Annotated in this window: 63 protein-coding genes and 2 pseudogenes (2 of these 65 only partly in view); 31 read left to right on the top strand and 34 right to left on the bottom strand. The window is 70.6% G+C overall.

Features of this window, described 5'->3' with window-relative positions:
* The 7 genes from HNR02_RS17290 to HNR02_RS17320 all read right to left on the bottom strand — a co-directional run.
* Positions 1-903, bottom strand: partial view of a monocarboxylic acid transporter gene (locus HNR02_RS17290; protein ID WP_179774182.1) — the 5' portion only. 696 nt of this gene lie to the left of the window's left edge; the window shows 903 of its 1,599 coding nt (coding positions 1-903); its start codon is at positions 901-903; its stop codon lies beyond the left edge, outside the window.
* A complete protein-coding gene (locus HNR02_RS17295; protein WP_179774183.1) occupies positions 900-1,235 on the bottom strand; it encodes a DUF485 domain-containing protein in 336 nt (111 codons plus the stop codon). Before HNR02_RS17295 ends, HNR02_RS17290 begins: the two co-directional genes overlap by 4 nt.
* 78 nt (positions 1,236-1,313) lie before the next feature.
* Entirely contained in the window at positions 1,314-3,050 is a 1,737-nt protein-coding gene (locus tag HNR02_RS17300) for a sodium/solute symporter (protein ID WP_179774184.1), read from the bottom strand.
* The gene (locus HNR02_RS17305) at positions 3,051-3,395 is read right to left on the bottom strand and encodes a hypothetical protein (RefSeq protein WP_179774185.1); all 345 of its coding nucleotides are present in this window, start codon (positions 3,393-3,395) and stop codon (positions 3,051-3,053) included.
* On the bottom strand, positions 3,395-4,150 hold the full coding sequence (locus HNR02_RS17310; RefSeq protein ID WP_179774186.1) for a LytR/AlgR family response regulator transcription factor: 756 nt from the start codon (positions 4,148-4,150) through the stop codon (positions 3,395-3,397). The genes HNR02_RS17305 and HNR02_RS17310 overlap by 1 nt, the downstream gene beginning before the upstream one ends.
* A complete protein-coding gene (locus tag HNR02_RS17315) occupies positions 4,147-5,202 on the bottom strand; it encodes a sensor histidine kinase (RefSeq protein WP_376772872.1) in 1,056 nt (351 codons plus the stop codon). The genes HNR02_RS17310 and HNR02_RS17315 overlap by 4 nt, the downstream gene beginning before the upstream one ends.
* Before the next feature lie 62 nt (positions 5,203-5,264).
* The gene (locus HNR02_RS17320) at positions 5,265-6,449 is read right to left on the bottom strand and encodes an MFS transporter (protein ID WP_179774188.1); all 1,185 of its coding nucleotides are present in this window, start codon (positions 6,447-6,449) and stop codon (positions 5,265-5,267) included.
* 94 nt (positions 6,450-6,543) lie between these two features.
* On the opposite strand from HNR02_RS17320, the gene HNR02_RS17325 reads away from it, so the two are divergent.
* Positions 6,544-8,064, top strand: a complete 1,521-nt coding sequence (locus tag HNR02_RS17325) for a CYTH and CHAD domain-containing protein (protein ID WP_246338587.1) — start codon at positions 6,544-6,546, stop codon at positions 8,062-8,064.
* Here the strand turns inward: HNR02_RS17325 and HNR02_RS17330 are convergent.
* Positions 8,065-8,499 (bottom strand): annotated as a pseudogene (locus HNR02_RS17330) (nucleotidyltransferase family protein); the annotation flags it as partial.
* 78 nt (positions 8,500-8,577) lie between these two features.
* Between HNR02_RS17330 and HNR02_RS17335 the strand changes: the two are divergent.
* The gene (locus HNR02_RS17335) at positions 8,578-9,273 is read left to right on the top strand and encodes an IspD/TarI family cytidylyltransferase (protein ID WP_179774189.1); all 696 of its coding nucleotides are present in this window, start codon (positions 8,578-8,580) and stop codon (positions 9,271-9,273) included.
* Here the strand turns inward: HNR02_RS17335 and HNR02_RS17340 are convergent.
* Entirely contained in the window at positions 9,224-10,036 is an 813-nt protein-coding gene (locus HNR02_RS17340; RefSeq protein WP_246338588.1) for an IclR family transcriptional regulator, read from the bottom strand. The genes HNR02_RS17335 and HNR02_RS17340 overlap by 50 nt on opposite strands.
* A 148-nt stretch (positions 10,037-10,184) precedes the next feature.
* On the opposite strand from HNR02_RS17340, the gene HNR02_RS17345 reads away from it, so the two are divergent.
* Together HNR02_RS17345 and HNR02_RS17350 are read left to right on the top strand one after the other, a co-directional pair.
* Complete coding sequence (locus HNR02_RS17345) at positions 10,185-10,901, top strand: CoA transferase subunit A (protein ID WP_179774191.1); 717 nt, start codon at positions 10,185-10,187, stop codon at positions 10,899-10,901.
* 2 nt (positions 10,902-10,903) lie between these two features.
* The gene (locus tag HNR02_RS17350; protein WP_179774192.1) at positions 10,904-11,545 is read left to right on the top strand and encodes a CoA transferase subunit B; all 642 of its coding nucleotides are present in this window, start codon (positions 10,904-10,906) and stop codon (positions 11,543-11,545) included.
* A 394-nt stretch (positions 11,546-11,939) separates the two neighbouring features.
* On the opposite strand, the gene HNR02_RS17355 is transcribed toward HNR02_RS17350, so the two are convergent.
* Complete coding sequence (locus HNR02_RS17355) at positions 11,940-12,908, bottom strand: GlxA family transcriptional regulator (protein WP_179774193.1); 969 nt, start codon at positions 12,906-12,908, stop codon at positions 11,940-11,942.
* Between the two features lie 143 nt (positions 12,909-13,051).
* On the opposite strand from HNR02_RS17355, the gene HNR02_RS17360 reads away from it, so the two are divergent.
* Positions 13,052-13,510: a DUF2269 family protein gene (locus HNR02_RS17360; RefSeq protein ID WP_179774194.1), complete on the top strand. Its 459-nt coding sequence runs from the start codon at positions 13,052-13,054 to the stop codon at positions 13,508-13,510.
* Here HNR02_RS17360 and HNR02_RS17365 read toward each other — a convergent pair.
* The 3 genes from HNR02_RS17365 to HNR02_RS17375 form a co-directional block, all read right to left on the bottom strand.
* Complete coding sequence (locus HNR02_RS17365; RefSeq protein WP_179774195.1) at positions 13,507-13,932, bottom strand: DUF6194 family protein; 426 nt, start codon at positions 13,930-13,932, stop codon at positions 13,507-13,509. The genes HNR02_RS17360 and HNR02_RS17365 overlap by 4 nt on opposite strands.
* A 43-nt stretch (positions 13,933-13,975) precedes the next feature.
* The gene (locus HNR02_RS17370) at positions 13,976-14,335 is read right to left on the bottom strand and encodes an STAS domain-containing protein (RefSeq protein ID WP_179774196.1); all 360 of its coding nucleotides are present in this window, start codon (positions 14,333-14,335) and stop codon (positions 13,976-13,978) included.
* 98 nt (positions 14,336-14,433) lie between these two features.
* The gene (locus HNR02_RS17375; protein ID WP_179774197.1) at positions 14,434-14,856 is read right to left on the bottom strand and encodes a hypothetical protein; all 423 of its coding nucleotides are present in this window, start codon (positions 14,854-14,856) and stop codon (positions 14,434-14,436) included.
* A gap of 656 nt (positions 14,857-15,512) precedes the next feature.
* Between HNR02_RS17375 and HNR02_RS17380 the strand changes: the two genes are divergently transcribed.
* Genes HNR02_RS17380 through HNR02_RS17390 form a run of 3 tightly spaced genes read left to right on the top strand, consistent with a single transcriptional unit; the run spans position 15,513 to position 18,665 of the window.
* The gene (locus HNR02_RS17380; protein WP_179774198.1) at positions 15,513-16,880 is read left to right on the top strand and encodes an MFS transporter; all 1,368 of its coding nucleotides are present in this window, start codon (positions 15,513-15,515) and stop codon (positions 16,878-16,880) included.
* Positions 16,881-16,929: 49 nt separating this feature from the next.
* Positions 16,930-17,886, top strand: a complete 957-nt coding sequence (locus tag HNR02_RS17385; protein ID WP_179774199.1) for an ATP-binding cassette domain-containing protein — start codon at positions 16,930-16,932, stop codon at positions 17,884-17,886.
* Complete coding sequence (locus HNR02_RS17390; protein WP_179774200.1) at positions 17,886-18,665, top strand: ABC transporter permease; 780 nt, start codon at positions 17,886-17,888, stop codon at positions 18,663-18,665. Before HNR02_RS17385 ends, HNR02_RS17390 begins: the two co-directional genes overlap by 1 nt.
* On the opposite strand, the gene HNR02_RS17395 is transcribed toward HNR02_RS17390, so the two are convergent.
* The gene (locus HNR02_RS17395; RefSeq protein WP_179774201.1) at positions 18,643-21,768 is read right to left on the bottom strand and encodes an ATP-binding protein; all 3,126 of its coding nucleotides are present in this window, start codon (positions 21,766-21,768) and stop codon (positions 18,643-18,645) included. The two genes, HNR02_RS17390 and HNR02_RS17395, sit on opposite strands and share 23 nt — an antisense overlap.
* Entirely contained in the window at positions 21,765-22,169 is a 405-nt protein-coding gene (locus HNR02_RS17400; protein WP_179774202.1) for an MmcQ/YjbR family DNA-binding protein, read from the bottom strand. The genes HNR02_RS17395 and HNR02_RS17400 overlap by 4 nt, the downstream gene beginning before the upstream one ends.
* A gap of 52 nt (positions 22,170-22,221) precedes the next feature.
* Between HNR02_RS17400 and HNR02_RS17405 the strand changes: the two genes are divergently transcribed.
* Genes HNR02_RS17405 through HNR02_RS17415 form a run of 3 tightly spaced genes read left to right on the top strand, consistent with a single transcriptional unit; the run spans position 22,222 to position 23,418 of the window.
* Positions 22,222-22,578 (top strand): ArsR/SmtB family transcription factor, encoded by a 357-nt coding sequence (locus tag HNR02_RS17405; protein ID WP_179774203.1) that lies wholly within the window; start codon positions 22,222-22,224, stop codon positions 22,576-22,578.
* The gene (locus HNR02_RS17410) at positions 22,559-23,047 is read left to right on the top strand and encodes an SRPBCC family protein (protein WP_179774204.1); all 489 of its coding nucleotides are present in this window, start codon (positions 22,559-22,561) and stop codon (positions 23,045-23,047) included. The genes HNR02_RS17405 and HNR02_RS17410 overlap by 20 nt, the downstream gene beginning before the upstream one ends.
* 35 nt (positions 23,048-23,082) lie before the next feature.
* Positions 23,083-23,418: a hypothetical protein gene (locus HNR02_RS17415; protein ID WP_179774205.1), complete on the top strand. Its 336-nt coding sequence runs from the start codon at positions 23,083-23,085 to the stop codon at positions 23,416-23,418.
* 74 nt (positions 23,419-23,492) lie between these two features.
* Here the strand turns inward: HNR02_RS17415 and HNR02_RS17420 are convergent, their stop codons facing one another.
* Positions 23,493-23,975, bottom strand: a complete 483-nt coding sequence (locus HNR02_RS17420) for an NUDIX hydrolase (protein ID WP_179774206.1) — start codon at positions 23,973-23,975, stop codon at positions 23,493-23,495.
* Between the two features lie 4 nt (positions 23,976-23,979).
* Positions 23,980-24,615, bottom strand: coding sequence for a nitroreductase family protein (locus tag HNR02_RS17425; protein ID WP_179774207.1), 636 nt, complete (start codon positions 24,613-24,615; stop codon positions 23,980-23,982).
* A gap of 113 nt (positions 24,616-24,728) precedes the next feature.
* Here HNR02_RS17425 and HNR02_RS17430 point away from each other — a divergent pair, with 113 nt between their 5' ends.
* Positions 24,729-24,944 (top strand): dodecin, encoded by a 216-nt coding sequence (locus HNR02_RS17430; protein WP_179774208.1) that lies wholly within the window; start codon positions 24,729-24,731, stop codon positions 24,942-24,944.
* A gap of 417 nt (positions 24,945-25,361) precedes the next feature.
* Here HNR02_RS17430 and HNR02_RS17435 read toward each other — a convergent pair whose 3' ends face one another.
* Positions 25,362-25,778, bottom strand: coding sequence for a CBS domain-containing protein (locus HNR02_RS17435; protein WP_179774209.1), 417 nt, complete (start codon positions 25,776-25,778; stop codon positions 25,362-25,364).
* Positions 25,779-25,906: 128 nt separating this feature from the next.
* On the opposite strand from HNR02_RS17435, the gene def reads away from it, so the two are divergent.
* Positions 25,907-26,533 carry a peptide deformylase gene (gene def, locus HNR02_RS17440; RefSeq protein ID WP_179774210.1) on the top strand — a complete coding sequence of 209 codons (627 nt, stop codon included), beginning with the start codon at positions 25,907-25,909 and terminating at the stop codon, positions 26,531-26,533.
* Here def and HNR02_RS17445 read toward each other — a convergent pair.
* Together HNR02_RS17445 and HNR02_RS17450 are read right to left on the bottom strand one after the other, a co-directional pair.
* The gene (locus HNR02_RS17445; RefSeq protein ID WP_312861040.1) at positions 26,436-27,857 is read right to left on the bottom strand and encodes a CHASE3 domain-containing protein; all 1,422 of its coding nucleotides are present in this window, start codon (positions 27,855-27,857) and stop codon (positions 26,436-26,438) included. The two genes, def and HNR02_RS17445, sit on opposite strands and share 98 nt — an antisense overlap.
* Positions 27,854-28,960 carry an MFS transporter gene (locus HNR02_RS17450; RefSeq protein WP_312861041.1) on the bottom strand — a complete coding sequence of 369 codons (1,107 nt, stop codon included), beginning with the start codon at positions 28,958-28,960 and terminating at the stop codon, positions 27,854-27,856. Before HNR02_RS17450 ends, HNR02_RS17445 begins: the two co-directional genes overlap by 4 nt.
* Before the next feature lie 309 nt (positions 28,961-29,269).
* Between HNR02_RS17450 and HNR02_RS17455 the strand changes: the two genes are divergently transcribed.
* The 3 genes from HNR02_RS17455 to HNR02_RS17465 all read left to right on the top strand — a co-directional run bounded on the left by HNR02_RS17455 (position 29,270) and on the right by HNR02_RS17465 (position 31,362).
* Complete coding sequence (locus HNR02_RS17455; RefSeq protein WP_179774211.1) at positions 29,270-30,259, top strand: Lrp/AsnC family transcriptional regulator; 990 nt, start codon at positions 29,270-29,272, stop codon at positions 30,257-30,259.
* A 183-nt stretch (positions 30,260-30,442) separates the two neighbouring features.
* A complete protein-coding gene (locus tag HNR02_RS17460) occupies positions 30,443-30,844 on the top strand; it encodes a WD40 repeat domain-containing protein (protein ID WP_179774212.1) in 402 nt (133 codons plus the stop codon).
* Positions 30,844-31,362, top strand: a complete 519-nt coding sequence (locus HNR02_RS17465; RefSeq protein WP_179774213.1) for a WD40 repeat domain-containing protein — start codon at positions 30,844-30,846, stop codon at positions 31,360-31,362. The genes HNR02_RS17460 and HNR02_RS17465 overlap by 1 nt, the downstream gene beginning before the upstream one ends.
* 60 nt (positions 31,363-31,422) lie before the next feature.
* On the opposite strand, the gene HNR02_RS17470 is transcribed toward HNR02_RS17465, so the two are convergent.
* On the bottom strand, positions 31,423-32,958 hold the full coding sequence (locus HNR02_RS17470; RefSeq protein ID WP_179774214.1) for an alkaline phosphatase D family protein: 1,536 nt from the start codon (positions 32,956-32,958) through the stop codon (positions 31,423-31,425).
* A 171-nt stretch (positions 32,959-33,129) separates the two neighbouring features.
* Here HNR02_RS17470 and HNR02_RS17475 point away from each other — a divergent pair, with 171 nt between their 5' ends.
* Positions 33,130-33,513: a hypothetical protein gene (locus HNR02_RS17475; RefSeq protein ID WP_179774215.1), complete on the top strand. Its 384-nt coding sequence runs from the start codon at positions 33,130-33,132 to the stop codon at positions 33,511-33,513.
* Between the two features lie 48 nt (positions 33,514-33,561).
* Entirely contained in the window at positions 33,562-34,554 is a 993-nt protein-coding gene (locus tag HNR02_RS17480) for an NAD(+)/NADH kinase (RefSeq protein WP_179774216.1), read from the top strand.
* Between the two features lie 84 nt (positions 34,555-34,638).
* On the opposite strand, the gene HNR02_RS36140 is transcribed toward HNR02_RS17480, so the two are convergent.
* Positions 34,639-34,770, bottom strand: a complete 132-nt coding sequence (locus HNR02_RS36140) for a hypothetical protein (RefSeq protein ID WP_281377240.1) — start codon at positions 34,768-34,770, stop codon at positions 34,639-34,641.
* On the opposite strand from HNR02_RS36140, the pseudogene HNR02_RS35495 reads away from it, so the two are divergent.
* Positions 34,726-34,878: pseudogene (locus HNR02_RS35495) on the top strand (IS5/IS1182 family transposase); the annotation flags it as partial. The gene HNR02_RS36140 and the pseudogene HNR02_RS35495 overlap by 45 nt on opposite strands.
* A 7-nt stretch (positions 34,879-34,885) precedes the next feature.
* On the opposite strand, the gene HNR02_RS17485 reads toward HNR02_RS35495, so the two are convergent.
* Together HNR02_RS17485 and HNR02_RS17490 are read right to left on the bottom strand one after the other, a co-directional pair.
* Positions 34,886-35,350 (bottom strand): SRPBCC family protein, encoded by a 465-nt coding sequence (locus HNR02_RS17485; RefSeq protein ID WP_179774217.1) that lies wholly within the window; start codon positions 35,348-35,350, stop codon positions 34,886-34,888.
* 95 nt (positions 35,351-35,445) lie between these two features.
* The gene (locus tag HNR02_RS17490; RefSeq protein WP_218902925.1) at positions 35,446-36,057 is read right to left on the bottom strand and encodes an SDR family NAD(P)-dependent oxidoreductase; all 612 of its coding nucleotides are present in this window, start codon (positions 36,055-36,057) and stop codon (positions 35,446-35,448) included.
* A 173-nt stretch (positions 36,058-36,230) separates the two neighbouring features.
* Here HNR02_RS17490 and HNR02_RS17495 point away from each other — a divergent pair, with 173 nt between their 5' ends.
* On the top strand, positions 36,231-36,836 hold the full coding sequence (locus tag HNR02_RS17495; RefSeq protein WP_218902926.1) for a TetR/AcrR family transcriptional regulator: 606 nt from the start codon (positions 36,231-36,233) through the stop codon (positions 36,834-36,836).
* 9 nt (positions 36,837-36,845) lie between these two features.
* On the opposite strand, the gene HNR02_RS17500 is transcribed toward HNR02_RS17495, so the two are convergent.
* Positions 36,846-37,055 carry a hypothetical protein gene (locus HNR02_RS17500; RefSeq protein ID WP_179774218.1) on the bottom strand — a complete coding sequence of 70 codons (210 nt, stop codon included), beginning with the start codon at positions 37,053-37,055 and terminating at the stop codon, positions 36,846-36,848.
* A gap of 94 nt (positions 37,056-37,149) precedes the next feature.
* Complete coding sequence (locus HNR02_RS17505; protein ID WP_179774219.1) at positions 37,150-37,386, bottom strand: type 2 periplasmic-binding domain-containing protein; 237 nt, start codon at positions 37,384-37,386, stop codon at positions 37,150-37,152.
* Here HNR02_RS17505 and HNR02_RS17510 point away from each other — a divergent pair.
* From HNR02_RS17510 to HNR02_RS17525, 4 genes are all read left to right on the top strand, one after another.
* Positions 37,385-37,654 (top strand): NAD(P)-binding domain-containing protein, encoded by a 270-nt coding sequence (locus HNR02_RS17510; RefSeq protein ID WP_218902928.1) that lies wholly within the window; start codon positions 37,385-37,387, stop codon positions 37,652-37,654. The two genes, HNR02_RS17505 and HNR02_RS17510, sit on opposite strands and share 2 nt — an antisense overlap.
* Before the next feature lie 133 nt (positions 37,655-37,787).
* Positions 37,788-38,048 carry an alpha/beta fold hydrolase gene (locus HNR02_RS17515; protein WP_246338590.1) on the top strand — a complete coding sequence of 87 codons (261 nt, stop codon included), beginning with the start codon at positions 37,788-37,790 and terminating at the stop codon, positions 38,046-38,048.
* Positions 38,049-38,243: 195 nt separating this feature from the next.
* The gene (gene ligD, locus HNR02_RS17520) at positions 38,244-39,194 is read left to right on the top strand and encodes a non-homologous end-joining DNA ligase (RefSeq protein ID WP_246338591.1); all 951 of its coding nucleotides are present in this window, start codon (positions 38,244-38,246) and stop codon (positions 39,192-39,194) included.
* Between the two features lie 575 nt (positions 39,195-39,769).
* On the top strand, positions 39,770-40,756 hold the full coding sequence (locus HNR02_RS17525) for an LLM class F420-dependent oxidoreductase (protein WP_179774220.1): 987 nt from the start codon (positions 39,770-39,772) through the stop codon (positions 40,754-40,756).
* Here the strand turns inward: HNR02_RS17525 and pip are convergent.
* Positions 40,737-41,711: a prolyl aminopeptidase gene (gene pip, locus HNR02_RS17530; RefSeq protein ID WP_179774221.1), complete on the bottom strand. Its 975-nt coding sequence runs from the start codon at positions 41,709-41,711 to the stop codon at positions 40,737-40,739. The genes HNR02_RS17525 and pip overlap by 20 nt on opposite strands.
* 38 nt (positions 41,712-41,749) lie before the next feature.
* Here pip and HNR02_RS17535 point away from each other — a divergent pair, with 38 nt between their 5' ends.
* The 3 genes from HNR02_RS17535 (at position 41,750) to HNR02_RS17545 (ending at position 43,455) form a co-directional block, all read left to right on the top strand.
* Positions 41,750-42,241 (top strand): MarR family winged helix-turn-helix transcriptional regulator, encoded by a 492-nt coding sequence (locus tag HNR02_RS17535; RefSeq protein WP_179774222.1) that lies wholly within the window; start codon positions 41,750-41,752, stop codon positions 42,239-42,241.
* Between the two features lie 113 nt (positions 42,242-42,354).
* Positions 42,355-42,696 carry a hypothetical protein gene (locus tag HNR02_RS17540; RefSeq protein ID WP_179774223.1) on the top strand — a complete coding sequence of 114 codons (342 nt, stop codon included), beginning with the start codon at positions 42,355-42,357 and terminating at the stop codon, positions 42,694-42,696.
* A gap of 42 nt (positions 42,697-42,738) precedes the next feature.
* Complete coding sequence (locus tag HNR02_RS17545) at positions 42,739-43,455, top strand: methyltransferase domain-containing protein (RefSeq protein WP_179774224.1); 717 nt, start codon at positions 42,739-42,741, stop codon at positions 43,453-43,455.
* A 5-nt stretch (positions 43,456-43,460) separates the two neighbouring features.
* Here the strand turns inward: HNR02_RS17545 and HNR02_RS17550 are convergent, their stop codons facing one another.
* The 7 genes from HNR02_RS17550 to HNR02_RS17580 all read right to left on the bottom strand — a co-directional run bounded on the left by HNR02_RS17550 (position 43,461) and on the right by HNR02_RS17580 (position 50,129).
* Complete coding sequence (locus HNR02_RS17550; protein WP_179774225.1) at positions 43,461-44,651, bottom strand: RtcB family protein; 1,191 nt, start codon at positions 44,649-44,651, stop codon at positions 43,461-43,463.
* A 59-nt stretch (positions 44,652-44,710) separates the two neighbouring features.
* The gene (locus HNR02_RS17555) at positions 44,711-45,121 is read right to left on the bottom strand and encodes a hypothetical protein (protein ID WP_179774226.1); all 411 of its coding nucleotides are present in this window, start codon (positions 45,119-45,121) and stop codon (positions 44,711-44,713) included.
* 499 nt (positions 45,122-45,620) lie between these two features.
* A complete protein-coding gene (locus tag HNR02_RS17560) occupies positions 45,621-46,808 on the bottom strand; it encodes an MFS transporter (RefSeq protein WP_179774227.1) in 1,188 nt (395 codons plus the stop codon).
* A 67-nt stretch (positions 46,809-46,875) separates the two neighbouring features.
* A complete protein-coding gene (locus HNR02_RS17565; RefSeq protein ID WP_179774228.1) occupies positions 46,876-47,490 on the bottom strand; it encodes a TetR/AcrR family transcriptional regulator in 615 nt (204 codons plus the stop codon).
* Positions 47,491-47,512: 22 nt separating this feature from the next.
* Positions 47,513-48,859, bottom strand: a complete 1,347-nt coding sequence (paaK, locus tag HNR02_RS17570) for a phenylacetate--CoA ligase PaaK (protein ID WP_179774229.1) — start codon at positions 48,857-48,859, stop codon at positions 47,513-47,515.
* 13 nt (positions 48,860-48,872) lie between these two features.
* Entirely contained in the window at positions 48,873-49,256 is a 384-nt protein-coding gene (gene paaI / locus HNR02_RS17575; RefSeq protein WP_179775976.1) for a hydroxyphenylacetyl-CoA thioesterase PaaI, read from the bottom strand.
* An 81-nt stretch (positions 49,257-49,337) separates the two neighbouring features.
* A complete protein-coding gene (locus HNR02_RS17580; protein WP_179774230.1) occupies positions 49,338-50,129 on the bottom strand; it encodes an enoyl-CoA hydratase/isomerase family protein in 792 nt (263 codons plus the stop codon).
* An 81-nt stretch (positions 50,130-50,210) separates the two neighbouring features.
* Between HNR02_RS17580 and paaZ the strand changes: the two genes are divergently transcribed.
* The 4 genes in view from paaZ to paaC are tightly spaced (at most 7 nt apart) and all read left to right on the top strand, a layout consistent with a single transcriptional unit that may run on beyond the window.
* On the top strand, positions 50,211-52,235 hold the full coding sequence (gene paaZ, locus HNR02_RS17585; RefSeq protein ID WP_179775977.1) for a phenylacetic acid degradation bifunctional protein PaaZ: 2,025 nt from the start codon (positions 50,211-50,213) through the stop codon (positions 52,233-52,235).
* Positions 52,232-53,170: a 1,2-phenylacetyl-CoA epoxidase subunit PaaA gene (paaA, locus tag HNR02_RS17590; protein WP_179774231.1), complete on the top strand. Its 939-nt coding sequence runs from the start codon at positions 52,232-52,234 to the stop codon at positions 53,168-53,170. Before paaZ ends, paaA begins: the two co-directional genes overlap by 4 nt.
* Positions 53,167-53,454: a 1,2-phenylacetyl-CoA epoxidase subunit PaaB gene (gene paaB, locus HNR02_RS17595; RefSeq protein ID WP_017984160.1), complete on the top strand. Its 288-nt coding sequence runs from the start codon at positions 53,167-53,169 to the stop codon at positions 53,452-53,454. The genes paaA and paaB overlap by 4 nt, the downstream gene beginning before the upstream one ends.
* A gap of 7 nt (positions 53,455-53,461) precedes the next feature.
* Positions 53,462-54,012, top strand: partial view of a 1,2-phenylacetyl-CoA epoxidase subunit PaaC gene (gene paaC / locus HNR02_RS17600; RefSeq protein WP_179774232.1) — the 5' portion only. The gene runs 334 nt beyond the window's last position; 551 of the gene's 885 nt are visible here — the first part of the coding sequence; it begins with the start codon at positions 53,462-53,464; its stop codon lies beyond the right edge, outside the window.

Consider the following 54,012-nt stretch of genomic DNA (forward strand, 5'->3'; position numbering starts at 1 on the left):
CAGCACCAGCGTGAACAGGTAGAACAGGCCGATCAGCACGATCGCCCAGACGACCGACTTGCGCGCTTCCTTGGCCGTGGGCACGGTGTAGAAACGCATCAGCACGTGCGGCAGGCCCGCGGTGCCCAGCACCAGCGCCAGCCCCAGCGACAGGAAGTCTATTTTGGACGTTCCGCTGACACCGTACTTCGCGCCCGGGTTCAGCACGCTTTCGCCGGAGCGGTCGACCGCGCCCTGCAGCAGCGCGGACAGGTCGAAGCCGTGCTTGCCCAGCACCCACACCGTCATCAGCGCGGCACCCGCGATCAGCAGGACCGCCTTGATGATCTGCACCCACGTGGTGCCCTTCATACCGCCGACCAGCACGTAGATGATCATCACGACGCCGACCACGGCGATCACCACCGACTGGCCCACGCCGCTGGACACGCCCAGCAGCAGCGAAACCAGGATCCCGGCGCCCGCCATCTGGGCCAGCAGGTAGAAGAAGCTGACGGCCATCGTCGAGGTCGCGGCCGCGGCACGCACCGGGCGCTGCCGCATCCGGAACGCGAGCACGTCACCCATCGTGAACTTGCCGGTGTTGCGCAGCAGTTCGGCAACCAGCAACAGTGCGACCAGCCACGCCACCAGGAACCCGATCGAGTACAGGAACCCGTCGTAGCCGTACACCGCGATGGCACCGGCGATGCCGAGGAACGACGCCGCCGACAGGTAGTCACCGGCGATCGCGATGCCGTTCTGCGGTCCGGTGAACGCGCGCCCGGCGGCGTAGTAGTCGGACGCGGTCTTGGTGTTCCGGCTCGCCCGCAGCACCACCACCAGGGTGATCACCACGAACAGGCCGAAGATGGTGATGTTGAGCGCCGGGTTGCTGCCGGCCACGGCCGCGGCGAGGTTCATCGCGCTTCTTCCTCGATGTCTTCGCGGATGCGGTCGGCGACCGGGTCCAGCTTGCGGTTGGCGAAGCGGACGTAGAGACCGGTGATCAGGAACGTGGACACGAACTGCAGCAGTCCCAGCAGGAGACCGACGTTGAAGTTGCCGACCAGCTTGGTCGACATGAACCCGTGCGCGTAGTCGGCCAGCAGGACGTAGAGCAGGTACCAGCCGAGGAAGAGCGCGGTCATGGGAAAGACGAAGCCCCGCAGCCGCCGTCGCAGCCGGGTGAATTCGGGACTGGAATGGACCCGCGTCCATTCCTCGTGGCCGAGATCGTGCTCGGTGGCCGCCACTTGAGGACCTCCTTGTCGTGTGGTGGCGGACACGTTAGGAGGTCACGGCGCCCGGTGACGAACGGTCCCGACCAACCGTCAGCGACCGCGACGAACGGCCGACAAGCGGTAGCGGAAACCGGTCGAACGGCGGGGCCCGTGCTGCCGCGGCGGGGTCTCGTCGAGGTGCAGGCGCAGCATGGCGGTGATCGCCCAGGCGGGCGGGCGCCCCCGCAGGGACACCAGCACCATCGTGCCGAAAGCCAGCGGAACCGACCAGGGCGCGGGCTGCGCGAGCAGGATCGCGAGCCACCCGTGCACTCCGACGCCCGCCATGGTCGCGAGAATGCCGCCCGAGGACGCCGCCAGACCGGTCAGCACACCGGCGATCGCGCCGCGCGCGGTCAACCGCGCCCACCAGATCCCGAGAACCAGCAGCGGGCAGAACGTCGACGCGGCCACGGTGAAGCCCCACGTCACGAGCACGCCGGCGTCGAAGTGCGCGGCGAACAACGCGAGCACCACGACGACGGCCGCGGCGGCGACGACCGTGCCCCGCAACCGGGCGAGCCCGCCGGGCGCCAGGTCGTGCGCGATCGCGCCGGACACCGCGAGCAGCAGTCCCAGCGACGTGGCGAGGAACGCGGCGAACGCGCCGGCGGTGAGCAGGCCGGTGAACAGCGTGCCCGCCCAGCCGGTGTCGACCTGCATCGGCAGCGCGACGACGGCGGTGTCGGTGGCGCCGGAGAGGTACAGGTGGGGCACCAGGACACGCCCGAGCACGCCGTAGACACCGGGGAAGATGTAGAAGGCGGACAGCAGCGCGACGGTCAGTGCCGCGGTGCGCCGGGCGGCGCGGCCGTCCGGGCTGGTGTGGAAGCGCATGATCACGTGCGGCAGGCCCATGGTGCCCAGCGCGGTCGCCACCAGCACGGCGAGCGTGCCGAGCAGCGGATGGCCCTCGTCGTTCAGGTCGAGCAGCGGACGTTCCCAGCCGGGCACGCCGGGCGGGGCGACGCCCTGCACCGCCGGAACCGGTTGTCCGGTCAGGAGGACGAGTTCGGTGCCCGCCGCGATGGTGTGCGTGCCGGGGCCGAGTGTGACGGGCGCGCCGTCGGTTCCCCTGGCGTGGACGGGTTCGGCGACCTCGAGGGTGACGTCCACGCGGAAGACGACGTGGGTGTCGCGGTGCAGTTCGGTGAACTCGGCCGGGTGCAGGGCTTCGGTCCGGGTGACGGCGGTCGTGGTGATGATCAGCCACAGCGCCGGCACGGCGAAGAGGACGACCTTGAGCACGAACTGGAATGCCTGCACGTAGGTCGCCGCGCGCATGCCGCCGAGCGCGAGCGTGGTGGCGACGGCGGCCCCGGCGAGGACGACGCCGACCCAGTAGGGCGTTCCGCTGACCACGCTGAGCACCAGGCCCGACGTGCGGAACTGCGGTACGAGGTAGAGGGCACCGATGACGAGGACGACGACCGCGGCGAGTCTCCGCAGCGCGGGCGAGGCCAGGCGCGCCTCGGCGAAGTCCGGCACCGTGAGGGCCCCGGAGCGGCGCATCGGGGCCGCGACGAGCACGAGCATCGCGATGTACCCGGCCGTGAACCCCACGGGATACCAGAGCGACCCGATCCCGTCCTTCACGACGAGACCCGCGACCCCGAGGAACGACGCCGCGGACAGGTACTCACCCGATACGGCGGCCGAGTTGAGAAGGGGAGTCACCCGTCTGGAGGCGACGAGGAAGTCCGAAGTGGTGCGCATCGCCGCGACCCCGCGCAACCCGATGAGGAGCGTGACGAGGACGACCGGCGCGACCGCGAAGAGCCCGACCATTCAGCGCCTCTCGGCCCGTTCGGCGCGCCTGAGGTGCCAGCGTCCGAGCGCGATGAGCAGCGGGTAGGGGACGATCCCGAGGACCAGCCAGGAGACCGGGACGCCGTGGAAACGGATGTCGTCGAGCCCCGGCCAGAGCGCGAAGAGGACCGGCAGCGCGCCGAGGACCCCGAAGAGCAGGACGAGAGCCGTGATGGCGCGGCGCCGCTGCAGGCGGTAGTTCCGCATGGCACGCTCGGCTTCGGCCGCTTCGAGACGGGGCAGGCGCCAGCGCCCGCGCTGCCGCCTCCGCGCATGCGCCAGCCTGGTCTGCGGGCTCATGACGGCTACGCGCTTGGGCGGCATCAGCGGCCCAGTTCACTGCGCCGCGCCGCGCGCAGCAAGCGCTCGCGCAACTCGCGCGCGTGCCGCCGGCTCACCGGCACGTCCCCGACGTCGGTGTGCGCCAGCAGCCCGCCCACCGAATCGCTCCGCAGCTCGCGCACCGCGTCGAGCGCCACCAGGAAACCGCGGTGGGCACGCACGAAACCGCTGCCCTCCCAGTACTCCGCGAGCCGCGAGATGGGCATCCGCACCTCGTGCACGCCGCCGCCGGTGTGCAGTTTGACGTAGTCGCCGTGCGCCTCGACGAACAGCACCTCGCTGCGCCGCACGTACCGCGTCCGCCCGCGTGACTCGACCGGCAGCGCGGCGAGCGCGTCGGCCAGGCCGGGCGAACGGGGCGTGGCCGCGGGCAGCATCCGCAGCACCTTCCCCAGCGCCGCCGACAGCCGTTCCGCCCGCACCGGTTTCAACAGGTAGTCCACCGCGCCGATCCCGTACGCCGTCACCGCGTGCCCGTCGTGCGCGGTGACGAACACGATGACCGGCGGTTCGCTCAGCTTCGCCAGCAGCCCGGCCAGCTCCAGACCGTCCAGGCCGGGCATCGAGATGTCCAGGAACACCGCGTCGAACCGGTCGCTCTGGATCATCCGCAGAGCGTCGACGGCGTCGCCGGCCCCGGTCACCTCGCCCACCTCGGGCGCGTCCCGCAGCAGGCGGCAGATGTCCTCCAGGGCGGGCGGGACGTCGTCGACCGCCAGCACCCGCAGACCCGTCACGGCAGGATCACCCCCGGCTGGAACAGGGGCACCCGCACGAGGACGCGCGTGCCCGCGCCCGGCGCGGTCTCCACGACCAGCCCGTACCACGGGCCGTACACGCTGCGCAGCCGCCGGTCGACGTTCGCGAGCCCGACGCGCTCGCCGTCGCCGGAGAGCACCGCCTCCGCGTCCTCCGGCGGCATGCCCGCGCCGTCGTCCTCCACGCTGATCACGCAGTCGTTCCCTTCCGCGCCGCCGCGCACGGAAACCGTGCCGGGCCGGCTCAGTGGCTCGATACCGTGCCGGATCGCATTCTCGACCAGTGGCTGCAGCACGAGGTAGGGCACCGGCACGGCCAGCACGTCCGGGGCGACGCGGATCTGCACCCGCAGCCGGTCACCGAGGACGGCGCGCTGCAGGGCGAGGTAGGTCTCGATGGCGTGGAACTCGTCGGCCAGCGCCGTGTAGTCGCCGTGTTTGGCCAGGCTGTGCCGGATGTGGTCGGCGAAGTCCAGCATCAGCTCCCGCGACCGGTCCGGATCGGTACGCACCAACGAGGCGATGACGGTGAGCGCGTTGTAGACGAAGTGCGGCGAGATCTCCGCCCGCAGCGCCCGCAGTTCCGACTGGGCGGCCAGCTCGGCCGAGGACTCCAGCTTGCCGCGCGCGAGCGCCGACTCGACGAGCCGCGCCACTTCCCGGACGGTCCCGCGAGAGGCCGCGCCCTCGACGACGAGCACGCCGGCCAGCTCGCCGTCGACGTCGAGCGGAACCGCCTGCAGGGGCGCCTTCCCGGAAGGCGTCTCACTGTGCAGGACGTCGGAGACCAGTCCGCCGGCGTCCGCGGCCGGGGGACCGGACCAGGTGATCGCGCCGGAGAGATCGGCGAGCCCCACCGCACGCGCGCCGAGCAGGTTCCGGACACCCCTGGCGGCGGCCCGCGCGCCCGTCCCGGTCAGTCCGTCGGCGAGCTGCCCGGCGACGCGCCGTGCCGTGGCGAGCACCGGTACCGCGTCCGGCCGGGCACGCCGGAACAGGCGCGCGGCCCTCGGCTCCCGCTCGGTGACCACCAGTCCTCCCATCGACCGCGATGAGTGCCGGTCGATAGTACGGGGCGCGCCCGCGTATCTCTTTACGCCACCGGGGGCGAGCCGGACGCCTTGCGACGCGCGAGAACGGTGATTGCGGCGATTGTCGCGCCGAGCGCGCCCGCGAGGACGAACGTGGTGCCCAGTCCGGCCGCATCGACGACCGGTTGCGCGACGAGTGGTGAGGCGAACTGGCCGAGGAACAACACGGAGGTCAGTGTTCCGAGCGCGCGGGTGCGTTGCGCGGGCGGCACCGAGGCGACGACCCAGCCGTTGAGCACCGGGTTCTGCAACCCGATACCGATACCGGTGATGAGCATGCCGACCGCCGCCATCCAGAGACCACCGGCGAGGCCGAGGACGATGAGACCGGCGGCGTAGGCCACGAAGAGCACAACGGCGAGCGCGCGAAAGTCCCAACGAGCGCGCAGCCGGCGGAAGTTCAGGCCGATGAGGGTGTTGACGAGGTTGACCGCGGCGATCATCGCGCCGGAGATCAGCGGCCCGGCTTCACCCACCTCCGCGAGCCAGAACGGCGCCTGCGTGGGGACCGTGTAGAAGACGATGACGCCGAGGAACATCAACGCGTAGAGGCCGGTCAGCCGCGGTGCGCGTCGTGCCGCTTCTTCTTCGGGCTTCGCGCGCGCCGCTTCGGGCACGTTCCGCAGCACGAGGACGAGCATCGGCACGGCGAGCAGGTAGACGGCGAACGGACCGCGCCAGCTCAGGTCGGCGAGCACCCCGCCGAGCAGCAGGGCGACGACACCACCGAACCCCATCGCCGCACCCTGCAGCCCCAGCACCCGCCCGTGCTCGGCGGCGGGAAAGTGGTCGGCGAGCAGCGCGGTGGAGGTGACCATGATGCCGGCGATCCCCGCACCCAGCACAGCTCGCCCGGCGAGCAGCCCGGGCAACCAGTCGAGGACGAGACCGGATCCACCACCCACCACGTACAGCAGCAGGGAACAAGCCAGCACCCGCGTCCGGCCGGCCCGGCCACTGAGCCGGGCGAGCACCGGCGCGGCGATCATGATCGCCAGACCCGGGAGCGTGAGGACGAGGCGCACCAGCAGCGCCGCGTGCGGAGTCGCGGCGAAGTGGCGCTCCATCTCCGGAAGGGCGGGCGTGATCGTCGCGCTGGCCATGATGGTCATCGTGCTCGCGCCGAGCAACGTGAGGAGGAGCGATCTCGGAGGCAGTCGCACCTCGGACGCGATGGTGTCGGTCATGATCGCGACCGTAGGACCTCTAGCTAACTGTAGGTCAAGCGGTGGTTTCGTTGCGAGGGAACGTGATCGGGCCGGAGGCACCAACCGGCACGGCATGGCAGCGCCGGACCCGGCGCAGGGGTTTCCGGTCTCGCCGGCCAGGGAATCCACCGACATGGGCGCGAAGACGGTGACGGAGCGGGAGCGGAAGTTCGATTTCGACGACGGCAGACCGGTGCCCCGGCTGGCGGGCACGGGCCCGGTGACGGAACAGGGTGATCCCCGGGAGTCCCGGCTGGACAACACGTACTACGACACCGCCGATCTGCGGCTGGCGCGCGCGGGCGTGACCCTGCGGCGGCGCTCGGGCGGGGACGACGCGGGCTGGCACCTGAAACGACCCGCGGCGGGTGGTGCGGGCGAGGAAACCCAGCTGCCTCCCGGTGATCGGTTGCCGGACGAACTGGCGGAGGCCGTGCGCGAGTGGACCGGTGGCGCGGACCTCGTGCGGGTCGCGCACCTGCGGGTCGACCGGTTCAGTTACGACCTGACCGGCGCCGACGGGCGGCGGCTGGCGGTGCTGACCGACGATCACGTGCACGGTGAGCGGGCGGGCGCGCGGGCGCGCCTGGACCGGTGGCGGGAGCTGGAGGTCGAGCTCGACGAAGGTCACCCGGACCTGCTGGAGACGTTGACCGGGGCGCTGGTGGCGGACGGTGTCCGGCCGGGTCACTGGCCGTCGAAGCTGCGGCGCCTGCTCGCCGGCGACCTGGCCGAGGACGGTGGCCGGGGCAACGCCGGTGAGGTCGTGATGACCTACGTGCGCGCGCAGGTCGAGGCGATCCGCACGCACGACGAGGGTGTGCGGCGCGGGACGGACGATTCGGTGCACCAGTTGCGGGTCGCGTTGCGGCGGTTGCGGAGCGCGCTGCGTGGTTACCGGCGGTTGTTCGTGCGGGAGCGGGCGAGGGCGCTCGCCGACGAGGTGAAATGGGCCGGGCAGGCGCTCTCGCCGGCGCGCGACGGGGAGGTGCTGGCCGGGAACGTGGCGGGCGAACTGGCGAATTTGCCGCACATGCCGGAGGTGGAGCACACGCGGACCGCGCTGATGAGGCACCTGGACGAGGCCGCGCAGCGGGACCGGGAGTCGTTGCTGGTGGCGCTGAACAGCGGCCGGTACGCGCGGTTGATGGGCGCCTTGGACGAATGGGTGGCGAATCCGCCGCTCACCACCTCGGCCGAGGCGGGCCGCCGCGAACTGCGCCGCGCGATCCGCCGCGCGGACAGCCGCTTGGCGCGAGCCGTTGACGATTTGCGTGATACGCCCGATCCGGACGCGGCCCTGCACGAGGTCCGCAAGAAGGCCAAGGCGGCCCGCTACGTGGCCGACGTGGCGCGGCCGGTGCTGGGCAAGCGTGTGCGCAAGTGGCGCCGGGCGGCGAAGTCGGTGCAGAGCGGACTGGGCGACTACCACGACTTCGTCGGCGTCGCGCAACTGGCGCGCGAGCGGGCTTCGTCGGTGAGTCCGGCGGAGGCATTCGTGCTGGGGCGGTTGTACGAGCGGGCACGGGCGCGTTGCTCCGTGCTGCGCAAGGAATTCGAGCGCGAGCGGAAGGGGATGCCGACGGCGCCGTGACTACTCGCGCCGGTCCGGAGATGTCGGCCAGGGGAGCACGGTGAGTGCCGGCCACTGCTCCCGCCAGCGGGCGGTCTTGGTTTCGTAGACGTGCCCGGGCGCCAGGAGCGGGTTCGGGCGCACGACAAGACCGAAGACGTCGGCCAGGCCGTGCGGGGCGTAGACGCGCCAGCGCTGTCCCGGCTCCGCCCGGATGCCGACGCAGCAGGTGGTGGCGGCGAACGAGTCGATTGCCGCCTCCGTGGACGGGTGCGGCGCGCACCGCACCCCGAACTTCTGTTCATACCAGAGGTGGACGCGCGCTTCGTTGCGGATTTCCACGGTCGCCGGGACGTCGGCGAACACGGCCCGGCCGGGCTGGACGACGGCGTCCTCCGCTTCCCGCGACAGGTCGGAGGCGTCGAAGTAGCACAGGTCGTAGTCGAGGATGCCCTCCTCCGCGGGCCTGGTTCATGACCGCACCCTACTGCTCACCGGTGCTCTCCCGACCGCACACGCCCGTACGATCGGCCCATGGTGCCGGAAGAGATCGCCGTCCCCTCCGCGGCCGCTGTCGTGCTGGCCAGTGGCGCCGGCACGCGCGTCGGGGCGGGGGTGAACAAGGTGTACCTTCCGCTGGCGGGCCGGCCGGTCGTCTGGTGGTCGCTGGATGCTTTCGCCCGCACGCCCGGCATCGCGCCGCTCGTGTTCGTCATCCGCCCGCAGGACCGGGGACTCGCCGACGACGTCCTCGCCTCCCTCGACGTGCCCGTGGAGATCGTGCACGGCGGGGCCAGCAGGCAGGAGTCCGAGCTGAACGCGTTGCGGCACTTGGCGGCGCGGGCCGAGGCGGGCGAGGTCGACACCGTCCTCGTGCACGACGGTGCCCGTCCGCTCGTCACGCCACCCCTGATCACCGAGGTCACGCGCGTGGCCCGCGAGCACGGCGGCGCCATGCCGGGACTCCAGGCGGACGACATCGTCACGGCCGAGGGCGCTCGTCCGGCAGGGAGGCTGGTCCGCGCGCAGACGCCGCAGGCATTCCGCGCCGCGCCGCTGCTCGCCGCCTACGAGGAAGCCGCGCGCGAGGGCTTCGCGGGTACCGACACCGCGTCGGTGATGGAGCGCTTTTCCGCCCTGCCCGTGCACTGGGTGCCCGGCGCGCCGGAGAACATCAAGGTCACCTACCCGCACGACCTCCTGGTCGCGGCCCAGATTCTGGCCGGCTGACCTCGGCGCGCTGCCGCAGGGTGGTGGTCAGCGCATGGGCCTCCTTGAGCAGCAGCGCGCCCATCTGCGAGCGGCGCGGCTCGCGGAAGCGGGACTCGACGCCCGTCAGCGTCAGGGCCCACGCCGGTTCGCCCGCCGCGCCGAACACCGCGGCCGCCATGCCCCAGCTGCCCTCGACGACCAGACCCGGATTGACGGAGTACCCGCGTTCGCGCGTCTCGGCGATCCGCTCCCGCAACGGCTCCGGCCCGTGCTCGGCTCCCCAGCGCTCGGTCAGGTCGACCCGCGCCAGGTACTCGTCGATCTCCCGGTCGCCGAGCAGGGACAGCACGACCAGGCCGGCCGAGACCACGCCGAGCGGGAACCGCGCGCCTTCGTAGAGCACGAACGACCGGATGGGGAAGTCGCCGTCCTCACGCAGCAGGCACACCGTTTCGTCGCCACGGCGGGCGGAGAAGAACGCGCTCTCCCCGGTCGCGGCCGCGAGCCGGTGCACGCTGTCCCGCGCCTGCTGGGTGACGTCGTAGCGCGCGGCCGCGGACTCGCCCAGCAGGTACAGCTCCGGGCCCAGGTACCACTGCCCGGAGCGCTGGTCGCGGTCGACGAACCCCTCGTCGGCCAGCGCGGCGAGCAGGCGGTGGGCCGTCGGGCGCGCGAGACCGGTCGCCCGTGCCACGTCCGAGGTCGACGCGCCCGGTTCTCCCGTCACGGACAACGCACGCAGCACCAGCGCGGCGCGGCCGATCAGGTTGTCGGTTGGCATGGCACCCATCGTACGTCCACTCAGTGAACGCGTTCATCGCACTCGTTCATCTGGCGAGAGATCGAAGCACGCTGCTTGACCGTGTTTGCGCAGGTCGTCTTGACTGGTGACCAAGTGGTCATCAGACGGACGCTCGAAGGAGAGTTACGTGTCCAAGGTGTTCGGCACAGCCGCCGACGCGATGGCAGGCGCGCTGCGGGACGGCATCACGATCGCGGTCGGCGGCTTCGGCCTCAGCGGTGTCCCCTACGACCTCATCGAGATCGTCCGCGACTCCGGGATCCGCGATCTGACGATCGTGTCGAACAACATGGGCGTCGACGGCAAGGGCCTCGGCCTGCTGCTGGAGAACAAGCAGGTCCGCAAGGTGGTCGCGTCCTACGTCGGCGAGAACAAGCTGTTCGCGCAGCAGTACCTCGACGGCACGGTCGAGGTCGAGTTCGCGCCGCAGGGCACGCTGGCCGAGCGGATGCGCGCCGGCGGCGCCGGGATTCCCGCCTTCTACACCAAGACCGGTGTCGGCACACCCATCGCCGAAGGCAAGCCGCACGCCGAGTTCGACGGCGTGACTTTCGTGCAGGAACGGGGAATCGTGGCCGATCTCGCCCTGGTGCACGCGCACACCGCCGACCACGAGGGCAACCTCGTGTACCGGATGACCTCGCGCAACTTCAACCCCGTCATCGCCACCTGCGGGCGCGTGACCGTGGTGGAGGCCGAGGTGCTCCTCGACGGCTTCGTCGACCCCGATCTGGTGATCACGCCCGGTGTGTTCGTCGACCGGCTGGTGGTCGCGACGCCGCGGGAGAAGGAGATCGAGAAGCGCACGGTGCGCCAGCGGGCGCTCGCCGGAACGGAGGCGTGACCATGGGCTGGAGCCGCGACGAGATGGCCGCGCTGGCGGCGCGGGAACTGCGTGATGGCGACTACGTGAACCTCGGCATCGGCATCCCCACGCTGGTGGCCAACCACATCCCCGAGGGGGTGCGGGTGACGCTGCAGAGCGAGAACGGAATCCTCGGTCTCGGCCCGTTCCCGTTCGAGGGCGAGGAGGACGCCGACCTGATCAACGCGGGCAAGCAGACGGTCACCGTCCGGCCCGGCGCGAGCTTCTTCGATTCGGCGACGTCGTTCGCGATGATCCGCGGCGGGCACGTCGACCTGGCGATCCTGGGTGCGCTGCAGGTCGCCGCCAACGGTGATCTGGCGAACTGGACCGTGCCCGGCGCGCTGGTCAAGGGCATGGGCGGTGCGATGGACCTGGTCGCGGGCACGAAGCGGATCATCGTGATCACCGACCACGTCGCCAAGGACGGCAGCCCGAAGATCGTCGAGTCGTGCACGCTGCCGCTGACCGGTGCCGGTGTGGTGGACCGGATCATCACCGATCTGGCCGTGTTCGACGTGACGCCGGACGGGCTGCGACTGGTGCACAGCGCGCCCGGCGTGACGGTCGAAGAACTGCGGAAGAAGACCGGCACGGACTTCCTGGACTCCGTACCGGCCTGACGGTGCCGGTCTGACGTCAGCTACCGGCGCCAGATGAGCGGGCTGCCGTCGTAGTCGTTGCCGTCGTACCTGGCGGCGACCACGGTGTCGCCCGCGACGAGGGCGTCGAGCTGCGGGCCGTTTCCTGGTGCCGTAGTCCGAGCCGCTGAGGTTCTCCACGGGACAGCGGGTGCAGAACGGGGTCGGGCCCCGCGCCTGGTCGCCGAACGCGGTGTCGAACTCGGTCTGGTTCGCCTGCCTGTCCGAATCGGACCCACCGCGGCCGCTGCGAAAGAAGGTCGTCCACACTTCATGCCGGATGCTCACCGGAGCGCCGGATACCGCGGGAAGATGGTGCGATCCCGCTCACGGTGACGGCCCGGTTCGGGTGAGATTGCCGTCGGGGCGGCACCGTTCACCGCGCGGGGCCGGCCGGAACCTCTCGTCGCTGGAACGCCGACCGGTAGGAGTTCGGGCTGGTGCCGACCACGCGGCGGAAACCGTCGCGGAACGCGGTCGGTGAGCCGAATCCGACCTGGCCCGCGATGCGGTCCACCGGGTGCGTGGTCGTCTCCAGCAGGTACTGCGCCCGCCGGATCCGTTCGCGGTGCAGCCAGCGCAGCGGCGTCGTCCCGGTGTGCTCGCGGAACCGGCGGTTGAGCGAACGCGTGCTGAGCCCGGCGCGCGCCGCGATGTCGGCGAGTGCCAGATCGCGGTCGAGGTGGTCGGACATCCACCGCAGCACCGGTTCCAGCGTCGACCCGCGCGGCACGGGCGGCTGGTCGTGCACGATGAACTGCGCCTGGCCGCCCTCCCGTTCCAGCGGCATGACCGACAGCCGCGCGGCGTCGGCCGCCACGGCGGACCCGTGGTCGCGACGGATGAGGTGCAGGCACAGGTCCAGTCCGGCCGCCGCGCCGGCCGAGGTGAGGAACTGGCCGTTGTCGACGTAGAGGACGTCCGGGTCGACCTCGACCTCCGGGTACCGGCGGGCGAGCACGTCCGCGCCGAGCCAGTGCGTCGTGGCGCGCAGCCCGTCGAGCAGCCCGGTGGCGGCGAGGACGAACGCACCCGTGCAGATCGAGGCGAGGCGCGTGCCGTTCGCGGCGGCCTTGCGCAGGGCGTCGAGCACATCCTCCGGGATTCCCGCCGCCGGGTCCGCGCAGCCGGGCAGGATGATCGTGTCCGCGTCGGTGAGTGCTTCGAGCCCCCAGTCCGCCTGGATCTTGAAGGTGCCCGCGTCGACGGTCGGCGTCGGCGCACACACCCGCACCCGGTAGGCGGGACGGCCGCCGGGCAGGCGGGTTCGGGTGAAGACTTCGATCGGGGTGGCCAGGTCGAACGGGACGACCTGGTCCAGTGCCAGCACGGCGACGATGTGCATGACGACACCGTAGGCCCTCGCCACCCCTGCCGACCACGGGATGTGGCGTGAAATGCCTGGTCGCGGCGGTTGGCGAGAATCCGTTGGAAGATGGCCATCCTGCCGGTTTTCCCGGTCGCCGGAGACCGTTAGCGTTTCGGCGCGTGACGAAGGTTCTCCTCTCCCTCCATGTGCTCGCGGCGTTGATCGCGATCGGCCCGGTGACCGTCGCGGCCAGCATGTTCCCCTCGGCGACCCGCCGTGCCGCGGATGGCGCCGACCGCGAAGTCGCCGTCCTGCGCACACTGCACCGCATCTGCCGGGTCTACGCCGCGATCGGCGTCGCCGTCCCGGTTTTCGGTTTCGCGACGGCCGGAGTTCTCGGCGTGACGGGCGACGCGTGGGTCGTGGTGTCCATTGTGCTCACCGGGATCGCGGCGGCCGTGCTGGTGCTCGTCGTGCTGCCGCGTCAGCAGGGAATCCTCGACGGCATCGGCGAGGGAACCGAACCGGGCCCGCGCGCCCCCGCGCGGCTGGCGATGTACACCGGGATCTTCAACATCCTCTGGGCGGCCGTCACGGTTCTGATGATCGTCCGCCCAGGCTCGACCACCAGCGCTTAGGACGTGGCCGCGCGGCGGTTCGCGTGCTTGCGTGCCGCGAGTTCGTGGGCCTCCGCCAGCAGCGGGGCGATGCCGTCCAGGCCCGCCGGGTCCACGACACACGCCCAGCTCCGCGACGCGTGGACCGGATGGGGCATCAGGACATCGCGGGCGGTGTGGTCGACCTCGCTCGTGGCGTCACCGAAACGGGACCGGTACGTGGCCTCCATCAGGCCGATGTCGAGCCGGAACGAGCCACGCCGAGCGAGGTCGGAGGCCGAGTCGTGGCTGTCGCTGGTCAGGAGCGCCGCGAAGGGGAACATCCGCTCGGCTGGCAGGTCGTCGTGCGGGTCGTACACGAAGAAGGTGTCACCGGCGCTCTGCACGGGGCTGACCCCGGCGAACGTGTCGCAGATATAGCGCTTGACCTCGTCGGCATGCACACGCCAACCCTAACCGCCTGCCGGGTTTGCCCGGAAGGGTTCCTCAGCGGGTCACTTCGCGTGCTTCGTCGAGGGACGTGGTGACGTTCAGGATGCGGTCGAGACCGGTCATCTCCAGCGGCCTGGCGACGACCGGGGTGGGGCAGACCAGTGCGAGCGACTGGTCGGCGGAGTGGCATTCGGCGGCAGCCTCCACGAGGACGGCCAGCCCCACCGAGTCGAGGTGCTCGACGTCGGACAGGTCGATGATGAGGCTGGTCAGCGGGACCGGGGCGGTGCTGTCGCGTGCGTCCTTGACGGACTCGCGGACCTGGGGCGCGGTGCCGAGGTCGACGTCGCCCGCGATGGCGACGATCGCTTCGCTCCCCTCGCGCGTCCACCGGGTGGCGAAGGGCTGCGCCACGAATCCTCCAACGTCGTCCTGCTTTTCGGCCGTCGACCACCCTATCGGCCGTCGCCGGTGGCCCGGGTCCGGACCACCGGCGACCGGGTTCAGGCCGGCTACCGCCTGGCCGATCCGGCGACGTGCACCGCGTCGAGCGCCGGTTTGTCCGGCACCGACGGTGCGGCGATCGCCACGTCGGCCCACAGTGCGGTCTCGCCAGGTCGGGGCGTCATCCCCCACCTGGCGGCGACCCCGTCCAGGACAGCCGCCGACGTGGCGATCTCGCGACGCCCGGGTGGCTCCGCGGTGATCGTCACGTCCACGCGGACCGTGTCCGTGCCCGCCCAGCCCAACCGCACCGTGAACGGCTGGCGGGTGGACAGCCAGGCGATGCTGGCGATCTCGTCGGTCACCAGCAGCGCGTCGACGACGTGCTGTTCGCCGACCCCGGCGAGCATGACCCGCGCCCGCCTCCGCAGGGCCGCCAGTTCTCGCGGCCCGTCCACGACACTGGTGAACCGATCCGGCCGATGCACCATGGCATCCACGATGCACCACCTCCTCCGTCGACTCGTCAACGCGAGGATCTTGGGTTTACCCGGCCGTGATCGTTCCAAACCGGTCCACTGAGGAGTCCGAGTATGTAAGCGCTACGCGGGTTGTTGCGCTGCGCGAGGCTGAAAGCGCCGGGCTCGCAAGCTCGCAATAGGTTGGGACGCCCCGATTTTTCATTGTTTCTCCGGCCGATCAGGCGGAGTCAAGGCGGGACAGCGTGCCTTGACTCCGCCTGATCGTCCGGAGAACTGGGCTGGGGATCGGGGTGCGGGGGAGGGCTGGGCGGCCTGGTGGCTGGGTTGCGTTGCCGGGCGGCGATGTGGTGGCTGGGTGGTGTCCCGGAGGGGCAAACACGGCGCCCGCAAGGGCCAACACGCCAGCGGGAGCGGCAAACACGCCAGCGGGAGCGGCAAACACGGCGCGGCACCCGCCGTGTTTGCCGCTCCGGGCGGCGTGTTTGCCGCTCGCGGCGCTGTGTTGGCTGTTCCGGGCGCTGTGTTTGCCGGTCGCGGCGGGGGGCAAGGTCTCAGGACGGTAAAGGTCTGTGGCCCGCACTGGTTTTCGGGCAAGGTGGGATCTACGTTGCCAGTGAACTAATCAAACCTTTGATCTTCTTTCCAATGGCGGGAAGGGATGTCCCATGACGCAGACCCCCGAGGCGCGGACCGGCCGCTCCTCGAGCAGCGCCCAGCTCCGTCGCGTCGTCGGTGCGAGCCTGGTCGGTACGACGATCGAGTGGTACGACTTCTTCATCTACGCCTCGGCCGCCGGCCTGGTGTTCGGCAAGCAGTTCTTCCCCTCGCTCGACGGGACCGCCGCGCTGCTGGCGTCGTTCGCGACGCTCGGGGTGAGCTTCGTGGCGCGCCCGATCGGCGGGATCATCGCCGGACACCTCGGTGACCGCGTGGGGCGCAAGGCGGTCCTCGTCGCGACCCTGCTGCTGATGGGGATCTCCACGATCGGCGTGGGCCTGCTGCCGTCCTACGCCTCGATCGGCGTCGCCGCGCCGATCCTGCTCGTCGCGCTGCGGCTGCTGCAGGGTCTGTCCGCCGGCGGTGAGTGGGGTGGCGCCGCGCTGATGTCGGTCGAGCACGCACCGCCGGGCAGGCGCGGCTACTTCGGATCGTACCCGCAGATCGGGGTGCCGGTCGGGCTGCTGCTGGCGAACCTGGTGTTCTTTACCGTGTCCTCCGCCACCACCGACGACCAGTTCGCACGCTGGGGGTGGCGGATCCCGTTCCTGCTCAGCGTCGTCCTCATCGCGGTCGGGTTCTTCGTGCGGGCACGGGTTTCGGAAAGCCCGGTGTTCAGCGAACTGCGCGCCCGCCGCGCTCGCCGGTCGGCGCCGCTGGCCGAGGTGCTGCGGTCCAACCGCCGGGAACTCGTCATCGCGATCGGCCTGTTCATCGCGAACAACATGGTCGGCTACATCCTGATCGCCTTCATCAACTCCTACGGCACCCGCACGCTGGGCCTGTCCAGCACGGCGATGCTGTTCGTCGGAATGGTCGGCGCCGTGGCGTGGGGCGTGTTCACGCTGCTGGCGGGCGCCTGGTCGGACACCTGGGGCCGCCGCCGCACCTACCTCGTCGGCACCGTCGCGATGGCCGCCTGGACGTTCCCGTTCTTCCTGCTGTTCGACACCACGTCGATGCCGCTGATGCTGCTGTCGGTGATCGTGCTGGCCTTCGGACTCGGCCTGACCTACGGACCGCAGGCCGCCGCCTACAGCGAGCTGTTCCCGGCCGGCATCCGCTACAGCGGCGTCTCCTTCGCCTACGCGTTCGGCGCGATCCTCGGCGGTGGATTCGCCCCGCTGGTCTCGACCTGGCTGGTCGGGGAGACCGGCACCTCGCTGTCGGTGTCCGGCTACATGCTGGTGGCGTGCCTGGTGACGCTGGCCGCGGTGCTCGCGCTGCGGGAGAAGCCCGCCGCCGAGCGGGAGGCGTTCGTGACCGGCGCCGAACAGGTACCGCCGAGCCCTGAAACCGAGGTGAAGCCCACCTGAAACCGGCCCCTCCGAAGCTGGTCAGCACACCGACCAACCAGGAGGAGCTTTGACCACCACCACGGCCACCCCGGCCATCGAGGTCGCCGGGATGCGCAAGGCGTTCGGGGACAAGGTCGTGCTCGACGGGATCGACCTGCGGATTCCGGCCGGCTCGATCTTCGCCCTGCTCGGGCCCAACGGCGCGGGCAAGACCACCATGGTCCAGATCCTGTCGACCTACCTGCGGACCGGTTCCGGCAGCGCCCGCGTCGCCGGACACGACGTCGACGCCGAGCCCGACGCGGTGCGCGCCGCCATCGGGGTCACCGGCCAGTTCTCCGCCGTGGACAACAAGCTCACCGGCGAGGAGAACCTGTGGCTGATGGCGGACCTGCACCATCTGCCGCGTCAGGAGGGCCGCCGGAGGGCCGCCGACCTGCTGGCGCGCTTCGACCTGGTCGAGCCGGCCCGCAAGCTCGCCGCCGTGTACTCCGGCGGCATGCGGCGGCGGCTCGACCTCGCGATGAGCCTCATGGGCGAACCGCGCATCATCTTCCTCGACGAGCCGACCACCGGCCTCGACCCGCGCAGCCGCCGCACCATGTGGACCATCATCCGCGATCTCGTCGCCCGCGGCGTCACCGTTTTCCTCACCACCCAGTACCTGGACGAGGCCGACGAGCTGGCCGACCGCATCGCCGTGCTCGACCACGGCGTGCTCGTCGCCGAGGGCAGCCCGGACGAACTCAAGCGCCGCATCCCCGGTGGGCACGTCGAACTGCGCTTCGCCGACACGTCCTCCCTGGAGACCGCCGCCCGCACCTTCGGCGAGGTCTCCCGCGACGACGACGCGCTGACCCTGCAGATCCCCAGCGACGGCGGCGTCCGCTCCCTGCGCACCCTGCTCGACCGCATGGACCACGCCGGCATCGAGCCCGAGGGCCTGTCCGTGCACACGCCCGACCTCGACGACGTCTTCTTCGCCCTGACCGGCCACCCCACCGCAGAGAAGGTCTCCCACTGATGCACGCGCTCACCGACTCCGCCACCATGCTGCGGCGCAACCTCCGCCACGCGCTGCGCTACCCGTCCATGACGTTCAGCGTCGCCGCCATCCCGATCATGATGCTGCTGTTGTTCAACTACGTGTTCGGCGGCGCGATCGGCGGCGGGCTCACCGGCGCGCCCGCGGGCGGCGACTACCTCGCCTACCTCGTGCCCGGCATCCTGCTGCTCACCATCGGCTCGGCCACGACGCCGGTCGCGGTCGCGATCTGCACCGACCTCGCCGAGGGCATCGTCGCCCGCCTGCGCACCATGGCGATCGCCCGCGCGTCCGTCCTCACCGGGCACGTCGTCGGCAACGTGATCCAGACCGTGATCAGCGTCGTGCTGGTGCTCGGCGTGGCCCTGCTGATGGGGTTCCGCGCCTCGGCCGGGTTCGCGGACTGGCTGCTCGTGATCGCCGTCCTGCTGCTGCTCACGCTCGGCCTGAGCTGGTTCTCCACCGCGCTCGGCCAGCTGTCCAAGACGCCGGAGGGCGCGAGCAACGTCGTGCTGCCCATGACGTTCCTGCTGCCGTTCCTGTCCAGCGCGTTCGTGCCACTGGACTCGATGCCCGGGGGCATCCGCTGGTTCGCCGAATACCAGCCGTTCACCGCGGTGATCGAGACGCTGCGCGGTCTGTTGGCCGGCACCCCGATCGGCTGGTACGGCTGGGCCGCCGTCGGCTGGGGCGCGGGCATCGCGCTGCTGGGCTACCTGTGGTCCAAGGCGCTGTTCAACCGGGAACCGACTCGCTGATCAGCGCCAGCGCCGCCGTGCGCAGCTCGTCCGGCCCGAGGCCGGCGTACTCCGACACCGCGTCGGCGTAGGCCGGCCCGTCGGCTTTTTCGGCGGTGGCGCGGAATCCGGCCGGTGCCATGGTCGGCTGGAAGTTGCGCAGGAACCCCATCCGCTCCGCCAGCGCGATCATCCGCACCCCGGCCGGATCGCCACGATCCAGTGTCACCAGGCCCAGAGCGAGCAGCACGGCGCCACGGATCGGCGCGCCGAAGAGGTAGGCGGGCAACCGGGCCGCCGCGTCGCCGAACAACGATCGCGCCAGACCGGTCAGCTCGTCGACAAGATCGGCGACCAGGCCGGACCTGCCGTGCTGCGTGTGCGCCACCACGGTGACGCTCATCAGCTCCAGCTTCCACGAGTCCAGCCCCGGCGGCTCGCGCACCGTCAAGCCGCCGCTGTTCCGCTGCTGGGTCACCGCCTGTCGCCACAGGGCCAGCCCGCGGTCGATTTCGTTGCGCGCCAAGGCGATCTCCGCCCGAACGCCGAGGTCGAAGGTGATGACGTCGAACCGGTCCTCGACGGCTTCCCGGGAGGCCCTGGCGAGCCAGCGCTCGGCCTCGTCCACGTCGCCCGCCTGCAGGGCGGCGAGCATGAGGCCCCATCGCACACCCGTGGTGTCGGGCCAGGGCGCGTGCGCTTCCAGCACCCGCATGGCCGACCGCAGCTGGTGGGTGGCGGCCGCGGCGTCACCGCTGTTGAGGTACAGCTCGCCGAGGCGGGCGTGCGCCATCAGGCGGAGCCACGGCATGGCCGGGCCGCCGGTGACTTCGAGCATGCGCAGCGCCGCGGCGATGGCGTGATCGGGACGACCTTCGGTCTCCCACCGGTAGCTGTCCACGCTGTTGGCGGCGAAGGCGAGCATCGGATGGTCGCTGGCGCACATCGCGTCCAGCACCCGCCGGTCCGGGTGCATGATCTCCCGGAACGAGCTCAGCACCGTGGACAGCGCCCGCACCACGGTGGTCGGTGCTGCCTCGGGCAGCCGCCGCAGCACGATCAGCGAACGCACCGCGCGCGGACCCCGGAGCATGAAGGTCGTGACGGCGCACACGGCCGCGGCCGCGCGGGTCACCTCCACGAACTCCGGCTTCGGGTGGAAGTGCGCGAGCACGTCCGGCACGTCCACCGTGAGCGCGTCCAGCCGCCCGAAGTTGGAGTCGGCGACCCACAAGGCGCCCAGCGCGGCCGCCGCCGCGGCGACCGTGGGCCCGTCGCCACGCTTGACGGACAGGCGCAGGGCCAGCACGAGGTTGTCCTGCTCGGCCCGGATGCGCTCGCCTGCCGGGTAGGGGTTCGCGCCGAACACCGGTTCGTGATGGGCCAGCCCGAAATCCCGGGCCCACTGGAGAAACCCCTCGGTGACGCGCTCGGTTTCCCCGGCCTCGTCGAGGCGGGCCGCGCCGAATTCGCGCACGGTTTCCAGCATCCGGAACCGGGTGCCGGCGGGCGTGTCGGTGACTTTGAGGAGGGACTGGCCGGACAGCTCGCCGAGGAGGTCGAGGGTGTCGCGCTCGCCCACCAGGTGCCGCGCCGCGTCCTCGGTGAACCCGCCGGGGAACACCGACAGCGTGCGCATCGCGGCCCGCGCCCGTTCGTCGAGCAGATGCCAGCTCCAGTCGACCACCGCCTGGAGGGTGCGGTGCCGGTGCGGCGCGTCACGAGGGCCGCCGCGCAGCAGCGCGAAGCGGTCGTCGAGGCGCCGGGCGACTTCGGTGACCGACAGGACCCGCACCCGTGCCGCCGCGAGTTCGACCGCCAGCGGCAGGCCGTCGAGATGGCGGCAGAGCTCGGTCACGGTGTCCGCGGGAAGGTCGGCGCCCGGGCGCGCGGCCCGCGCGCGTTGCGTGAACAGCTCGGCCGTGGTGGCCAGGTCCAGCTCCGCGAGCGGATAGACCGACTCCGACGACAGGCCGAGCGGGGCTCGGCTGGTCGTGAGCACGTGCAGGCCACGCGTCGCCGAGACCAGGGACCGGACGAGGTCGGCGACGCCGTCGAGGACCTGTTCGCAGTTGTCCAGGATCAGCAGGGACGGTGCGGCGCCGAGGATCTCGATGACACCGGTCAGCTCGTCGGGCAGGCGCATCGACGGTGTCCGGCGGGGTTCGCCGACCCCGAGCACGGTCGCGACCTGGCTGAGGACGTCTTCGTCCACGCGGGCACCGGCGAGCGGGACGAAGTGCACGACCGGTTGCTCCGCGTCGCGGCCCACCGCGTGCGCGAGGCGGGTCTTGCCCAGCCCGCCGGGGCCGACGATCGAGGCGACCCGGGACCGGCGCAGCAGGCTCGTGAGCGCGGCGATGTCGTCCGCGCGGCCGAGCAGCGGGTTGGGGTCGTGCGGGATGCCGTGCCGGACCACCGGCACCGGGCTGGTCAGCGCTTCCCGTTGCCACGCCTGGAGGTCCGGGCCGGGATCGGTGCCGAGATCGTCGCGCAGGGTGCGCCGGTACGCCTCGTATCGGGCCAGCGCCGCTGACGGGCCCGCCGTGGCGGACTCGGAGCGCAGCAGTTCCAGCAGCAGTTCCTCGTCCCGTGGATGATCGGCCGCGGCCCCGGTGAGCGGTTCGACGGCCTCGGTGTGCCGTCCCAGCCGGGACAGGGCCAAGCCGCGGGCACGCGTCAGGAACCGGTGGGCGCTCCGGCGTTCGCGGCGCAGCGTGGACAACGGGTCGAGGGCGTCGTCGGCCGAACCGTCCCAGAGTTCGAGTCCGGCGTCGGCTTCGGCGAGGGCTGTCGCCGGGTCGGGGGTGCGGGCCGCGGCCGCGTGCCGCAGGAGTGCCGCGGCGTCGACCTGGCCGGGTTCGAGCGTGAGGCGGTAGCCGGTGGGCGTGCCGGCGATGAGGTCGGCGCCGAGCCGGGACCGGGTCCGCGAGACGAGGATCTGCAGCGCCTTCACGGGGTTGTCCGGTTGCTCGTCGGGCCACAGACCCTCGACGAGACGGGCGGTGCCGCAGCCGGCGGGCAACTCGGCGGCGAGCAGCGCGAGAAGGTCCCGCATCCTCGGCGCGGTGATGTCCCGGCCCCGGCAGGTCACGCGGGACAACAGGCGCAGCTCGACGTTCACCCGCGTAGGTTAGTGCTTCCGCGCGGGGTCTTCTCGTGACTCAGCGCGACCCAGTGCAGTTTCTCCTGTTCCCGGCGCGGCAGGCCGGCGACCACGAGGTCGTAGGAGTCCTCGGTCATTTCCTCCACGAGGGAGCCGGGCACCGACCCGTCCAGCACGACGGTGTTCCAGTGCTTCTTGTTCAGGTGGTAGCCCGCCGTGATCGCCGGATGGTCGAGGCGCAGCTGCACGGCGAGGTCCGGATCGCACTTGAGGCTGACCCGCAGCGGCCGAGCCTCCAGGCGGCTGAGCGCGAAGATCTTGCCCGCGACCTTGAACACGCTGGTGCCCTCGTCGAAGGGGAACTCCTCGCGGGCTCCCGGAAACGACAGGCACAGCTTCCTCAGCGCGGCAGGCGTCATGTCCTCAGGGTAGAGGGGTTGACGTATTCCCATATGGGTATACGATGGGGGTATGGCAAGGGCAGCGACGACAGCGGACGCGTTCAACGCGGTGGCCGAGCCGCGGCGCCGGGAGATCCTCGATCTCCTGGCCGGCGGGGAGAAGCCGGTGAACGATCTGGTCGCGGTGCTCGGGCTGGCTCAGCCGCTGGTGTCGAAGCACCTGCGGGTCCTGCGGGAGGTGGGGCTGGTCGAGGTGCGCGACTCGGGGCGGCAGCGGGTGTACCGGCTGAACGCCCAGCCCCTGAAAGACATCCACGACTGGGTCAGCGGTTACCGGCGGTTGTGGTCCGAGCGCTTCGACCGCATCGACGTGGTGCTGGAAGAACTCAAGGAGATGGAGGACGGAGATGAGCACGGTGACGAGTAGTGGCACGGCAGTGGTGACCTTCCCGGCGGACAACCAGATCCTGGTCACGCGGGAGTTCGACGCACCCGCGCGCCTGGTGTGGAAGGCGTGGACGACGCCGGAGCTGGTGAAGCGCTGGTGGGCGGGCGAGCGCGGCGAGGTCACCTCGGTGGAGATCGACCTCCGGGTCGGCGGGAGATGGCGCAACGTGATGTCCGCGAACGGCGGTTTCGAGGTCGCCTTCCACGGTGAGTACCGCGAGATCGTCGAAAACGAGCGCATCGTGTCCACGGAGGCCTTCGAGGGCCTGCCGGACGCCCATTCGGTGAACACGCTGACCCTGACGGAGCACGCGGGCCGCACCACACTGACAGTGCTGGCGGAGTACCCGGACCAGAAAACCCGCGACGGCCACGTCGAGTCCGGCATGGAGGGTGGCATGCAGGAGTCGCTGGACAAGCTGGAGCAGGTGGCGGTGTCGCTCGCCTGAACGCGTTGTGCGGTGGTGGGGTCACGCTTCGGCGCGTGACCCCACGGTGGGCGCGGTGGCGGTTGCGCGGGCTGTCTTGGGCCCGTGAGCTGGGGTCGGGAGCGCTCGCCCCGGTCGCGCGCCGTGCCCGCGCGACGACGCCCGCGCCGTGCCCGCGCGACGACGCCCGCGCCGCCGCGCGGTGCTGTACGCGCCGTCGCGCCGCGCTGTACGCGCCGGTCGAACGAGCCGCCGCACGGCCGGTGCGTCACGGCGCCGTGCTGGCGGCACCGTGTCCTGCTTGCGGCACCGTGTCCTGCTTGCGGCACCGTGTCCTGCTTGCGGCACTGCGCGACGGTGGTGCGCTGTCCCAGGCAACCTCCCCTGTGTGAGCGTGCCGCTGAGCGATGGTGATGGTTGCTGACGGCACGACGGTGCGCTTTGGCCCGGCGGTGGTCGTGCGCCGTCAGGTGGTCAGGATTTCTTGCGCCACCAGAGTTTCCCGCAGGCGGTCCACGATGGGCACCTGTCCCTTGACGAGCAGCTCGGCCGCGCGGTCGGGGCCGGTCCAGGCGATGCGGTCGACTTCGGGGAACTCCTGCACCCGGCCGGAACCCTTGGGCCACTCCATCTCGAACGTGTTGCTCGCGAAACCGGCCGGGTCGAAGTCGCCCTCGGCGGCGAAGGTCGTGATGACCTTGCCGCTCGACTGGCGGACCTCGCCCAGATCGAGGATCTCGCCCGTCAGCACGGGTTCACCGACCTCCTCGGCGAACTCGCGCCGCGCGGCGGGCAGCGGGTCCTCGTCGGTGTACTCGCCCTTCGGGATCGACCAGGCCCGCTCGTTCTTGCGCGCCCAGAACGGCCCGCCCATGTGGGCGATCAGCACCTCCAGCCGCCCGTCGCCGGTCAGCCGGTAGAGCAGGAACGCCGCGCTTTTCCTGGGCACCCGGTCACCAGCGGTCGTGGTGGAGGATCTCCGGCAACGGCTGCCGCTTCGCCGGCTTGAACGTCTCGCCCGTGTAGAAGGCGGTCGGGATCAGCGCGGCCTGGCGGACGTGGTCCGGAATGCCGAGGATCTCCGCCGCTTCCCGCTCGTAGGTCAGGTGCAGAGACGTCCACGCCGTGCCGAGGCCCAGGTTGCGGGCGGCGAGCATGTAGCTCCACACCGCGGGCAGGATCGAACCCCACAAGCCGGCCTGGTTGCCCTCGGGCAGCTTCCCGCCCGGAACGTGGATCGCCGGGACCAGCAGCACCGGAACCTCGGCCATGTGCTCGGCCAGGTAGTCGGAGCTGCTCACGACGCGTCGCTGGGTGGCGGCGCGGTCCTGGTCATCGGCGTAGCGCTCCTCCGGAGCAGGGCCCATGCTCCGGTAGGCGTTGTAGGACTTCGCGTACAGCTCGGCGAGCTTGGCCCGCTGACCGGCGTCGGTGACGACGATCCAGTGCCAGTCCTGCCGGTTCGAGCCGGTCGGCGCCTGCAACGCGAGGGTGATCGCCTGCTCGATCAGCTCGTTCGGCACGGGACGGGACAGGTCCAGCCGTTTCCGGACGCTGCGGGTGGTGGTCAACAGCTCCTCAGGTGTCATACCCCCGATCCTGGCATGTGGTCGTACCGGCCGTCGGCACCGGTGTGATGCGGAGGTGGCCGTGCCGGGTGACAATGCCGGGGCCGGTACCGCCGAGGGCAAGGAGGCCTGACATGGCAGGGCACACGTATCGCGTCACCGAAATCGTCGGCTCGTCGAGCGAAAGCCTCGACGCGGCGATCCGCGGGGGGATCGAGCGCGCCGCGCGGACGTTGCGGGAACTCGACTGGTTCGAGGTGACCGAAGTCCGCGGCCACATCGAAAACGGCACCGTCGGGCACTTCCAGGTCGGCATGAAGGTGGGCTTCCGCCTGGAGGACGCGGACTGACCGGTGCTCGCTCCCCGCGACGGCGCCCGGAAGACACCGCGGAAGACGATGTGGGAGGCGCCGCGGACGATCGTGCGGCAGATATCGCCGTCGTCTCGCGTGGCCGTCCGCGCGCCGTCGCGAACGGGGCGCAGCCGCGCCGGAGTGGTCCGCGCCGGGAGCCGATGGTGACGGGTGGCGCGAAGGAGCCCACGGTTCACCGTGCGGGCGGGACCGCGCCGTGCGGGCGAACCGCACCAGCCGAAGTGTCCACTTGAGACAACGGGCGATCGTGGTGATGGCTTTCGTCTTCATGGCGTCACCGTACGAGCCACCACCGACAGAAAACCGTGCTCCAGCGGGAAAACGCCACCCGATCGTGTCGGACGTCGCGAATCACCCGGCCGGAGCACGGAATGCAGCGCTGCGAACGGAACCTCAGTCGGTCGAGAGGGCCTGCACCAGGTCGCCCACCTTGGGGTCCTTGAGGGCACGGGCGACATCCGCCTGGGCGACGATCCCGACCAGGTCGTGACCGTCGATCACCGGCAGCCGCCGGACCTTGTGGTTCGTCATCGTGGCCAGGATCTCCTCGGCGTCGTCGTCCGCGCCGATCGTGACGGCCTCGCCCTGGGCCAGTTCACCGGCGTTCACCGCGCGGGGGTCCTTGCCCTCCGCCAGCACCTTCACCACGATGTCCCGGTCGGTCAGCATCCCCTTCAACCGGTTGTCCTCACCGCAGATGGGCAGCGCCCCCACCTGCAGTTCCGCCATCCGCTTCGCGGCGTCGAGCACGGTCTCACTGGACTGCACGCACCGCGCGTCGGGCGTCATGATTTCGCGAGCCTTGGTCATCTTCTGCTTGCCTCCGGTCCACGTCGAACTGGGCTCTCCCCGCATACCCGGCCCGAGTGGGGGCAAACGCGTCCGCCCGGCCGGTACCGATCCCCACCTGGGCAGGCCGCGGTTGGTTTACTCGTCGCATGTCCGAGATCGAGATCCACTACGACGTCGCCACCGGCGGTGACCTGGACGCGCACTACGCGCGAGGCGAGTCACGGCCGGTCACCGTGGTGGGCAACCCCGTGTTGCACGAGCCGTGCGCCGACGTGACCGAATTCGGCGACGAGCTGGGCCGGCTGGTGTCCGACCTGTTCGTCAGCATGCGCACCGCCCGCGGTGTCGGTCTCGCGGCCAACCAGGTCGGGGTGCCGCTGCGCGTGTTCGTCTACCTTTGCCCCGAGAGCTACGAGCGCGCCGGGGACGAGCTGTGGCACGCCGGGCACGTGGTCAACCCGGTCGTCGAGGTCAGCGGCGACGAGACCGGCGCCCACCCCGAGGGATGCCTGTCGGTGCCCGGGGCACGGGCGGTCGTGCCGCGGGCCGCGCGCGTCACGGTCCGCGGCTTCGACCTGGCGGGCCACCCGGTCGCCATCCCCGGCCGTGACCTGCTCGCCCGCTGCTTCCAGCACGAGACCGACCACCTCAACGGCCGCCTCTACCTCGATCACCTCACCGCCGAGGGGCGTCGGGCGGCGCTGGCGGAGATGGGTGAACCGGCTTACCCGGTGGTCCCGAACCCGGTAGCGGACGGCGCCATTCGGCCGTGACGCGGTCCGGGCCGACACGGACCACCACGCCCTCGCGCACCCCGGCCAGCGCCTCCCGCACGCCGGGCCGTCCGGCCGCGACGACGCGCAAGGTGATCGCCGCGTCGGCGAGCGCGAGCTCCGCCTCCTCCGCGCCGCCCCCAGGGACCGTCGCGGCGTGGAGCAGTTCGCGCAGCACCTGGACCAGCTCGGCCACGACGTCCACGGGTGGTTCGGCGCTGAGGTGGCCCGTGAACAGCAGGCCGGGCGCCGCGCCCCTGGTCGTCTCCAGCTCCCCGACCACCTCGCTGACCTGCGCCCGCAGCGTGGCGGGCGTCCCGGCCGGTGCCGACCCGTACACCGAGGTTCGCAACGCGGAGATGGTGCGGTCGATGCCGGTGATCGCGGTCGCCATCACGGGCCCGGACCGGGGGAAGCGGGCGGCCGCGGACTGCAGGTCGAGCGTGATGCCGTAGAGCCGCCGGATCGCGGTGTCGCCGAGGCTGCGCGCGATCCGGTCGGTCTCCTCCAGCCTGGCGATGCGGTGGGCCGACGCGGCGACCTGCTCGGTCTCCGACAGGATCCGCACCCGCATCGCCTCGACCGCTGTACCGAGCTCGGCCAGTTCGCCGGGGCCGCTGGCCTCGACCTCGCGGTGCAGTTCGCCGCCGGAAACCTCGCGCACCTGCGAAACGAGCCGGTCCAGCGGCACGACCAGTGACCGTCGCACCAGGAACGCCGCCACGAGGCCCAGCACGAGGGCGAGGCCCACGCACACCGCGGTCGTCACGTTGGCCGTGGTGCTCGCGCCGCTGGACGAGGCGAGCCCGGCTGCGACCAGGGCGTTGACATGGTTTTCCAGCGAGCCCAGTCGGGTGCGCAGGGTGTCGAACAACGCGGTGCTGGGCTCGTTGGTGACCGCGCCGCCGCGGCCGGCCAGTGCGATCCCTGGCTCGGCGACCCGGGTGCGCCAGGCTTCGCCCGCGGCGTCGATGTCGGCGAGGATGGCGACGGATCCGGGGTCGTCGCCGAGCAACTGCCCGAGACGGTCGCGTGCCGCTGCCGCCGCTTCCCGGCCGGAATCGTAGGGTTTCAGGAATTCCGGATCGCGGGTGAGCTGAAAACCGCGCTCACCCGTTTCCATGTCGACGTACGCACGGCCGAGGCCGGCCGTCGCGATCTGCGCCGGCCGGAGTACCTCCCGCACCCGGGAACCCACGTCGCTGACGTGGAACCGCGCCACGGTGGCGACGGTCGCCGTCGTCAGGAGCAGCAGGAGAAACCCGCCGACGAGAAGGATGACCCGCCACCGCAACGTCCGCGGCCGGAATCGCGGAATGGTCACGAATCACGATAACCCCCGTCCGGGAAGACGCGGGAGTTCCGTTTTTTCGTCATCACCACGGTGGCCGGGACGACGCCGATCACCACCACGACGGCGAGGCGGTAGGCGGCGGTCGCACCACCCGTGAGGCACACGCCGCCCAGTACCGCGACACCGAACGTGGCGCCCAGTTGCTGCACGGCGTTGAGCAGGCCGGCCGCGGAGCCGACTTCCGCCGGTTCCACGGTGTGCAGGGCGGAGGTGAAGAAGGCCGGGCTGAACATTCCGGCGCCGATCCCGATCACCGCGAGGGCGCCGAGGAATACGACGCGGTCCGCGGTGTGGCCCGCGACGAGCAGACCCGCGGCGAGCACGACGATCCCCGCGGGCATCACCGCGGTTCCGAAGCGGCGCACCAGGAACGACCCCGACACCCGGGACGCGACGCCGAGCCCCGCCGCCCACGGCACGAGCGTCAGCCCGGCTGAGCGGGCGTCCGCACCGGCTTCCAGTTGCTCGTGCAGGACCACCACGAGGGTCACCCCGGAGGTCACGGTGAAGAACAACAGCGAGTTCACCAGTGCGGCGGGAAACCGCGGGCCGCCGAACAGCGAGCGTTCGACCAACGGGTGCGAGCTGCGGCGCTGGTGCACGGCGAAGACAGTGAGCACGACGACCCCGGCGGCGCAGACCAGCCCGTCGCGTGTGGACATCGTCGTCCCACCCGCGATGAGCGGTCCGATGAGCAGGCCGGATCCGGCGATCGCCAGCGCGGTCCCGATGAGGTCCAGCCGCGGGCGGCCGGGCGCCCGGTCCTCCGGCAGGTGACGGGTGAGCGCCAGTACCGCGACGCCGAGCGGCACGTTGATCAGGAACGCGGAACGCCAGGACCAGGTCTGGGTGAGCACGCCGCCGAGCACCGGGCCGCATACGGCGGCCAAGCCCATGACCGGTCCGATCGCGCCCAGCGCCCGCGACAGCGCCGGGCCGGTGAACATCGCGCGGATCAGGCCGATGGTCTGCGGGATGATCACGGCGGCCGCGGCGCCCTGCAGGACGGCGGTGGGCGCGAGCGCGCAGGCGAGCGAGGAGAGCACGAACGCGCCCACGCCGAGCCGGAACACGCGGCGCCGCCCGGCGAGGTCCCCGAGGCGGCCCCCCGGTGATCAGCAGCACCGCGAACGGCAACGTGTAGGCGGCGCTGAACCACTGGACGTCCGACACCGGGCCGGGCAGGTCCGCGTGCACGGCCGGTGCGGCGACCTGGACGATCGTCGAGTCGAGCAGGTTCATCGCTTCGGCGGTGAGGAGCGCGGTCAGCGCCGCTGTTCGGTATCGCATGGAGCGACAGCGTGGGGAGCGCATCCACCCGGTTCCACTCGTGCCGTGAGATCTGACGGATCTTCTCGTATTAGGGCGCTACTGTGATGGATATGACCGCGCTGGACGACCTCGATCGCGGGCTGCTCCACGCGTTGCACCTCGACGCGCGGGCGCCCTTCACGGAGATCGCGGACGTGCTCGGCACCTCGACGCAGACCGTGACCAGGCGCTACCAGCGGCTCGTCCGGGACGCCGGGTTGCGTGTCACCGGGTTACCCGACGCGGCCGGGACACGGCAGCAGCAGTGGATCGTCCGGCTGACCGCGACGCCGGGCCCGGCGCACGACATCGCGCACGCCCTCGCGCGCCGGGCGGACACCGCGTGGGTGCGGCTCACCTCCGGGGGAACGGAAATCGTGGCGATCGTGCGGTCCGAACCGGGTGCGGGAAACTCGTTGCTGCTACGCGACGTTCCGCGCACGTCGAGCGTGACCTCGGTGTCGGCGCACTACATGCTGCACACCTACCTCGGTGGCCCGACGGCCTGGCGCGGCCACGTCGACGCACTTTCCCTTGCGCAACAACAGGAACTGGCCCGTCCGACGGGATCGGGTGAACCAGTGGATCTCGGTGACGCCGATCGGGCCCTGCTGGCCGCGCTGGCCCAGGACGGCCGCGTCGGCTACGCCGCCCTCGCCGCGGTGACGGGGTGGTCGGCGTCGACGGTGGCTCGGCGGATCGAGCACCTGCGGACCCGCGGCGCGTTGTTCTTCGACGTCGAGGTCGACGACTCGCGGCTCGGCGTCACGGCTTCGGCGCTGCTGTGGATGTCCGTGCCGCCCGCTCAGCTGGACGTGGTGGCGGCGGAACTGGCCGGGCACGCGGAACTCGCGGTGGTCGCCGCCACGACGGGCCGCACCAACCTGCTGGCGAACGCGTTGTGCGCGGACACCGAAGCCCTGCACCGGTACCTGACGACGCGGCTCGCGCTGCCCGCGATCACCCACCTGGAGACGACGCCGATCCTGCGCACGCTGAAAGCCGTGGCCCCGGCCGGCGCGGCATCGGTCCGCGCCGGCCGGGGACGGCCCGCTCGGTAGGCGGGCCCGCGAACGCACGCCCAGCGAACCGCACCGTGCATCCGGTGTGGAGCCGGGCGCACCGGAACGGGCGGGCGACGCGTCAGGATCCGGTACCGGTCAGGGTCCCCGGTGAACGCGGCCCCGTCAAAGGGTTTTCCGGACTAGATTGGGAGAACCGGCTCCTGGGGAAACGAGGACATCGTGACGAGATCACGCATCACCGCACCGGTCGAGACCCGCACCGCCGACAGGACCCTGATCGGGCACACCAGCCCGGTGAACGCGGTCGCTTTCCACCCCGACGGACACCTCTTCGCCACGGGCGGGGACGCCACGGCACGCCTGTGGGACGCCGGGACCGGAGAACCGGGACTCGTCTACACCGCCGACGCGCACGTGCTTTCGGTGGCGTTCAACCCGGACGGCACGACTCTCGCGATCGGCGACTGGTCCGGCACCGTCGCGCTGTGGCGGCTGGGCACGGACGAGGTCACCACGCTGGCCGGACCGGACGCGCCCGTGCAGAAGCTGGCGTTCAGCCCGGACGGCGGCATGCTCGCCGCGAGCTACGCCGAGCGCCTGGACGGAACGGGCCGCCGCTGATGCGTCCCACGGTCCGCGCCTGGAACCTGGCCGGCACCGCCACGGTGCTGTCCGTCCGGCCGGACGGGTACGGCCACGCGCTCGCCTTCGCACCGGACGGGCGCACCCTGGCGACCAGCGGAGGTCTCGACGGCAGCGGGCAGCTGATCGACCTGGCCACCGGTGCTTCGACGACGTTCACCGGTCACGGCGGCGGCATCGAGGTGCTCGCCTACTCGCCGGACGGGACGCTGGCCAGCGGCAGCGTGGACAGCACGATCCGGTTGTGGCGCGATCCCGTCCTGACCCTCGAACCCCGGGCGAGTTACGTGACCGCACTGGCGTTCAGCCCGGACGGCACGACGCTCGCCACGTCGAGTGAGCGTGCGGTGCGGCTGTGGGATCCGGCCAGCGGGCGGCACCGGGCCACGCTGTTCGGACCCGAGGAGCACGTCACGCAGCTCGCGTTCAGCCCGGACGGCCGCACCCTCGTCGCGGCGGGGCACGACGGGGCGGTCCGGTGGTGGGAACTCGGCTGAGGTGTGCTCGCCCCCTCCTCACCCGCCGCCTGACCGAGCACGGCGGGTGAGGGGCCCGCGTCACGCCTGCTGCGCCCCCGCGCGGCCGTCCTCGATCACGAACCGCGCGCGGTCCTGGATCGGCGCGCCGGTCCGCGTCACGTAGTCGACGATCCGGTAGTCGGCCGTCCACGAGTCCCGTGTGATGGTGTTGCGCACGTAGCCGCGCTTGCGGTTGATGAACTTGATGTGCGGGTTCTCCGCCAGCTGCACCGCGTCACCGGCGTTCTGGTCGGTGCCGTCGCCGCCCGAGGTGATGGACGTGCCGACCAGTTCGGTGGCCACCGTGGCCGACGACGGGTCCTCGAAGTCCGCCTTCACGTCCGCCACGTAGCTCGCGTGCACGTCACCGGTGATGACCACCGGGTTGCTCGCCCGCGCCAGCCGTTCGCGCACCAGGTTCCGCTCGACGTAGTAGTTGTCCCACGCGTCGTCGCTGAACGAGTCGGCCGTGCCGGAGGTGAAGTCGCGCTGCGCGAAGAACACCTGCTGCGCCAGTACGTTCCACCGGGCGGTCCGCCCGGCGAGATTGCGCAGCAGCCATTCCTTCTGCCGGGCGCCCAGGATCGTGCGCGACGGGTCCAGCCGCGCGTCGCCCGCGACCTGGTCGTCGCGGTACTGGCGGGTGTCGAGCAGGTGCAGGTCGACCAGGTCGCCGAAGGTGAGCCGCCGGTGGATGCGGATGTCCGGGCCGCTCGGGTGCTGGGCGCGGCGCAGCGGCATGTGCTCCCAGTAGGCCTGGAACGCCTGCGCCCTGCGCTGCCGGAACACGGCCGGGTCCTGGTCGGGCTCGGTGTCGGGCTGGGAGATGTCGCCCGCCCAGTTGTTCTCCACCTCGTGGTCGTCGAACACGACGGCCCACGGGAACGCGGCATGCGCGGCCTGCAGGTCGGCGTCGCCCTTGTACTGGGCCAGCCGCACGCGGTAGTCGGCGAGGGTGAAGATCTCGGCGGCCGGGGTGTGGCTGCGGCCGATCTTGCTGGTGCCCACGCCCTCGTAGATGTAGTCGCCGAGGAACGCGACCAGGTCGAGGTCCTCCTCCGCGAGGTGGCGGTGGGCGGTGTAGAAGCCCTCCGGGTAGTTCTGGCAGCTCGCGAACGCGAACGAGAACCTGTCCAGGCGCGCGCCCGGCCGCGGCGCGGTCTTGGTCCGGCCGACCGGGCTGATCTGGTTGCCGGTGCGGAAGCGGTAGAAGTACTCGGCGCCGGCACGCAGCCCGGACACCTCGGCGTGCACGGTGTGCGCGGACTCCGGCCGGGCGATCTCCGCGCCGGCGCGCACCACGTGCCGGAAGCGCTCGTCCGTCGCGACCTGCCATTCGACCGGGACGATCCGCGACGGCATGCCGCCGAGCCCGTCGGCGGCGAGCGGGTCGGGCGCGAGGCGGGTCCACAACACGACACCGTCGGGCAGCGGGTCGCCCGAGGCCACGCCCAGGGTGAAGGGCTCGCGGACGGGGCTGGCGGAGGCGGTGCCCCAGCCGGAGACGGCGGCCACGCCGAGAGTGGCGGACCCGGCGATCAGGACCTGACGGCGCGTGGGGGAGCGATCGGACATGCGTCACCTTTTCGGGGTTCGGGGACGAAGCCCGCACACGCTAGGTTCGCCAGGTTGCCGCAGCCCGAATGCCTGGTGGACGACGGGTTGAAGAGGGTGGAAGCGCATCACAGGTTGATCACCGGACGTAGCGGATTGCCCCGGACGGACGATCAGCGGGATGTGCGCTTGATGATCGAGTTGGCGGTACTGGTGGTGGCCGTGGTGCCGGCCTTCTGGGTGGGCCGCCGGTCCGCCGGACGGCGTAGCGGGCGTGGCGGCGGGCCGGTGCCCCGCTTCGACCTGGACGCCCTGCCGCAGCAGTGGTACCGCCTGGTCAACAGCGGCGGAGTGCCAGCCACGGGCGTGCGCGTCGGTTTCGGCGAGGGCTACGACCGTTCCCTCACGCGACGGTTGCCCGAGGTGACCGACCTCGGTCCGGGCGAGTCCGTCACTTTCCTGATGCTCGGCACGTGGGCCACGCCGAGGCCGGCCGAACTGCGGGTGAGCTGCGCCGAGTTGTCCAAACCCGCCGTCGTCACCGTTCCGGAGGGTGCCGAGCCACTCGCGTCCTGACGCGGCCGCCCCCGCCCTGGTACGAAGGAGGGCGTAGCGAGGAGGGTCATGGCTTCGGTATCCCGGATCGGTCTGGTGGTGCACGGCGGGAAGGAGACCGCGCGGCGCACCGCAGGTGAGGTGCGTGCGTGGGCGGCAGGCCGGGGCGTCCAGTGCACCGACATCGACGTGTGGGACGACTTCGACGGTCACCGCCTGCACGCCAAGGAGGAGGCCGAGCGCGCGGGCAACCCGGACCTGATCGTCACCGTCGGCGGGGACGGCACGTTCCTGCGCGGGGTGCGTGTCGCGGCGCCGGTGGAGTCGCTGGTGCTGGGCGTCAACGTCGGGCGCGTCGGGTTCCTCACCGAGGTCGCGACCGAGGACGTGATCACCGCGCTGGACGCGGTCAACGACGGTGCCTACCACGTGGACTCGCGGATGACGCTGACGATGTGCGCGTCGAGGCCGCTGAGCATCCCGAAGGGCATCGAGCCGATGCTGCGTTACGGGCGCGGCCCGGTGCTGCCGCCGCCCCCCACGCGGCAGGACCTCGTGAACGGTGACGGCATCCAGCTCGACGTGCTGGGCCTCAACGACATCGTGGTCGAGAAGCTCGCCAGGGACCGGCAGGCGAGCCTCGCGGTCTACGTCGACGGCAAGCAGTTCGCCGTCTACTCCACCGACGCGTTCGTGGTGGCGTCCTCGACCGGTTCCACCGCCTACAGTTTCTCCGCGGGCGGTCCGATCGTCTCGCCCGGCCTGGACGCGCTGGTGTTCACGCCGGTCGCACCGCACATGGTGTTCAACCGCAGCGTCGTGCTCGCGCCGCGGCAGCGGGTCGGGATCCGGGTGCTGGAGCACTCCGGCGAGGCCGCGGTCAGCGTCGACGGGCAGCTGCGTGGCGTGCTGGAGCCGGGCGACTGGATCACCGTGCAGGCCGCGACCCGCCGGGCGCGCCTGGTCCGTTTCGAGGAACCGGACTTCCTGTGCCGGGTCCGCGACCGGTTCGGGCTGACCGATTCGGTCGCCGCGCTCGCCGACGAACGCCCGCCACGCTGACCCGCCCCCCGCGCGAGCCGACGCTTCCCGATGTGGCATTGGTAGCGTCAGACGCCACCAATGCCGCTTGGGGGGGACGTGCGGTCAGGACTTGTCGCCGAGTGGGTTGAGGTTTTCCGGTTTGCCGCCCGCGGCGAAGAGCAGCAGGTCGGTCATCGTGAAGCTGCCAGCCCGCTCGTGATCGGCGTCTCTGCCGCCAACACCCACGACCTCCACGCCCTCACACCGCTGGTAATGGCGATCGCGGCGATCAAGTCCCGCCGCGGTCCGCGGCGGCGCAAGCCTGCCAGGCCGCACGCCGACTCCGCACACTCATCACATGAGTCGAGCTCTACACCCTCGAAACTCGTTCGGCGTTACCCCAGAACCTGGCACTCATCTCACCAAGAATACGCATCCAGGCCTTGCTGTGCTCGTGGCCGTGCCAGTTGTCGGGCAGATTGCTCTGCGTCAGTGTTATTGCGCAGAATCGTGGGTCATCGGAATCGACCGCGAACTCGACGAGAATTTTGGTCTCGTAGTAATCGGTCCACTCTGACGTCCACGTGTATTCGATCAACTTGCCAGGTTCCAGGCGAGTGAACTCCCCCCAGTGGTCCCACGCCCCGCCGCCCCCGCCCAGGTCCGAGAAATTGTGGTCGAACCAGTTGTACCGGCCGCCCACCCGCGCGTCGAGCGCGCGTTGTCCGTCGCCGACCCAAGGGCCGCGCGGATCGTCTGGCGAGAGCCATACGTCGTAGACCCGCTGTGGCGTTGCCATGATCTTGTGGGTGACCGTGAACTGATAGTTGGCCATCTTGGTTCCTTTCCGTGTTTCAGTGGCCACAAAATGGTGCTCTCATGGCGATTAAGCGCGAACGCCATCGTGGTATCAAGTCGCTCATGAGTGGCTCAGTCTCCCTGATCGAGCGCCGTCAGTTGCTCACTGATGCCGCGTAGCCGGGCCCGATCGTCGAAGTCGTAGGCCTGCGGATGCATCCGCGTCTCGCGCACGCCGTCGAAATACCGGCCAGTGGAGTGCGCCAGTCTCTCGGCGGAGAGAAGCCGATGCACCGCATTGGCCCCTTCCTCCGCCGTACCGGCGGGTGCGATGCCGGCGGCGCGCACCATGGTGGTGTCGAGGTGTGTTCCCGGATGCAAGCAGTTGGCGGTCAGGTCTTCGAAATCGACGGAGCTCTGGCCCGCGGAGGCCACGTTCACCACGAGCGAAGGCCGCGCGGTTCCGAGCACGGGCAGTGGCAGGTGGGTCAGCAGGAACGGTGCCGGATGGTTGACCGCGAGATGCAGTTCGAACCCGTCCAGGCTCTCGCGGCGCGGTCCGCTCGGGATCGACACTCCGGCGTTGTTGACCAGAGCGTCGATGTGGTCGTGCTCGCGCAGGACGCCCTCGGCCGACGCGCGGACTTCGGCCAACGACGCAAAGTCGGCCCGAACGAAGGACGCTGAACCGCCTGCGCTCGATGCTGGAAGTCGCCGCGGCCCCGCGCTCCGCGTCACGGCCATGGACGAGCAGATGTGTTGCGGGGGCGGCGAGTCGCACGGCCAGTTCGCGTCCAACGCCGTCGGTCGAGCCGGTGATCAGGATGACGCGCTTGGACATGATCTCTCCTCCTCCGGCTAAACGTAGGGGTACTACGTACTGGACCCGTAGAGACCCTACGCTTAGGCTCGATTCCGTGCAAAGCGGCAGCGAAGGCCCGACGACATCACCGGTGCGCAAGCCGCGCGCCGACGCGGCGCGCAATCGCTCGCGCCTCGTCGCCGCCGGCAGGAACGTCGTAGCCGACCAGGGGGCGAACGCCAGCCTGGAACGCGTGGCGCGCGAGGCGGGGGTCAGCATCGCCACCCTGTACCGGCACTTTCCCCAGCGCGACGCGTTGATCGAGGCGATCTACCGGGACGAAGTCGACACGCTCGTCGCCGCGGCCACATCCCTCACCGCGCAGCTCGATCCGATCGCCGCCCTGCGCGAGTGGCTGGTGATGTTCGTCGATTTCCTCGACACGAAACAGGGCATGTCAGGGGCCCTCGACACCTTGCTGCGGGGCCCGGAGCCGCTGTTTCGCGACTCGTCGGACCGGCTCGCCTCCAGCGTCGACGCGCTGGTGCGGCATGCACAGGAGTCGACGGCGCTCGCGACCGGCCTTCAGCCGCTGGATCTGCTTCGCGCCATCGGCGGCATCGCGAACGTGAGCCCGGACAAGAACTGGAAAAGCTCGGCACTGCGCCTCGTCGACGTCCTCATCACCGGGCTGCAGACCACGGCCAGGCTCGATCCTTGAGGCCTGGTCTCAGAACTCGCGGGGGTTGTTGCTCGGCTTCCGGCACGACTCAGCGGTCGCGCGGCAGATCCTCTCGTCGCGTTCAGCTCCTCGATCGGGCGCGCCAGGTGGGTCCGCGGTCGCCCTGTTGCCGACCAGAATGGCGAGGCTGACCAGTTCGACGGTCGCGGAGACGCGCAGCGGCATGCGCGTGGACCGTCGTGTCGGTGTGGTGGTCACGGCGATGAGGTCAGCGACCCGCCACGACGCAGCCAGGGTCGCTCGCGACCCTGGCTGGCTGTGCCGCCCCATGCCGCGGGCGCATCATCGCGCATCACGTGCTGGGATCGCGTAGCCATTTGTTGTGTTCGGCGCATTGCCGGGCGGTTTCGACGGCGGTCGCGATGGTGGGTGACGGATCGTCCGCGCGCCACAGCACGGAAAGGTCCGCCACGATCGGCGGGGTGACCACGTCGCGAAGAATGATGCCAGTGCTGGTCTTGGAGGCGTGCTCGGCGAACGAGGCCGGGGCCAGGCCGACCTCACGTCCGCTGGAGAGCCGGGCAAGCATGGCGCTCAACCACATGGGCTATCACGATCTGGAAGACGGGGCGCTTCCATCCGGCCACCCCGGGCGCAAGGCGATCGCGATCGCCGGTGACTCGCCTGAGGACCTCGTCGCCGTGTCCGAGCTGATCGACACGCTCGGGTTCGACCCGCTCGCCATCGGTGACCTCGCCGTCGGCGCGCGGCTCGAACCCGGCACCCCTGCGTTCGGCGCCAACGTCGACGCCGAGCAGCTCCGCGCCCTCACCGGTACTCCCGCTCGAGCCGCTTGACCGTTCTCACCACAAGGACTGCCAGATGACCCAGGGACGTACCTGTGTGCCCGTTGTTCGCTCGGCACCTGAGAATGCATGGCGATGAAGTCGTCACGAACGGCGGTGTTTTCCGCCAGCCGACAGGGAGGCCATGGATCTGCGCGACGTGGTGCTGGTCGGCTTTTCGATGGGCACCGGGGAGCTGGCCCGGTATGTGGCACGTTATGGGCATGAGCGAGTGGCGAAGCTCGCATTCCTCGCCTCGCTCGAACCGTTCCTCGTGGCCCGCGACGACTTCCACGCGGCGTTCCCCGAGGCCGACTACGTCGAGATCGACGGCGCCCCACATGGTCTGCTCTGGACCCACGCCGACGAGGTGAACACCGCACCGACCACGTTCCTCGACAAGTAGGACGACCCGCGCCGCCCGGTGACGAAGACGTATGTCCCCTCGGCCGCCGGCCGGAATGATGCGTCCGGAGTGGTGCGCGGGATTGAGGCCCGAAGAAGCCGTTTCGCTGACCAAGCGCAAAGTCTCGTCCTTGCCTGAATCCCGATCATTTCCGGCCGACTGGCGGGCAAGCACGATCGGGCGGAGCATCGGGGGATGCTGGAGCCCGTCACCCCCATGCTGGCCGTTCCCGGACCCGTGCAGGACAGCGAGGGCTGGGCGTTCGAGTGGAAGTACGACGGCGTGCGATGCCAGGCCGCCGTTTCGGGCGGCGAGGTGCGGCTGTACTCGCGGCGACTGCGGGACGTGACCGGGACGTACCCGGAGCTGGCTGTTCTGGGGGCGGACCGGCGGACATTGCTGCTCGACGGCGAAGTCGTCGCCCTCGATGGCGAAGGCAGACCGGATTTCGGGCGGTTGCAGCAGCGGATGAACCTGACCGTGCCGACACCTGCGCGCCTGGCCGCGGTGCCCGTGGTGTTCTTCACGTTCGACCTGCTGCGCGCCGGTTCGCTGGACTGCATGCCGCTGCCGTACGAGGACCGCCGGGAACACTTGTTCACGTTGGGCCTCGACCGCCCGGAGGTGCGGGTGCGGCGCCATTTCCGCGCCGGGGAGGTGGAGGGCGCGGAACTGTTGCGGGCCGCGCGCGAGGTCGGTCTGGAAGGCTTGGTCTCGAAGCGTCTCGACTCGCCCTACCAGCCCGGCTCACGTTCGCCACACTGGGTGAAAACCCCGCTGACCCGGACACAGGAGGTGGTGATCGCGGGCTGGACCACCGGCGAGGGCCGACGATCCAGCACCTTCGGAGCCCTGCTGCTCGGCTTGCACGGGGAAGCGGGACTGCGTTTCGCGGGCCACGTCGGCACAGGTTTCACCGACCGGATGCTCGACGACGTGCTGGCACGCCTCCGCCCCCTCGCCCGCCGGACGAGCCCCTTCGCCAGCCCGGTGCCGAGGGAGTACGCCCGCAATGCGCACTGGGTGGAGCCCGAGCTGGTGGGCGAGGTGGAGTTCCGGCAATGGACTTCGGACGGAAGGTTGCGGGCACCGTCCTGGCGGGGCTTGCGGCCGGACCGGGAACCGGAAGACGTGACACTCGGATAGCGACCGCCTCGCCAAGGTGGACCGGGCTGCGGGAGCCCTGGTCCTCCCGGAGTCTGCCTGTCCGGCGAGGACACTCTCTTGGTTCGGCTTTCGTTGCCGGGTTCGGTGAGCCGCACGAACACCGAGCCCTGCTGAAGGAACACCAGGCGACGAAGTCCACATCGGACTGCTTGGCGCGCGAGCGAGCTGCAGTGAACCCGAAGCCGGGCGGCCAGATCGGGCGCCGCCGTGCTGAATGTGCGGGCCGCGATCAAGGGGGCGGAGTTCGTTGTGTCACACTGTCGCGAATTGATCTTCCGGCGACGAGAAATACCGAAACACCAGTCCCTCCAGTCACTTTCGTCGCACAACGAGGGTGCGGTTCGAAACCTGTCTTCCGGGTGTGGTTAGTCTTCGCCAACGAATGTCCGTCGAGGCCGTCCCGGGGGGTCAGGTGCGCAAGACCAGTTCACGTCCATGGCAACGGCGTCCGCCGACCCCGCAGCGGCCGCCGAGCAAGCCACAGCCGATGCCCGGCCGCATCAGCCGCTGACGGGGACGCTCATCACGCCGGGTCGCGTGGGATCATGGTGTCCATGCGCTTCGGACTGTTTGTTCCTCAAGGGTGGCGAATGGACCTGGTGGGCATCGAGCCCGCCCGGCACTGGGAAACGATGCTCGACCTTGCCCGGTATGCCGAGAACGGCCCCTATGAGTCGATCTGGGTGTATGACCACTTCCACACGGTTCCGGCGCCCGTCGAGGAGGCCACGCACGAGGCGTGGTCGCTGATGGCGGCGCTCGGAGTGTCCACCAGCCGGGTGCGGCTGGGCCAGATGTGCACCTGCATGAGCTACCGCAACCCGGCCTACCTGGCCAAGGTCGCCGCGACCACCGACGTCCTGTCCGGCGGTCGCGTCGAGATGGGCATCGGCGCCGGCTGGTACGAGCACGAGTGGCGGGCCTACGGCTACGGCTTCCCGTCGGCGGGCGAGCGGATCGGCCGCCTCGACGAGGGTGTGCAGATCATGCGGCAGATGTGGCGGAACGGTTCCGCCACCCTGGACGGCAAGTACTACCAGGTCGACGGCGCGATGTCGTACCCGCTGCCGCTGCAGGAGGGCGGCATTCCACTGTGGATCGCCGGTGGCGGCGAGAAGAAGACGCTGCGGATCGCCGCCCAGTACGCCCGGTATACGAACTTCGCCGGCGACGCGGAGGGCTTCAAGCACAAGTCCGAGGTTCTCGCCGGGCACTGCAAGGACGTCGGCACCGACTTCGACGCGATCGTCCGCACCGCGAACTACAACGTGATCGTCGGCGAGACCGAACAGGACGTTGCCGACCGTCTGGCGTGGATCCGGTCGCACTACGCACCGCTCGTGTCCGCCGACGTGCTCGAACGGACCGTTCAGAGCTTCGCGAACGGCCCGCTCGTGGGCACGCCGGAGCAGGTCACCGAGAACCTCACCGAGCTGCGTGACCTGGGCATGTCGTACGCGATCGGCTACTTCGCCGACGCCGCCCACGACCGCACGTCGCTCGACCTCTTCACGCGCAAGGTCATCCCCGAACTGGCCTGAGCGCGAACTCGTCCGCGGCGCGGCGCATCGCCGCCCGCATGGCGTCGCTGCCGGTGTGGCCGGAGTCGTCGATCACGATCAGTTCGGCGTCCGGCCACACCCTGGCCAGTTCCCACGCGGTCTCGACCGGTCCGGACAGGTCGAGCCGCCCGTGGATGAGCTTGCCGGGGATTCCCGCGAGACGGTGGGCTTCGCGGATGAGCACGCCCTCCTCCAGCCAGGCGGCATGGGAGAAGTAGTGGGCGCAGATGCGGGTCATCGCCAGGAGATCGTCGTCCGGGCGGTCGCTGAAGGAGTTGGGTACGCCGTTCGGTTCGAGCGAGATCGCCGCGTCCTCCCAGGTGCTCCAGTCCCGCGCGGCCTTCCAGCGGACGGCCGGGTCGGGATCGGCCATCAGACGCGCGTAGGCGGCCAGGACGTCGAACGTGTCGCCACCGACGTCACCGGCGCCCGCCCGGAACTTTTCGAGCTCCGCCGGGAAGAACCGGCCGACGCCGCGGTAGAGCCAGTCGAGCTCACGCCGCCGCGAACTCGTCACGCCACACAGCACGATCTCGCTGACCCGCTCCGGGTGCGCTTCGGCGTAGGCGAGGATCAGCGTGGAACCCCAGGAACCGCCGAACAGCATCCACTTCTCGACGCCGAGGTGTTCGCGCAGCAGCTCCATGTCCGCGATCAGGTGCGCGGTGGTGTTGTGCGTGAGATCGGTGGCCGGGTCGCTCGCGTGCGGGGTGCTGCGGCCGCAGTTGCGCTGGCTGAACAGGATGACGCGGTACTGGTCGGGGTCGAAGTAGCCGCGTGAGCTGGTCCACGCTCCCTGGCCCGGTCCGCCGTGGACGGCGGCGACGGGCTTGCCGTCCGGGTTGCCGCAGGTCATCCAGTGGATCCGGTTGCCGTCGCCGACATCGAGCAGACCTTCGGCGTGGGGTTTCGCGGATGGGTGGAGCTGGGTCATGGTCCCTCCAGATCTGACAGTGCTGTTATATTAGCGCTGTGACAATTCCTCGCCGCGAACTGCTCGCCACTCGCCTGCGTCACCTGCTGGAGCTGCTGGACGGCGATGTGGCGGCGGTGTACGCCGATCTCGGCCTGGAGTGGTTCCGCCCGCGGTTCACGCCGATCGTGCGGGCGCTGGCGGCCACCGGTCCGCAGCCGATCCGGGACCTCGCGGAGACGATCGGGGTGACCCATTCGGCGGTGAGCCAGTCGGTGGCCCAGATGGTCAAGGCGGACCTGGTCACGTTGAGCCCGGGGGCGGACGCCCGTCAGCGCATCGCGCACCTGACGGCCAAGGCCGAGGAGCTGCTGCCCGTGCTGGACGCCGAGTGGGCCGCGACCACCACCGCGGCGAAGGAGTTCGAGGCCGAACTGGGATATCCGCTGAGCGGCCTGGTCGACGAGGCGATCGAGGCGCTGCGGCAGCGGCCGATGCGGCAACGGATCGCGGAGGTCGCGCCCGGCCTGTCCCGCACACGGTCGGTTTGAGCAGGTTTCGGGTTCTCTTGACCGGGGTACAACGACGCTCTCGCCCGTTGAAAGTGCAGCGGAGGATCGCCTTGCCGGACTCGATGACGCAAACCTGTGAGAGAACCACGGGCGTGCCGCTTCTCGGAGCGCCACACCTCGCCGAACTCCGGCGCCACCTTCGCGCGCTGCTCGCCCACGAGCGCGGCGAACAGTCCGAGCGCGCGCTCATCGTCGTGGACACGCTCGCCAGCCTCGCCTGCCGTCACGCCTATCCGCCGTTCACGGTACGCGTCCGGCACATCGAGGGGGTCAGTGTGCGCGCCGAGATCAAGGGGCTGCGCTGCCGCCGGTTGCCGGGCCACGCGCCGCTGCGGCTGCCGTTGCACGTGCTGGACCGGTTGTCCGAGAGGTGGTGCGTGGACCTGCAGGCCCACCACGGGGTCCTCACCGCCGAGGTCGACCTGGCCGGCTGAATTCGGTTGCGTTCGCCCGCGGAGCGGGTGAGGCTACCGCACGTGAGCGAAGCCTTCTTCACGCTGTTCCACGGCCTGCCGCGTCAGGGGCCGGGTTCGGACGCCACGACCCGTCGCCTGCTCGACCTCGCCGCGCCGCTGCCGGACCGGCCTCGCGTGCTCGACCTGGGCTGCGGCCCCGGCCGGTCCGCGCTCGTGCTGGCCAGTGCGGGTGCGCGTGTGACCGGGCTGGACACCCACCAGCCGTTCCTGGACGACCTGACCCGCGCGGCCGACGGCCTCGACCTCGACACGGTCAACGCGTCGATGGCCGACCCGCCGTTCCCCGACGGAGCGTTCGACCTGCTGTGGGCGGAAAGTTCCGTGTTCGTCGTCGGGTTCGACACCGCGCTGCGGACCTGGCGACGGCTGCTCGCACCGGGTGGCGCGCTGGTGCTCACCGAATGCGAATGGGCCACCGGTGCACCTTCCGTCGCGGTGCGGGAATTCTGGGACGCGCACTATCCACTGAGGACGACTGAGCAGAACACCGCCGCCGCCCGCGAGGCCGGATACCGCGTCGAGGCCGTCCTGCCGATGCCGGACAGCGACTGGTTCGACGAGTTCTACGACCACCTGGCCGTCCGCGCCGACTCCTTCGCCGGCGACCCCGCGATGGCCGAAGCCGTCGCGGGAGCCCGCGCCGAGATCGCGATGCGACGCCAACACGGCGACGAGTACCAGTACACCGGCTACGTCCTCCGTCCCGGTGCGGCGTGAACCGGTCAGCCCTTGACGCAGACGACCTGCTTGAGGTGCGCGACGACCTCCACCAGATCCGTCTGCGCCTTGATCACCGACTCGATGTCCTTATACGCTGCGGGGATCTCGTCGACCACGCCGGTGTCCTTGCGGCACTCGACGCCTTCGGTCTGGGCGGCGAGGTCGGCCGCGGTGAACGACTTGCGTGCCTTCGTCCGCGACATCCGCCGCCCCGCGCCGTGGGACGCCGAGTGGAACGAAACCTCGTTGCCGAGCCCGCGCACGATGTAGGAGCCCGCGCCCATGCTGCCCGGGATGATGCCGAGATCACCCGACCCGGCCCGGATCGCGCCCTTGCGGGTCACCAGCACGTCGACGCCGTCGTAGGTCTCCTCGGCGACGTAGTTGTGGTGGCACGAGATCGGCTCGTCGAACCGCACACCCGGCACCGTGGCGGCCAGCGCCTGCTGCACCAGCGCCACCATGGTCGCCCGGTTGCGGGCCGCGTACTCCTGCGCCCAGAACAGGTCGCGCCGGTAGGCCGCCATCTCGGGCGTGCCCGCGACGAACACCGCCAGATCGCGATCCGGCAGGTCCGCGTTGTGCGGCAGCCTGCGTGCGACGTCGATGTGCCGCTTGGCCAGCTCGTTGCCGATGCCGCGGGAGCCCGAATGCAGCATCAGCCACACCCGGCCCTCGTCCGCGCCGCCCTGCTCCAGGCACACCTCGATGAAGTGGTTGCCGCCACCGAGACTGCCGATCTGCGCCCGCGCCCGGTCACGCAGGTTCTGCACGCCCTCGTGCAGGTGCCCGAACTCCGACCAGAAATCGTGCCACCCGCCGGTGCCGGGCACCCGCGCCGGGTCGACCGGGGTGCGGTGCATGGCGAAGCCCACCGGCACCGCGTCCTCGATGCGCCGCCGCAGCCCGCCCAGGTCGTCGGGCAGGTCGACGGCGGTCAACGACGTCCGCACCGCGCTCATGCCGCAGCCGATGTCCACGCCGACCGCGGCGGGCGAGACCGCGTCCCGCATCGCGATCACACTGCCGACCGTCGCACCCTTGCCGTAGTGCACGTCCGGCATGACGGCCAGACCGTGCACCCACGGCAGGTTCGCGACGTTGTGCAGCTGACGCATAGCGGCGTCCTCGACGGACCCCGGATCGGCCCACATGCGGATCGGCACCCGGGCGCCCTCGACGGCGGTGAACATGGAAGATCCTTTCGCTGGCCCCCAGGGTTACCCGCGCGCCGGGCACGAGCAACCGGATTTCAGTAGTCGTCGCGCCCGGTGAGCTGCTCCTCCAGCATCTCCGCGGAGCTGGTGACCAGCGCGAGCGGATCGACGAACTCGTTGAGGTCGAGGTTGGCCAGCGGCAGCGAATGCCGCAGCACCAGGTACTCGCCCATGACGACCACACCACCGACGACGGTCGTGTGGCCCACCTCGGTCAGCACCCCGAGCACATCCACCTCGTCGACGTGCGCGAACGGCGTCGCGATCTGGATCCACTCGTCCCGCCGGTCGAGCACCTCCCGCGCGATCACCACGATCTGGGTCCGCTCCTCGGCTTCCTCGTCCTCCGGGTGGAAGCGGATGCGGATGCGTAGTTCGTCCGGTTCGTCCCGGACGACCTTGTACTGCTGCCGGATGAACGTCGCGAGATCGCGCCAGCTCGTCACCCCAGTGGTTCCTTCCTCGTGCTCGGATGGTCGCCGGTAGTGAAGCACACGCCAGCGACAGGGTCAGCAGTTCCTGCGCGTCGGGCTGGGGGAGTCGGCGCTGTCGCAATGCGCGGATTCGGTTGATGGGAAGGACCGAGCATCAGGACAATGATCTACCGATATTTCGGTCGTTGTTGCTACCGTCGAACTCCGGGAACCGGATCCGTCGTGGGACAGGCAGGTGTCGATCAGCCGGATCGACGGGGAGCCCACGTTTCTCGACCTGATCTACCGTGCGGGCGGTCGGACCGCGGTACAAGTGCGAAACTTCCGGCCCACTGGCTCCGGGTGGAATACGGCGATCTCGCGAACAGTTCGCTGGCGGAGTTCCTGCTGAGCAGCAAATCGCTTCCTGGAGCGCACCGGGACCGCGGTGCGGAGCACGCGGCGGCGACCAGCCTCCACGAGGCATTGCGCCTGACCGAGCCGACGTCGACGGTGGTGAGGCCGGCCTGAATCAGGCCGCCACGGCCTCCAGGCGCCGGGCTCGCACGGTCGACACCGACCAGATCACCAGCCCGATCACCGGCAGCGCCGCCCCGAACAGGCACGGCCCGGCCCAGCCGAAACCGTCGTACAGCGAACCGGCCAGTGCCGAGGCCACCGCGCCGCCCACGAAGATCGTCGTCATGAAGACCGTGTTGATCCGGGCCCGCGCGTCCTCCCGCAGGCCGTAGATCTCCCGTTGCGACAGCACCTGGTGGCCCTGCACGGTCAGGTCCAGTACCACCCCCGCCAGCGCCAGCGCGACCAGCGAACCCGCGCCCAGCCACGCCACGACCAGCGCCACGGCGGCCAGCGTCAGTGCGATCCCGCTGCCGATCCGGCCGTGCCCGCGGTCGCCGAGACGACCCGCCAGTGGCGCGGCCGCCGCACCCGCAGCGCCGACCAGCGCGAACACCCCCACCTCGGTCTGCGTCAGCCCGTGCCGCCCGACCAGTTCGAACGCCACCGACGTCCAGAACGCGCTGAACGCCCCGAACATCAACGCCTGGCACACCGCCCGCCGTCGCAGTGCCGGTTCCTGCCTGGCCAGGGTCAGGATCGATCGCATCAACCGCGGGTAGCCGTCCCGGTGGTCCGGGCGGCGGTGCGGCAGCACGCGGCGCACCGCGATCGCCACCACCACCATCAGCGCGGCCGACACGAAGTAGATCGTCCGCCAGCCGAACGCCCCGGCCACCAGGCTCGACAACGTCCGCGCCAGCAGAATTCCCAGCAGCAGGCCGGTCATCACCGTACCGACGAACCGGCCGCGCTGCTCCTCCGGCGCGAGGTGCGCGGCGAACGGGATGAGGATCTGCGCCACCACCGACGTCACCCCGATCAGCACCGAGGCGGCCAGGAACACCCCGAACCCCGGCGCCACCGCCGCCACCAGCAACGCCAGCGCGGTGAACACCAGCGTCCGCGACGCGAGCGCCCGGTTCTCCACCAGGTCGCCCAGCGGCATCAGCAACGCGAGCCCGGCCGCGTACCCCAGCTGCGTCAAGGTCACCACGAGCGCGGCGCTGCCCTGGCTCACCCCGAACGCACCGGCGATCTCGGCGAGCAGCGGCTGCCCGTAGTACAGGTTCGCCACCGTCGTGCCGCACGAGAACGCGAGCACGAGCATGATCAGCCGCAGGCTACGGTTTCCGGGCATGACAGTGCCGACACCAGCGACCGTCCCGAGATTCCCGCTGTGACCGCGTTCACCCGTCCGCTTTGTCCTAACGCGACCGGATCCGTAGCCCGTCGAACGCCACCGCCGCCACCGAAGTCGCCAGGTCGTCACCACTCACGCCGCCGCGCGGCCGGTACCACTCGATCAGCGAGTTGACCATGCCGAACAGCAACCGCGCCCCGGTCGGGGGGTCGATGTCCGGGCGCAGGTCGCCCTCGTCGACGGCCTGGGTGACCAGTTCGGACACGATGTGGTCGAACTCACGACGACGGGCCAGGGCGTCGCGCTCAACTTTGGTGTTCCCGCGCACCCGCAGCAGCAGCGTCACGAACGGCAAGCGCTCGACCAGCACCCGCACACTGCCGCGCACCAGGTGTTCCAAGCGGTCCACCGCGCGCCCGTCCACCGAATGCAGCTCGTCCGCGATTTCGAACAGTCCGTCCAGCGCGCGGTTCACCGCCAGGCGCAGCAGTTCCTGCTTGCTCGGCACGTGGTGGTAGATGGCGGACTTCGTGATGCCGAGCTTGCGCGACAGGTCTTCCATGCTGGTGCCGTCGTAGCCGCGCTCGTTGAACAGCTTGACCGCGACCGCCAGCAAGGACTCCAGGTCGTAGCCCGGCCTGCCACGCCGGGTGGTCCGGGCCGGAGGTGCGGTCGTCATGACGCCAGTATCCCAGCGGCCGTCAGGCCGGAGGCCGCTGGTCGATCACGCGCCGTAGCTTGCCCATCGACCGCTCCAGTGTGTCCGGATCGAGCACGTCCACGCCGACGCTGATCCCGACGCCGTCCTTGACCCGCGCGGAGATCTCCGCCGCCGCCGAGAGCCGCCGGTCGGCCGGGGTGTCCGTGCGTGCCTCCACCAGCACGGTCAGCTGGTCCATCCGGTCCTTTTTGGTCAGTCTGAGCTGGAAGTGCGGTGCCAGGCCGTCGGTGGCGAGCACGATCTCCTCGATCTGCGTGGGGAACACGTTGACGCCGCGCAGGATGATCATGTCGTCGCTGCGGCCGGTGACCTTGTCCATGCGCCGGAACGACGGCCGCGCGGTACCCGGTCGCAGCGCGGTCAGGTCCCGCGTGCGGTAGCGGATGATCGGCAGCGCCTGCTTGGTGAGCGAGGTGAACAGCAGCTCACCGGTCTCGCCCTCGGGCAGCACCTGCTCCTCGACCGGGTCGATCACCTCGGGGTAGAAGTGATCCTCCCAGACGTGCAGCCCGTCCTTGGTCTCCACGCACTCCTGTGCCACACCCGGCCCCATCACCTCGGACAGGCCGTAGATGTCCACCGCGTGCAGGTTCATCCGCTGCTCGATCTCGCGGCGCATCTGCTCGGTCCACGGCTCCGCGCCGAAAATCCCCACCCGCAGCGACGACGACGCCGGGTCGATGCCCTGCCGCTCGAACTCGTCCAGCAGCGTGAGCATGTAGGACGGGGTCACCATGATGATCTCGGGCTTGAAGTCGGTGATGATCTGCACCTGCCGCGCGGTCATGCCGCCGGACGCGGGAATCGCGGTGCAGCCGAGCTTTTCGACGCCGTAGTGCGCGCCGAGCCCGCCGGTGAACAGGCCATAGCCGTAGGCGACGTGCACCTTGTGTCCCGGCCGCCCGCCCGCAGCGAAGATCGAGCGCGCCATGACGGTGGCCCACGTGTCGATGTCGGCCTCGGTGTACCCGACGACGGTGGGCTTGCCGGTGGTGCCGCTGGAGGCGTGGATGCGGCGCACCTGCTCCTGCGGTACCGCGAACATGCCGAACGGGTAGTTGTCGCGCAGGTCGTGTTTCGTGGTGAAGGGGAATTTCGCCAGGTCCGCCAGCTCGCGGCAGTCGTCCGGGTGGACACCGGCCTCGTCGAACTTGCGACGGTAGAACGGGACGTTCGCGTACGCGTGCCGCAGTGTCCACTGCAGGCGCTCCAGCTGGGTGGCCCGCAGCTCGTCGACGCTCAGCCGCTCGACGGGGGTGAGGTCGTCCGGTGCCGGCGCGGTGCCGAGGCGTTTCGCGTGCGGCACGTCGCTGTGCATGGTGGTCATGGGGGCCGGCTCCTCAGTTCTTCCCGATGGTGCGGCTGCGGCCGCGGAATTCGGCGATCACCTCACGACCGGTTCCGGCCTCGCGGTGCACCGTGACGTCGTAGATGCCGTTGCGGCCGTAGCGCGTGCGTTCCTCGGCCGTGGCGACCAGCCGATCGCCGAGCCGGGCGCTGGCGACGAACGAGATGTCCGCGCCCGCCGCGACCGTCACCGGGCCGTGGCTGTTGCACGCGCAGGCGAACGCGGTGTCGGCCAGCAGGAACAGGTAGCCGCCGTGGGCGATGGCGTGCCCGTTGACCATCTGATCGGTGACCGTCATGCGGGCGACCGCATGGCCGTCCGCCGCCTCGACGAGTTCGATGCCCAGCGACTTCGACGCGACGTCGTCGGCGAACATCGCCTGCGCGGCCTGTGACACGACAGCTCCTTGTTACTGACCGAATGGACGGTTAATAATGTGCGCGCGCTCCGGGGACTGTCAAGACCCGTCGAAGGCCGGTTCCGACTTGGTCAGGAAGGAATCGACGGCTCCGCGGTGGTCGGCCGTGAGGCCCAGCCGCTTCTGTGCTTCGCCCTCGATGCGCAGGACTTCCGGCAGGGGAGCACCCCACGAGGCGGCCAGCGCGAGCTTGGCTTCGGCGTAGGCGCGGGTCGGCCCGCTCGCCAGTCGCGCGGCGAGTTCGGCGGCCGTCGAGGCGACCTCCGCGGCGGGCATCACGCGCCCGGCGATGCCCCACTCGGCCGCCTGCGCCGCGGTGAACGGTTCGCCGAGCAGGACGAGTTCGCTTGCCCGCGCCGCGCCGACGGCTCGCGCGAGCGAGGCGGACAGCCCGGAATCGCAGGTCAGGCCGATGCCGGTGAACGCGGTGCCGAACTTCGCGGTGTCCGCGGTGACCCGCAGGTCGCAGGCGAGCGCGAAGCCGAGACCGGCGCCGACACATGTGCCGTTGATGGCCGCGACCACCGGTTTCGGCATGGTCGACAGCGCCATGACGATCGGGTTGTAGTGCTCGTCGATCGTGGCGAACGCCGTGGACGCGTCGGCACGCAGGGCTTCGGCGTGCTCGGCGAGGTCCTGACCCACGCAGAACGCCTTACCGGTGCCGGTGAGCACGACGGCGCGGACGGCGTTGTCGCGGGCCACCTCGATCAGCGCGTCCCGGAGCGCGGCTTTCGACGCCGCGGTGAGCGCGGGCCGCGTCAACGTCACGGTCGCCACCGCGCTGTCGTGGGAAACGGAAACAACGTCGCTGGTGCTTTCGTCAGCCATGCGGAGACGCTACCATGACTTCCTGAACGTTCGGTTGGTTAATCGGGAGAGCGAGGAACGATGGCCCAGCAGTCGACGAAGATGCTGCGCAGCTACGTCAGTGGCGGCTGGCGGACCGGCGAGGGGGACGGCGCGCCCCTGCACGACGCCGTCACCGGTGAAGTCCTCGCCCGGATCTCGTCCGAGGGCATCGACATGGCCGCGGCGCTCGACCACGGCCGTCGCGTCGGCGGGCCCGCGCTGCGGGAGCTGACCTTCCACCAGCGCGCCGCGCTGCTCAAGGCGGTGGCCTCGCACCTGCGTGAGCACCGCGACGAGCTGTACCAGCTGTCGGCCAAGACGGGGGCGACGCTCGGCGACTCGAAGTTCGACGTCGACGGCGGTATCGGCGTGCTGTTCGCCTACTCCAGCAAGGGCAAGCGGGAACTGCCCAACGACACCGTCTACGTCGAAGGCGGCGTCGAGCCGTTGAGCAAGGGCGGCACGTTCCTCGGCCAGCACATCGCCACCTCGCTGCGCGGTGTCGCCGTGCAGATCAACGCCTTCAACTTCCCGGTCTGGGGTCCGCTGGAGAAGTTCGCCCCGGCGTTCCTCGCGGGTGTCCCGAGCCTGGTCAAGCCGGCCAGCCAGACCGCCTACCTGACCGAGCGGGTCATCGAGCTGGTCATCGAATCCGGGCTGGTCCCGGAGGGCACGCTGCAGCTGGTCTCCGGCAGTGCCGGTGACCTGCTCGACCACGTCACCGAACAGGATCTGGTGTCGTTCACCGGTTCGGCGTCCACGGCGCGGAAACTGCGGACCCACCCGGCGATCGTGCGCAACGCTGTGCGCTTCAATGCCGAAGCCGACTCGCTGAACTGCTCGGTCCTCGGCCCGGACGCCACACCCGGCACGGCCGAGTTCGACCTGTTCGTCAAGCAGCTGGTCACCGAGATGACGGTCAAGGCGGGCCAGAAGTGCACTGCGATCCGGCGCGCGTTCGTGCCGGCGAACCTGCTCGACGACGTCGCCGGGGCGGCGGCCGCGCGGCTGGCGAAGGTCACCATCGGCAACCCGTCCTCCGAGGGCGTGCGGATGGGCGCGCTGGCCAGCCTGGAGCAGCGCGAGGAGGTCCGCCGCTCGCTCAAGGCGCTGCAGGACGCTTCCAGCGTGGTGTTCGGCGACCCGGAGCGCGTCGAGGTGGTGGACGCCGACGCCGAGCGCGGCGCGTTCCTCTCGCCGGTGCTGCTCACGGGCGATCCGGAGCGCGCCGAACCGCACGAGGTCGAGGCGTTCGGCCCGGTCTCGACGCTCATGCCCTACGACTCGGTCGAGCAGGTCATCGGCTACGCCGCGCGCGGCCAGGGGAGCCTGGCCGGATCGGTCGTCACCGGTGACGCGGAGTTCGCCCGCGAGGTCGTGCTCGGTGCCGCGCCGTGGCACGGCCGCCTGCTGGTGCTCGACGCCGACGACGCCAAGGAGTCCACCGGTCACGGTTCGCCGATGCCGCAGCTGATGCACGGCGGTCCCGGCCGCGCCGGTGGCGGCGAGGAGCTGGGCGGCATCCGCGGCGTGCTGCATCACATGCAGCGCACGGCCGTGCAGGGCAGCCCGAAGGTGCTCTCGGCGGTCACCGGCCGCTGGATCGAGGGCGCGCCCCGCAACGCGGACGACGTGCACCCGTTCCGGAAGTCCCTGGCGGAGTTGAAGATCGGCGACGCGGTGGTGGCCGGCCCGCGGACCGTGACGCAGGAGGACGTGGACCACTTCGCCGAGTTCACCGGTGACACCTTCTACGCCCACACCGACCCCGAAGCCGCGGCCGCCAACCCGCTGTTCGGCGGGATCGTGGCACACGGCTACCTGATCGTGTCGTTCGCCGCGGGCCTGTTCGTCTCGCCCGAACCCGGTCCGGTGCTGGCCAACTACGGCCTGGAGAACCTGCGGTTCCGCACCCCGGTCAAGCCCGGCGCCGAGCTGACCGTGACCCTGACCTGCAAGCAGATCACCCCGCGCGAGAACGCCGACTACGGCGAGGTCCGCTGGGACGCCGACGTGACCGACGCCGACGGCGACTCGGTCGCCAAGTACGACCTGCTCACCCTCGTCGCCAAGGAGAACCGATGACCGCGACACTTCCCGATCTCGAACAGCACTTCGCGGACACCATCGAGCGGGACCAGCGGATCGAACCGCGGGACTGGGTGCCCGAGGGCTACCGCAAGACGATGATCCGGCAGATCGCGCAGCACGCGCACTCCGAGATCATCGGCATGCAGCCGGAAGGCAACTGGATCACACGTGCGCCGTCCTTGCGGCGCAAGGCGATCCTGCTCGCCAAGGTGCAGGACGAGGCCGGTCACGGGCTCTACCTGTACTCGGCGGCGGAAACGCTCGGCGGTGACCGCACGGACCTGACCGAGAAGCTGATTTCCGGGCGGCAGAAGTACTCGTCGATCTTCAATTACCCGACGCTGACCTTCGCCGACGTCGGGGCGATCGGCTGGCTGGTCGACGGCGCGGCGATCTGCAACCAGGTTCCGTTGTGCCGCAGCAGTTACGGGCCCTACGCGCGGGCGATGATCCGGATCTGCAAGGAGGAGTCGTTCCACCAGCGGCAGGGCTACGAGCTGCTGATGACGATGATGAAGGGCACCCGGGCGCAACGCGACATGGTGCAGGACGCGGTGAACCGGACCTGGTGGCCGTCGCTGATGATGTTCGGACCGCCGGACGCCGATTCCGCCAACACGGCGCAGTCGATGGCGTGGAAGATCAAGCGGCACACCAACGACGAGCTGCGGCAGCGGTTCGTCGACATGAGCGTCCCGCAGGCCGAGGCGCTCGGCGTGACCCTGCCCGACCCGGAACTCAAGTGGAACCCCGAGCGCGGGCACTACGACTTCGGCCAGGTGGACTGGGACGAGATGAAGCAGGTCGTCGCGGGCAACGGGCCGTGCAACACCGAGCGGGTGGCCCGGCGGCGGCAGGCGCACGAGGACGGCGCGTGGGTCCGCGAAGCCGCGGCCGCGCACGCGCGCAAGATGGCGGAGGCGAAGTGAGCAAGAGCGAGTGGCCGTTGTACGAGGTGTTCGTGCGCGGCAAGCGGGGCCTCAACCACGTGCACGTCGGCTCGCTGCGCGCGGCCGACGACCAGATGGCCCTGCACAACGCCCGTGACCTGTACACGCGGCGCAACGAGGGCGTGAGCATCTGGGTGGTCAAGGCCGCCGACATCACCGCGTCCTCGCCGGACGAGAAGGACCCGTTCTTCGCGCCCTCGGGCGACAAGGTGTACCGGCACCCGACGTTCTACGACATCCCCGACAACGTTCCCCACATGTGAGCCGATCATGTCTTTCGACAACGCGTACGAAGCTTTGACCGACGCTCACGACGATTCGCGCTGGGCGTTCGGCACCGGGTTCGAGGATCCGCTGGCCGGGGTCGACACCTCGGTGCCGTCCGGTGTGGACGGTGACGAGCTGGCGCGGTACTGCCTGATGCTGGGCGATGACGCGCTGGTGTTCTCGCACCGGCTGCAGCAGTGGTGCACGCGAGCGCCGGAGCTGGAGGACGAGGTCGCGATCGCCAACATCGGCCTCGATCTGCTCGGTCAGGCGCGATTGTTGCTGGCCCGCGCTGGGAAAGCCGAGGGCACGGACCGCGGGGAGGACGACTACGCGTTCTTTCGCGAAGAGCACGAGTTCCGCAACGTCCGGCTCGCCGAGCTGGAACGCGGCGACTTCGGTCAGCTGATCGCGGTGCTGCTGGTGTTCTCGACCTGGCGGCTGGCGCTGTTCCAGCGGCTGCGGTCCTCAGTGGACCCGGTGCTGGCCGCGATCGCGGACAAGGGCGTCAAGGAACTGACCTACCACCGCGACTACGCCGCCCAGTGGGCCGT

The sequence above is a fragment of the Amycolatopsis endophytica genome, assembly GCF_013410405.1.
In the GTDB taxonomy this organism is placed as follows: domain Bacteria; phylum Actinomycetota; class Actinomycetes; order Mycobacteriales; family Pseudonocardiaceae; genus Amycolatopsis_E; species Amycolatopsis_E endophytica.

Excerpts from the sequence above, each read along its gene's own strand:
- HNR02_RS17425 (WP_179774207.1), bottom strand. The coding sequence starts at position 24,615 with ATGACACCTGAGGAGCTGTTGACCACCACCCGCAGCGTCCGGAAACGG.
- HNR02_RS17470 (WP_179774214.1), bottom strand. The coding sequence starts at position 32,958 with ATGTCCGATCGCTCCCCCACGCGCCGTCAGGTCCTGATCGCCGGGTCC.
- HNR02_RS17400 (WP_179774202.1), bottom strand. The coding sequence starts at position 22,169 with ATGACGCCTGCCGCGCTGAGGAAGCTGTGCCTGTCGTTTCCGGGAGCC.
- HNR02_RS17560 (WP_179774227.1), bottom strand. The coding sequence starts at position 46,808 with ATGCCCGGAAACCGTAGCCTGCGGCTGATCATGCTCGTGCTCGCGTTC.
- HNR02_RS17430 (WP_179774208.1), top strand. The coding sequence starts at position 24,729 with ATGGCAGGGCACACGTATCGCGTCACCGAAATCGTCGGCTCGTCGAGC.
- HNR02_RS17390 (WP_179774200.1), top strand. The coding sequence starts at position 17,886 with ATGCACGCGCTCACCGACTCCGCCACCATGCTGCGGCGCAACCTCCGC.
- HNR02_RS17465 (WP_179774213.1), top strand. The coding sequence starts at position 30,844 with ATGCGTCCCACGGTCCGCGCCTGGAACCTGGCCGGCACCGCCACGGTG.
- HNR02_RS17490 (WP_218902925.1), bottom strand. The coding sequence starts at position 36,057 with ATGGCCGTGACGCGGAGCGCGGGGCCGCGGCGACTTCCAGCATCGAGC.
- HNR02_RS17505 (WP_179774219.1), bottom strand. The coding sequence starts at position 37,386 with ATGCTTGCCCGGCTCTCCAGCGGACGTGAGGTCGGCCTGGCCCCGGCC.
- HNR02_RS17435 (WP_179774209.1), bottom strand. The coding sequence starts at position 25,778 with ATGACCAAGGCTCGCGAAATCATGACGCCCGACGCGCGGTGCGTGCAG.
- HNR02_RS17350 (WP_179774192.1), top strand. The coding sequence starts at position 10,904 with ATGGGCTGGAGCCGCGACGAGATGGCCGCGCTGGCGGCGCGGGAACTG.
- HNR02_RS17525 (WP_179774220.1), top strand. The coding sequence starts at position 39,770 with ATGCGCTTCGGACTGTTTGTTCCTCAAGGGTGGCGAATGGACCTGGTG.
- HNR02_RS17475 (WP_179774215.1), top strand. The coding sequence starts at position 33,130 with ATGATCGAGTTGGCGGTACTGGTGGTGGCCGTGGTGCCGGCCTTCTGG.
- HNR02_RS17455 (WP_179774211.1), top strand. The coding sequence starts at position 29,270 with ATGACCGCGCTGGACGACCTCGATCGCGGGCTGCTCCACGCGTTGCAC.
- def (WP_179774210.1), top strand. The coding sequence starts at position 25,907 with ATGTCCGAGATCGAGATCCACTACGACGTCGCCACCGGCGGTGACCTG.
- HNR02_RS17380 (WP_179774198.1), top strand. The coding sequence starts at position 15,513 with ATGACGCAGACCCCCGAGGCGCGGACCGGCCGCTCCTCGAGCAGCGCC.
- HNR02_RS17375 (WP_179774197.1), bottom strand. The coding sequence starts at position 14,856 with ATGGTGCATCGGCCGGATCGGTTCACCAGTGTCGTGGACGGGCCGCGA.
- paaZ (WP_179775977.1), top strand. The coding sequence starts at position 50,211 with ATGCTGCGCAGCTACGTCAGTGGCGGCTGGCGGACCGGCGAGGGGGAC.
- HNR02_RS17515 (WP_246338590.1), top strand. The coding sequence starts at position 37,788 with ATGGATCTGCGCGACGTGGTGCTGGTCGGCTTTTCGATGGGCACCGGG.
- paaI (WP_179775976.1), bottom strand. The coding sequence starts at position 49,256 with ATGTTCGCCGACGACGTCGCGTCGAAGTCGCTGGGCATCGAACTCGTC.
- HNR02_RS17305 (WP_179774185.1), bottom strand. The coding sequence starts at position 3,395 with ATGCCGCCCAAGCGCGTAGCCGTCATGAGCCCGCAGACCAGGCTGGCG.
- pip (WP_179774221.1), bottom strand. The coding sequence starts at position 41,711 with ATGACCCAGCTCCACCCATCCGCGAAACCCCACGCCGAAGGTCTGCTC.
- HNR02_RS17485 (WP_179774217.1), bottom strand. The coding sequence starts at position 35,350 with ATGGCCAACTATCAGTTCACGGTCACCCACAAGATCATGGCAACGCCA.
- HNR02_RS17320 (WP_179774188.1), bottom strand. The coding sequence starts at position 6,449 with ATGACCGACACCATCGCGTCCGAGGTGCGACTGCCTCCGAGATCGCTC.
- HNR02_RS17565 (WP_179774228.1), bottom strand. The coding sequence starts at position 47,490 with ATGACGACCGCACCTCCGGCCCGGACCACCCGGCGTGGCAGGCCGGGC.
- HNR02_RS17355 (WP_179774193.1), bottom strand. The coding sequence starts at position 12,908 with ATGCACATCGTCGCCGTGCTGGCACTGGACCAGGTCGTCCCGTTCGAC.
- HNR02_RS17405 (WP_179774203.1), top strand. The coding sequence starts at position 22,222 with ATGGCAAGGGCAGCGACGACAGCGGACGCGTTCAACGCGGTGGCCGAG.
- paaK (WP_179774229.1), bottom strand. The coding sequence starts at position 48,859 with ATGACCACCATGCACAGCGACGTGCCGCACGCGAAACGCCTCGGCACC.
- HNR02_RS17300 (WP_179774184.1), bottom strand. The coding sequence starts at position 3,050 with ATGGTCGGGCTCTTCGCGGTCGCGCCGGTCGTCCTCGTCACGCTCCTC.
- HNR02_RS17510 (WP_218902928.1), top strand. The coding sequence starts at position 37,385 with ATGGCGCTCAACCACATGGGCTATCACGATCTGGAAGACGGGGCGCTT.
- HNR02_RS17325 (WP_246338587.1), top strand. The coding sequence starts at position 6,544 with ATGGCAGCGCCGGACCCGGCGCAGGGGTTTCCGGTCTCGCCGGCCAGG.
- HNR02_RS17550 (WP_179774225.1), bottom strand. The coding sequence starts at position 44,651 with ATGTTCACCGCCGTCGAGGGCGCCCGGGTGCCGATCCGCATGTGGGCC.
- HNR02_RS17580 (WP_179774230.1), bottom strand. The coding sequence starts at position 50,129 with ATGGCTGACGAAAGCACCAGCGACGTTGTTTCCGTTTCCCACGACAGC.
- HNR02_RS17480 (WP_179774216.1), top strand. The coding sequence starts at position 33,562 with ATGGCTTCGGTATCCCGGATCGGTCTGGTGGTGCACGGCGGGAAGGAG.
- HNR02_RS17340 (WP_246338588.1), bottom strand. The coding sequence starts at position 10,036 with ATGCCAACCGACAACCTGATCGGCCGCGCCGCGCTGGTGCTGCGTGCG.
- ligD (WP_246338591.1), top strand. The coding sequence starts at position 38,244 with ATGCTGGAGCCCGTCACCCCCATGCTGGCCGTTCCCGGACCCGTGCAG.
- HNR02_RS17335 (WP_179774189.1), top strand. The coding sequence starts at position 8,578 with ATGGTGCCGGAAGAGATCGCCGTCCCCTCCGCGGCCGCTGTCGTGCTG.
- paaA (WP_179774231.1), top strand. The coding sequence starts at position 52,232 with ATGACCGCGACACTTCCCGATCTCGAACAGCACTTCGCGGACACCATC.
- HNR02_RS17410 (WP_179774204.1), top strand. The coding sequence starts at position 22,559 with ATGAGCACGGTGACGAGTAGTGGCACGGCAGTGGTGACCTTCCCGGCG.